The sequence below is a fragment of the Streptomyces sp. NPDC006655 genome (assembly GCF_040703965.1).
Taxonomy (GTDB): Bacteria; Actinomycetota; Actinomycetes; order Streptomycetales; family Streptomycetaceae; genus Streptomyces.
The window spans coordinates 1-56,790 of record NZ_JBEYJU010000037.1; the positions used below are offsets into that span (position 1 = coordinate 1).

Here is a 56,790-nt window from a genome sequence, read left to right on the forward strand (position 1 = left end):
GTCCGGTACGTGGATCAGGGCCCGGTGCGGCGAGAGCACGCACCTGACGCCGCGCGGCCGCCCTCCGGGCGACGACGGGAATTGTCAGACAGGCCCTAGGCGCAACAATCCACCTCAAGCCCGTTGGGAAGCTCCCCACCCCCGAACACCGCGCACGTGGCATCATGCCCACCCAGCGCGGCCACGGCGAGCAGCAACGACCCCGCCGTCCACGTCGTCAGCTCCCGCGGCCACACCGCGTCGTCCTCGTACACGTACCCGGTCCAGTACAGCCCCGACTCGGCGTCCCGCAGGTGCTGGATGGACTGGAGGATCTCCAACGCCCGGTCGGACTCCCCGACCGCCCACAGCGCCAGCGCCAGCTCCGCCGACTCCCCGCCCGTGACCCACGGGTTGGGGACGACGCAGCGCACCCCGAACCCGGGCACCACGAACCGGTCCCAGTCCTTCTCGATGCGCGCGCCCGCCTCCGCGCCGGTCAGCGCCCCGCCGAGGACCGGGTAGTACCAGTCCATCGAGTACCGGTCCTTGTCCAGGAACCGCTCGGGGTGCCTGCGGATCGCGTGCCGCAGCGCGCCCACCGCCAACTCCCAGTCCGGCTGCGGCTCTTCGCGCTGCTCGGCGATGGCGAGCGCGCAGCGCAGCGCGTGGTGGACGGACGAACTCCCGGTCAGCAGCGCCTCGTCGGCGGGCGTGCCGTCGTCCTCGCGGCGCCAGCCGATCTCACCGCCCGGCTGCTGGAGCCGCAGCACCCACTCGACGGCCGCGTAGACGGCGGGCCACATCCGGTCGAGGAACGTGTCGTCGCCGGTGGCGAGGTAGTGGTGCCAGACGCCGACGGCTATGTAGGCGACGAAGTTGGACTCGCGGGCCCGGTCGGTGACGTCGTCGTGGGCGCCGTCGGCGTAGGCCGCGTACCAGGAGCCGTCCTCGTTCTGGTGGCGGGCGAGCCAGGTGTACGCCCGCTCGGCGGCCTCGTGCTCACCGGCCGCGTCCAGGGCCATCGCGGCCTCGGTGTGGTCCCAGGGGTCGAGGTGGTGCCCCCGGAACCAGGGGATCGCGCCGTCCTCCCGCTGCACGGCGAGGATGCCGCGGACGGTCGCGGCGGCCTGCTCGGCGGTGAGGACCCCGGGCAGGACGAGGTGTTCTGTCCGGGGAGTGGTCACTTGGCGGCCGCCTCGGCGTCCGAGGGGGCGTTCGTGTCGTCGCCGGCCGCGGGCAGGTGCGGTTTGGTCGCGTAGACGACGACGCTCTTGCCGATGACCGGGTTCAGCGCCTGCTCGGCGACCCGGGTGACCAGCGGCTTCTTCATGATGTCCCAGACCAGCAGCTTGTGGTACGCGCGCACCGGCAGCGCCTTGTCGTTGTCGACGCCGAACGCGCACTTCAGCCACCAGTACGGCGAGTGCAGCGCGTGCGCGTGGTGCGTGCCGTAGGGCCGGAGCCCGGCCTCCCTGATCTTCCCGACCAGTTCGTCGGCCTTGTAGATGCGGATGTGGCCGCCCTCGACCTCGTGGTAGGCGTCGGAGAGCGCCCAGCAGACCTTCTCGGGGCCGTAGCGGGGCACGGTGACCGCGATCCGCCCGCCCGGCCTGAGCACCCGCACCATCTCGGCGAGGACGCCCTTGTCGTCGGGGATGTGTTCCATCACCTCGGAGATGATGACGACGTCGAAGGACTCGTCGGGGAAGGGCAGGGCCAGGGCGTCGCCCTCCATGGCGGTGGCCGTCGCGCCCGCCGGGGCCTCACCGGCCTCCTTCATCGCCGCGAACCACTTGGCGACCTCGCGGATCTCCTCGCCGTTCTGGTCGAGGGCCACGACCCGGGCGCCGCGCCGGTAACACTCGAAGGCGTGCCGGCCGGCCCCGCAGCCGAGGTCCAGGACTCGGTCGCCCGGGGCGAGCGGGAACCGGGAGAAGTCGACGGTCAGCACGTGGCCCTGCTTTCGGGAGTGGATGCAACGTCTGCGCGGGGGGCGGCCGCCGGGCGGCCGGGGGTCGTGGCCGCGGGGTGCGCCGCGGGGCGGCGGGCGATGGCCTCGCGGTAGCGGGCCACGGTGCCCTCCGCGGCGCGCGCCCAGGTGTAGTGCCGCAGCACCCGCTCACGGCCCGCGTGGCCGAGCCGGGCCCGCAGCTCCGGGTCGCCCAGCAGTCGGCCGAGCCCGGCGGCCAGCGCGTCGGCGTCGCCCGGCGGGACCGCCAGGCAGGTCTCCCCGTCGCGCCCGGCGACCTCGGGGATCGCGCCGCCGGTGGTCGCGAGCAGCGGGGTGCCGGTGGCCATGGCCTCGGCGGCGGGCAGCGAGAAGCCCTCGTAGAGCGAGGGCACGCAGGCGACCTCGGCCGAGCGGACCAGGTCGACGAGTTCGGCGTCGGAGATGCCCTTCACGAACTCCACGGCGCCGTCGAGGCCGTACCGCTCCACGGCCTGGGCGACGGGCCCCTCGGTGGGCCGCTTGCCGACGACGACGAGGTGGGCGGCGGGGTGCTCGGTCCGCACCTTGGCGAGGGCCTCGACGAGGTACACCAGACCCTTCAGGGGGACGTCCGCGCTCGATGTGGTGACGATCCGGCCCGGCACCTGGGGCACGGCCGGATCCGGCGCGAAGAGGTCGGTGTCGGCGCCGATGTGGACGACGTGCACGCGGTCCTCGCGGACGCCGAGGTGGTCGACGATCTCCTGGCGGGAGGTGCCGGAGACGGTGAGCACGGAGGGCAGCCGGCGGGCGACCCGCTTCTGCATCCGGGTGAAGGCGTACCAGCGCCGTACCGAGTAGCGCCGCTGCCAGCCCTGGGCGGCGTCCAGCTCCAACTGCCGGTCCACGGTGATGGGGTGGTGGATCGTGGTGACGAGCGGCGCGCCTATGTCCCCCAACAGGCCGTAGCCGAGCGTCTGGTTGTCGTGGACGACGTCGAACTCCCCGGCGCGGGCGCGCAGATGGCGGCGGGCGCGCAGGGAGAACGTCAGGGGTTCGGGGAAGCCGCCGGTCCACATGGTCGCGACCTCGAGGGCGTCGATCCAGTCCCGGTACTCGTCCCGCTTCGGCGTCCGGAAGGGGTCCGGGGAGCGGTAGAGGTCGAGGCTGGGCAGCTCGGTGAGGGTGAGGCCGGGGTATCCCTCGTCGAGGACGGGGTACGGCTGTGAGCCGATGACCTCGACCCGGTGGCCGAGCCGGGCCAGCTCGCGGGACAGGTGCCGTACGTAGACGCCCTGGCCGCCGCAGAACGGGTTCCCTTTATAGGTGAGGAGCGCGATGTCGAGCGGTCGCTCGCCGTCGGCGGCGGGTTCCTTCTTGGTACCCGCCCGCCTGGCCTCAGCGGTCACTCCGGGCCCCCTTCTCCCTGCACTTTCCCGCGAGGTTACGCCGGGACGCTAATCTAGAACAAGTTACAGACTTGATCGTTCAGGAGGCTCTGAATCTACCGGCAGGTAGGGGCGGAGTGAGCAGTGGATCAGGTGATTCGCGCCACGACGCGAACCCCTGCCATGCTGTCTGATCACTCGCCCTGAGCACTGCCCTCACCGACTGTCACGGACGGGACCCATGCCTGCGGAAGCCAAGGTGGACATCAGCGCCCGGCCGGCCTCTCCCCCGCTCACCGAGCGGCAGGAGGCGCGGCGCCGCCGGATCCTGCACGCGAGCGCGCAGCTCGCCAGCCGGGGTGGTTTCGACGCCGTGCAGATGCGGGAGGTGGCCGAGTCCTCCCAGGTCGCGCTCGGCACGCTGTACCGCTACTTCCCGTCCAAGGTCCATCTGCTGGTCGCGACCATGCAGGACCAGCTGGAGCACATGCACGGGACGCTGCGCAAGAAGCCGCCGGCGGGCGAGACGGCGTCCGAGCGGGTCGCCGAGACCCTGATGCGGGCGTTCCGGGCGCTGCAGCGGGAGCCGCACCTGGCCGACGCGATGGTGCGGGCGCTCACCTTCGCCGACCGCAGCGTGTCCCCCGAGGTCGACCAGGTCTCCCGGCAGACCACGGCGATCATCCTGGACGCGATGGGGCTGACCGACCCGACCCCGGCCCAGCTCTCCGCCGTCCGCGTGATCGAGCACACCTGGCACTCGGCGCTGATCACCTGGCTCTCCGGGCGCGCCTCCATCGCCCAGGTCAAGATCGACATCGAGACGGTGTGCCGGCTGATCGACCTGACGGAGCCGGGCGGGCGGGCGTAGGCACGCGAAGACCTACGAGACGGGTTCCCTTCGCCGGTATGGTCCGGATCAGGTGATGGGGGTCGCCGTTCGGCCCAACCGCTGCCTTCCGGCCTCTCAGCCCGACCGTCGACGTCGGCACCGGCGGATGCCTCTGCATCTGCGTCACGCCTGAGTCGGCTACTCCGCTCGGACTCCCTCACTCGCCTCGTAGGCTGTTTTCAGGATAGAACGCACGGAGCGGATGAGAACCCCCCAGAACGCATTTTTTACGTTTATCCGACACCGGAGTCCGGCCGCGGGGAGAATCGCCCCATGGCACTCATCCACCGCACCACCCTCAAGCCCACCAAGGTCGAACTCCTCTCCGCCTGGCTGCCCACCCGCCCCTGGTACCACGGCCCCGCCGTACCGGAGGTGGCGAAGGCCGGCGGGTTCCGGCTCGACGACCCCGAGGGTGAGGTCGGGATCGAGTTCATGGTCGTCACCGACGGGTCGGCCGCGTACCTCGTGCCGCTCACCTACCGCGGCGCGCCGCTGGAGGGCGCCGAGCACGCGCTCGTGGGCACCACGGAGCACGGGGTGCTCGGCACCAGGTGGGCCTACGACGGCTGCCACGACCCGGTGCTGACGGCGGAGCTGCTCGCCCTGATCGAGGGCCGCGCCGAGGCGCAGGCGCAGAGCCTCACCGACACGCCCGACCGGGAGGTGGCCCGCGGGTACACCGGCGACGGCCCCCTGTCCGGGCTCGGCGCCCCCGTCGACACGGACGAGAGCACCGAGTTCGCCGTGCCGGACACCGACCTGGTGCTGCGGCTGCACCGCGTCCTGGTCCCCGGCTCGACACCCCCCGCGGACGCACTCGGCCACGTCACCGGCGCCTGGGACCACCCGGAAGGCACCCGCCCCCGCACCGTGTTCGCCACAGTGGAACCCCGCCGAACCCACCGCCCCACCTGACCTCCCCCCTCCCCCAGACACCGCCCGCCCCCGCCACCACCGGGCGGTGCCTCGCGGCCCTTGCCACGAGGCACCGCCCGGCCGCAGACCACCGCCGGTCAGCCCCTCCGCCACCCGCTCAACCCCGCGCCCCCGGCCCCCGGCCCGACCGGCCAGCCCCGCAACCCCCGCCACCGGCCCCACCGGCCACCACCGGCCAGCCCCGCAACCCCCGCCACCGGCCCCACCGGCCACCACCGGCCAGCCCCGCAACCCCCGCCACCGGCCCCACCGGCCACCACCGACCAGCCCCGCGACCCACCCCACCGGCCCCGTCATCCGCTCGCGGTCGCTGTAGGTCGGCCCTTCAGTCGGTCCCGCGGTGCCCGCCGGTCGGCCCTCCGGTCAGTCCTCCGGTCAGTCCTCCGGAGGGAAGACCGGTTCTCCGGTGTCCAGGAGGGTGATCGTGATCGCCTCCACCGGGCAGTTCTCCGCCGCGTCGAGGATCCTGCCGTTGGCGTCCGTCTCCGGGTCCACGGGGTGGGACTGCATGGCGGAGTCGAGGCGGAAGGAGCCGGTGGCGCGGTGGACGCACTGGGCCGAGCCGATGCAGATCGACCGGTCGACCTCGACGTGCCAGCGGTCACCCATGGCCCGTCACGCCTCCCACCCGGCCGGCAGATGGATCATCTTGTGCTCCAGGAACTCGCCGTACCCCTCCGGCCCGAACTCCCGCCCCAGACCGGAGTTCTTGTAGCCGCCGAACGGCCCGAGCATGTCGAGGCTGAAGGTGTTGACCGAGTACGTGCCGGTACGGACCTGGCGTGCGACCTCGACGCCGTGCGCCACGTCCGCCGTCCACACGCTGCCGCTCAGCCCGTAGTCCGAGTCGTTCGCGATCTTCAGGGCCTCCGACTCGTCGCCGTAGGGGAGCAGGCAGATCACCGGCCCGAAGATCTCCTCGCGGGCGATCCGCATGGAGTTGTCGACGTCACCGAAGAGCGTCGGCTCGACGTACCACCCCTTGTCGAGGCCCGCCGGGCGCCCGCCGCCGGTGAGTATCTTCGCGCCCTCCTCCAGCCCGATCCGGATGTAGTCCAGGTTCCGCTGCTGCTGGCGCCGGGCGACCAGCGGCCCCACCTGGGTGGCCGGGTCGAGTGGATCGCCGACCTTCAGGGCGCTCGCGGCGGCGGCGAAGGCTTCGGCGAACTCGTCGTAGCGGGAGCGCGGGACGAGGATGCGGGTCTGGGCGACGCACGCCTGCCCGTTGTTCATCCAGGCGGCCGGGACGATCCCGGCGACGGCGGCGGACACGTCGGCGTCCGGCAGCACGACCGCCGCCGACTTGCCGCCCAGCTCCAGGGTCACCCGGGTGAGGTTCCGCGACGCGACCTCCATCACCCGCCGACCGGCGGCCACCGACCCGGTGAACGAGACCTTGTCGACGCCGGGGTGGGACACCAGGTACTCGCTCACCTCCCGGTCCGCCGGCAGGATGGACAGCACCCCGTCCGGCAGCCCGGCCTCCCTGGTGATCTCGCCCAGGATGTACGCGTCCAGCGGGGACTCCGGGGAGGGCTTCAGCACCACCGTGCAACCGGTGAGCAGCGCGGGGGCGAGCTTGGCGGCGGCGACGAACTGGGGCACGTTCCACGGCACCACGGCGGCCACCACCCCGACCGGCTCCCGCCGCACCAGGATCCTCCCGAGCACGCCGTCGCGCGTCTCCTCGTACGTGAAGTCGCGCGCCACCCTGATCGCCGCGTCCCACACCATCATCGCGCCGAGCGCCTGCGCGAGGACGCTCCAGGAGTACGGGGAGCCGTTCTCGGAGGAGATCACCCGCGCGATCTCCTCGTGCCGTACGGCGATCGCGTCCTTGATCCGGGTGACGACCTCGATCCGCTCGTCCAGCGTCATCCGCGGCCAGGGCCCCTCGTCGAAGGCCCGCCGGGCCACCGCCACCGCCCGGTCCACGTCCTCCCGCGAGGCGTGCGGCACCCGCCCGAAGACCTCCTCGGTGTGCGGCGAGACCACCTCGATGACGTCCTTGCCGAGGGGGTCGGTCAACTCCCCGCCGATGAACAGCTGTCCGTGCTCCAGGAACTCGGTCATGGCGCCCCGCCACCCTTTCTGACGATGTCTCAGGACTGATACCAGTTCTAGTTCAACTAAGCCAGGGGCGCGATCGAGCAGGCTTTGAGCAGCCGTTTCCCCGCCACTCATGGCTGTCGTCAGGCCATCCGTCCCGGCCGGGCGCCCATGGAGGTGGCCGAGTCGCGCGACACTTGGCATATTGCGACCCACCCGTGTCCACACCGCGGGGGTTCTGCACGGCGTTCGACGCTCCCGGGGAGAGGCGTGCGTAAGAGGAAAGAGATGCACCGGCTGGCGGATGCGCTGATCGAGCCGCTGCGGGTTCCGGTTCCGGCGGATCCCGATGTGCTCTTCGACGCCCTCGTCGACTCCGTGAACCGGTGGCGGGGGCGCCCCGTGATCGTGCACAGGCGGTCGTTCCCCCCGTTCCTGCGCACGACCGGGATGTGGATGGAACAGCACAACCCCGACGCGGGCGTCGTCGACCACATCGTCATCGAGAAGGACGCCGCGGACTGGCACAAGCTCGTCATCTTCGGCCACGAGGTGTGGCACATGCACAAGGCGCAGTCGATCGGCCCGGAGCAGCTGGCCACCGCCGCGCGTACGGACTTCGTCGAGGCCGCCGAGAAGGAGGCCGAGAGCTTCGGGCTGCTCGTCGCCCGACGACTGCGCCCCTGGCTGCGGGCGGCTCCGGACTCCGTCTACGCGGCGCGCGGCGGCACCAGTGATCTCGCCGGCCGGATCGGCGCCGCACTCGACTACCGTGGGACGCAGCCTTGAGCGGCCTGATCAACTACGGCAGTTGCAGCGTGCTGTGGGTGGGCCTGGCGCCGAAGCTGCGCGATCTGCTCGTACACCGGCGGGATCCGTACCTGCGCGCCATCACCGCGGTGCTGGCCCTGGCCAGCCTGTGCTTCCTGCTCGGGGCCCCGCCGACCGTGGGCGTGATCAACGAGGTCGGCCACGTCCCGAACCTCGCGGCTCCGCTGACCTACGCCAGCATCACCGCCTACAGTGCCTCCTCCCTGGTCCTCGTCGTGTACTGGCAGGGCGGCCCGCGCGTGCACCGGACGGCCCGCTGCTGGATGCTCAGCTACGCCGCCGTGATCGTCGCCATCGGCATCCTGTTCGCGCTCGGGGACGCCGCCACGGAGCGCCGGTCCGACTTCGACACCTACTACGCCACCACGCCCTTCATCAGGGAAATGATCGTCCTGTACCTGGTGGCGCACCTGACGGCCGTCACCGTCACCGGCGTCCGGTCGCTGCGCTGGGCGCGGGCCGTGACCGGCCGGCTGCGCGTCGGCCTGGTGACGCTCGGCGTCGGCACCATCACCGGCGCCGGGTACAGCGTCTGCAAGCTCGTCGCCGTCGCCGCCCGCTGGAGCGGCCGCGACTGGTCGGTGCTCAGTACGGACCTCTCACCGGGGTTCGCCGGGATCGGCGCCTTCCTCAGCGTCACCGGCGTCCTCCTGCCGCTGCTGGGACGGCGCCTGACCCACTGGTACGACTCCTGGCGGACCTACCGCCGCCTGCGGCCGCTCGAACGGGAACTCGCCGACATCAACGTCCGCAGGTCCCTGCGCATGCCGCGGCCGCTCTCCCCGGGGCTCTGGCTCACCTGGCGCGAGACGAACATCCACAACGGCCTGAAAGCCCTGGAACCGCACCTCGATCACGACCTGTTCGACCGGGTGTACGCCCGGGAGAGCCGGCAGGCGGACGGCCCCCGGCGGGCGGACACCGCGGCGCTGGCGGTCACGGTCGCCACCGCCGTGCGCAGGGAGCGCGCCGGGCGGCCCGCCTTCGCGTCGCGCACGGACCACCTGCCGCTCCAGCTCCGGGTCGTGAAGAACGTGACGGACCTGGTCCACGTAGCCGACGCCCTCGCCGAGTCGGCCCCCGCTTCCCCTGCCCTCTCGGCCTCCGCCTCCGCCCCTGCTTCCGCCACCTCCGCCTCCGCCCCTGCTTCCGCCACCTCCGCCTCCGCCCCTGCTTCCGCCACCTCCGCCTCCGCCCCTGCTTCCACCGCCTCCGCCTCCGCCCTCGTGGAGCAGGCCCGCACACCCTCCGGCGCGCTGTCCCCGCGGCCCGGGGTCGAGGGGGGACCAGAGGCATGAGCTTCGTCGTCTACTCGGCGGCCGCGCTGTTAGCCGTGTCCGCCGTGCTGCTGTCACCGAAACCCAGAGCCGCGCTGCGCAACCCGCTCACGGCATCCACCAGCGCGAACCTCGCCCTTGCCGCCTGCTGTTTCACGTGTTCCGCCCCGGTCACCCTGTCCGCGGTGAACGCGGCCACCGGCGTCCCGAACTTCGGCGCGCCGCTGACCTATTCGCTGATCACCGCGTACAGCTGCTCGCTGCTCGTCCTGCTGATCACCTGGCGCGGCGGCAGTCCCGCCCGGGTGCGGCGGCTGGTCTGCCGCGTCATCGCCGGATGCGCGTTCCTCATCACCGCGATCATCGTGCTGTTCGCCCTGGCCGATGCCCCGGTCGAGCGGTTGCGGGACCTCGACACCTACTACTCGACCACGCCCGGCATGCGGGAGATGATCGCCCTCTACCTGCTCGGGCACGGGGTGTGCGCCCTGATCATGTGTGCGGTCTGCCTGAAGTGGGCGCGGACGGTGACGGGCCTGCTCCGGCGGGGACTGTGGCTGATCCTCATCGGGATCGTCGTGGACGTCGTCGGCTTCGAATTCGGCAAGATCACCGCTGTCGTCGCCCGCTGGACGGGCCACGACCTCGACTTCCTGTCCACCGACGTCGCCCCGCCGATGGCGTCCCTGGGAGCCCTGATCTGCAGCGCGGGCTTCGTCCTGCCCCGGCTGCTGCCCGCGGCCCGTGAACAGTGGCGGAGCCTGTGGGACTACCGGGAACTCGCCCCCCTGTGGGCCGCGGTGCGGGAGCTGACCACCGTCCCCAAGCCGGCGCCGTCCTGGTGGCAGTTCCCCAAGGCGTGGCTCCAGTGGCGTGAGCTGTCCATCCACGACGCGCTCCTCCAGCTGACGCCCGCCTTCGACAAGAGCGTCGGCCGCGCCGCGTACACCGCGGCTCGCGCGCGGGGCCACACGCCCGAGCAGGCCCGCGTCGTCTGCGAGGCCGCGATGGTCGTGACGGCGGCGCGCGGCGCACAGGACCCGGGCCGGGAACCCGCCCTGGACGATCCCGGCGGGGCCGACCGGTACCGGTTGCGGGCCACCGCGGGTCCCGGCACCGGGGATCTGGTGCAACTGGCCCGCGCGCTGAGGAGGTTGCCGCTCACCGGCGAGGCGAACAAGGTTACGGTGAGGGCCTCACAGGAGTGACTTGAGGAGTCTCATGCCGCGCAGAGCCGTGGTCATCGGCGCCGGAACGGCGGGCGTTCTGGCCGCAGCCGCCCTGGCCCCCGTGGTCGACGAGGTGATCGTGCTCGACCGTGACGACCTGCCCGGCGGCCCGGACCACCGCAGGGGGGTTCCCCAGGGACGGCACGCGCATCTTCTGATGGCCGGCGGCCTGGAGGCCATCGACGCGCTCGTCCCCGCGTCGGTCGACATACGGGACCATCTTCGCGACGCCGGCGCCAAGGAGATATCCCTCGCCAAGGGCATGCTCGCGCTCACCCCGGAGGGGTGGTTCCGTCGCTGGAGCCGCGACGGGCACCACATGGTCACCTGCACGCGGGCGCTCCTCGACTGGGCTGTGCGCACCGCCGTCATGAGATACCGGGGGATCAGTGTGCACCGGGCCCACGCCCGTGCCCTCCTCGGCTCGGCCGCGCGGGTGACCGGGGTGCGGGTCGCCGCCGTCGGCGGTGCCGGGTTCGCGCCGCGGTTCACCGCCCTGGAGGGGCTGCGGGTCTCGGCCGACGGTGCGGAGGCCGATCTCGCCGCGGACTTCGTGGTCGACGCGAGCGGCCGCGGGTCCCGCATCGTCACCTGGCTCGAGGAGGTGGGGATCACCGGTATCCAGGAGCGCACGCTGGACACCGGACTCGTCAACTCCACCCGGATCTTCCGGACTCCGCCCGGTGCGGAGGGATGGCCGCTGACCCTCGTCCAGCCCGATCCGTTCACCGGTGAGCCCGGCCGCAGCGGGATGGTCGTTCCGATCGAGGACGACGCGCGGGGCGCCCGCTGGATGGTCAGCTTCGGGGGTTCGCGCGGCGGGGAGCCGCCGAAGGACGAGGAGAAGTTCCTGCAGTACGCGTTCGACCTGCCGCACCCGATCGTGGGGCAGCTCGTCGCCGGAGCCGAACCGCTGACGCCCGTCTTCACCAGCCACAGCTCCAGCAATGCCCGCCGCTACCTGGAGAAGGCGCCCGCCTGGCCGGACGGGCTGGTGGTGCTGGGGGACGCCCTGGCCACCTTCAACCCGCTGTACGGACAGGGCATGTCGGTGGCGGCGCTGAGTGCTCTGGCGCTCGCTCGCACGGTGCGCGACCGGTGGGGAACGCCCGGTCTCGCCCGGCGGGCCCAGCGGGAGGCGGCCAAGCCGATCGAGGCCGCCTGGACGCTCGCCGTCAGCTCGGACGTCCTGTACCCGGGCATCGTCGGCGGCGGCCCCACGCTCGCGGACCGGATCTCGGCGAGGTACACCCGGCGGCTGGTCCGGGCGGCGACCGGTTCCTACCCGGCCGCGTCCGCCCTCTGGGACGTCACCAGCGTCAAGGCGGGCCCGCTGCGCCTGTTGCGGCCGGCGGTGGTCACGGCCGCGCTGGCCGGCCCGCCGCTCCCCCGCCTGTCGGGCCCGCCGCTCACTCGGGCGGAGCACGAGATCCTGCGCCGGCTGACCGACCGGCCACAACCGGCCACATAGCCGCCTCCGCCACCCTGGGGACCCGACCCCCCAAGCCGCCAAGACCGCCACGACCGCCGGGACCGCCACGACCGCCACGACCGCCACGACCGCCACGACCGCCGAAACCGCCGAAGCCACCGCGGCCACCGCGGCCCCTTCCGGGTCGGTCCGATCGCCGGGGGGAGCGGCGGTCCGGCGGCGGAAACCGTTTGCCCACGAGGGCGGGTGCGCGTTGGCTGGGGCGCATGACCGAACTGCGCACCGAACGCCTCGTCCTTCGCCCCTGGCGTGACGCCGACCTCGGACCCTGGGCGGTGATGAACGCCGACCCCGCGGTGCGGGAGCACCTGGGCGACGTCCTCACCCGCGAGCAGAGCGACGCCTCCGTGACACGGTTCCGGGCCGAGTTCGACCGGCGGGGCTACGGGTGGTGGGCGGTCGAGGTGCGGGCCACGGGTGAGTTCATCGGCTTCGCGGGGCTGGACGACGTCGAGGACGACCTGCCGTTCGCCGGGGTGGAGATCGGCTGGCGGCTCGCCCGGCCGGCCTGGGGCCACGGCTACGCCACCGAGGCCGCGCTGGCGGTGCTGGCCCACGGCTTCGGCGTGCTCGCGCTGCCCGAGATCCTCGCCGTGACCACGGCCGGCAACCTCCGTTCGCAGGCCGTCATGCGCCGGATCGGCATGACCCGGGACCCGGCCGGCGACTTCGACGACCCCGCCGCGCCCGAAGGACCGCTCCGTTCGAACGTGCTGTACCGGATCACGGCGGCGGACGCGGCCGCGCGGAGCGGGAACTTCACCGCACGCCGTCGGATCTGAAACCAGTTCTAGTTATAGTGAGCGGTGGCCGTGGGACGGGCGGGCGCGGAGGCGGGCTGATGACGGACAGTCGGGGCGGGGCGACGGCGGTGCGGGACCTGGGCGGGGGCGTGCGGTCCGTCGCCGTGCCCATCCCGGACAACCCGCTGGGCCACACGCTCGTCTACGTGCTCGACACCGATCGCGGTCCGGTACTGGTGGACACCGGGTGGGACGACCCCGGATCGTGGGACGTGCTGGTGGCGGGGCTGGCGGCCTGCGGCACGGGGGTTGACGAGGTGCACGGGGTGGTGATCACGCATCACCACCCGGACCACCACGGGCTGTCCGGGCGGGTCCGCGAGGCCTCCGGGGCCTGGATCGCCCTGCACGCCGCCGACGCGGCGATCGTGCGGCGGACGCGGGAGACCCGGCCCGAGCGGTGGTTCACGTACATGGTGGCGAAGCTGACGGCCGCCGGGGCGCCCGAGGAGCACATCGCGCCGTTGCGCGACGGCCGCCGACGGGGCGTGCCCGGCCTGTCGCCGGCCCTGCCCGACCGCGAGATCGTGCCCGGCGAACTGCTCGACCTGCCCGGACGGCGCGTACGGGCCGTGTGGACCCCAGGACACACCCCCGGCCATGTCTGCCTGCACCTGGAGGAGGAGCACCCCGCTCGGCTCCCGGGCCACGGACGGCTGTTCTCCGGGGACCACCTGCTTCCCGAGATCACCCCGCACATCGGCCTGTACGAGGACCCCGACGACGCCACCGTCACCGACCCGCTCGGCGACTACCTGGACTCGCTGGAACGCATCGGCCGCCTCGCCCCCGCCGAGGTGCTCCCCGCCCACCAGCACACCTTCGCCGACGCACAGGGCCGGGTCCGTGAGCTGCTGGCCCACCACGAGGAGCGGCTCACGGGACTGCTGGCCCTCCTCCAGGAGCCGCTCACACCATGGGAACTGGCGGTCCGGATGGAGTGGAACCGGCCCTGGGAGCAGATCCCCTACGGCTCGCGGAACATCGCCGTCTCGGAGGCCGAGGCCCATCTGCGGCGGCTGGTGAAACTGGGCCGGGCGGAACCGGTGCCGGGGAGCGAGCCGGTCACGTACGTCGCGGCGCGCTAGGAGACGCACGGCAAGTCGCCCTGGTGCGACCTCAGTTGACGGCACCCTCGGAGGTGACGATCAGTTCCGCCAGGTCGGCGAGCGTGGCCAGCTGCCGGGGGTTCATCTGCGGGGCGCGGGCGGCCAGCCGGACCAGGCCGCTCTCCCGCAGCCGGGACAGCGGGTCGGCCTGCGCCTCCAGGCCTTGCAGCACCGGCTGGAGCGCCTCGTACAGCGCCTCGGGCTCGTCGGCGGTGAAGAAGCCGGCCGGGAGCCCGAAGAACCGGCGCAGCCGGTCGGTGTGCTCCAGGCTCGGCAGTCCGCTCTTGCGCCACTCGCTCAGCCACTGCCTGCTGGTGCCGGCGATGGCGGCGAGTTCGCCCAGCGAGTACCGCTTGCCGTCCGGCCTGCGCCGGTTCTCGCGGATGAAGTCGAGCCGCTGGCGCACCCGTTCGGCGAGCCCGGTCTCGGGAGCCGCGCCACCGGCGAGCAGTTCGGCGACCACCGCGACCGGGATGCCGGTGCGGTGCGAGAGGTCGGCCACGTCCAGCGCCTCGGACAGCCGGCCACGGCATCCGGTCAGCTCCCCGAGCCGTTCCAGTACGCCGGCCAGCGGGGCACGGGCGTCACTCACCAAGGTCCCCCTGGACGCGTCGAAGGCCGCCCGGCGGTCGGTCGGCCGGGCAGACGCGAGGCTACCCAATCATCCGTAGGGTCCACCAGACATGACAAGGTCCGCTGCTGAATTAGGCAGTAATCGTTGACATATGACGGTTCAACAGGAAAGGATCACGATCCACCAGGCCACGGTCGAACCGAACCGCTCCGGGTGCCGCCTACGGGGGAGTGGCGGCCGGGGCGAACCGCCGCCCCGCCTCCTCCCCGCGAAGGTGAGGCGAACCGATGCCGCAGCCCGTCCTGCTCCTCGGCGCCGGCCGTCGCCGCGCCTACGACGAGTTCGCGCTGGCCCGCGTCGCCGCGGCCCGCCCGGTGCTGCTGGTGGACGCCGCACCGCCCGCCTGGGCGCGCTCCCATCTGGCCGGTCACCTCGCCGCGGACCCCGGCAAGGACGGGGCGACGGCGTCGGCGGTGGTGCGGTTCGCGGCCCGGCACCGGGTCCGCGGGGTGCTGACCCTCACGGACGAGTACGCGGTCGCCGCCGCCACGCTCGCCGCCCAGCTGGGGCTGCCCGGCCTGTCCCCCGCCGCGGCCGCCGCCTGCGCGGACCCGGCCGCCCTGCGCGCCTTGCCGGCCGGGCGCGGCGTGCCCGCCGACGACCCCGCCGACCACCCCGGCGCGCCCCGCGTGTGCGCGGAGACCGTCGTCCTGGACGGCGAGATCCGGATCGCCGCGATCACCCGTACGACCCTGGGCCCGGCGCCCGCCCGGCAGCCGCTGCGGCACACCGTGCACGCCCACGACGGCCTGCTGCACAACCGCTTCCTGCGGCTGGCCGTCGACCGCACCGTGCACGCCCTCGGCGTCGACCGGGGTGTCCTGCACATCGGCTTACGGCTCACCGACCGCGGCCCCCGGGTCACCGACGTCACCCCGCACCCGCCCGGCGACCTGATCCCGCTCCTCGTCAGGCGGGCCACCGGCGTCGACCTGGCGCAGGCCGCGGCGGCGCTGGCCACCGGCGAGCTGCCCGACACCACGCCGACCCGGCAACGGGCGGCCGCGGTCCAGTTCGCCCACCCCACCGTCACCGGCCGCCTCGACCACCTGGAACTCTCCCCCGACGCCGCCCGGGAGCGCGGCGCCGACCGCATGATCCTCACCCAGGACCCCGGCACCGACGTCACCGTCGCCGACCGCCTCGCCCTCTGGGCAGCCGTCGGCGACACCCTGCCCGACTGCGAGGACGCCCTGCGCCGCATGAGCCGCCACCTGACAGCGGTGGTCGTACCCCTGGCGACGGCGGCGTAGCCGTCCGCCGGGCGGCGGCGCAGCAACCGTGCGGCGCCGCGGCGACCGACCAGCGGTGCCGGGGCGTGGCGCCCGTCCGGTCCACGCGAGGCAAGTGGGCGTCGTGCCGTGGTCCGGTGGGTCGTACCCGCACAGCCGCCTCTCAGGCGTTGCGGACCGGCCGGTAAAGTAGCCGGGTCGTCAGCGCCCGTACGGGAGGAAGCCGGTGCAAACCCGGCGCCGTCCCGTCCCCCGCCTCCTTCCCCGGTTCCCGGCTTCGCCCGCACCGGGTGCGGGACGGCGAGCGGGACCGCCCCGTGCGGGACGTTGATCGGCTCATGTGCGCCGGCGCCGCCGTCGTACGGCACCGTCGAGGTTTCACGGAGCCGGGTCGCCGGGGTGTCCCGCGCTGCCCGGCTCCCCGCAGGGAGAGGCACCCGCCGACCATGAACGTCCTCCGCCGCAGCGCCGCGGTGCTGGCCGCAACCGCCGTCATCGGCGTGGCCGCACCCACGATCACCGCGACGGCCGCGGACGCCGCGTCCCCGTCCCCGGCCGCCCCGGCGGCGCTCCCCTCGGGGCTGTTCGGCGACTCGGACCCCAAGTACGACGGCGTCTGGCGCCAGTCCCTCGCCCTGCTCGCCCAGCACACGGCCGGTGAGACCCCGGCCGCCGAGGCGGTGGACTGGCTGGCCGGGCAGCAGTGCGCGGACGGCTCGTTCGCCCCGTTCCGCGCCGACCCGACGGCGGCGTGCGACGCGAAGACGGCGGTCGACACGAACAGCACAGCGGCCGCCGTACAGGCGCTGGCGGCGGTCGGCGGACACGGCGGTGCCGTGGACCGGGCCGTGGGCTGGCTGAAGGCCCGGCAGAACGAGGACGGCGGCTGGGGATACGCCCAGGGCTCGCCCAGCGACACCAACTCCACCGGCGTGGTCGTCGGCGCGCTCGCCGCGGCCGGCGCGAGCGCGGACAGGTCACCGTACGACCTCCTCGCACAGTGGTCGATCCCCTGCGGCCAGGACGGCGGCGGCGCACTCGCCTACCAGCCCGGCAAGAAGGGGAAGCTGACCGCCAACGCGGACGCCACCGCGGCGGGGGTGCTGGGCGCCCTCGGCAAGGGGTTCGTGACGACGGCCGGGAAGACCCCGGCCGAGGCACCTGCCTGCGCCGACCCCGGCTCCGGCTCGAAGGCGCTGACGCGCGCCGAGGTGGCCCGCAACGGCGCCGCGTACCTGGCGGACGCGATGGCGGCCAAGGGGTACCTCGTCACCGCGCTCGCCGGTGCCGCGCCGCAGCCGGACTACGGCAACACCGCCGACGCGGTCGTCGCGCTGGCCGCTCAGGGCTGGACGCGGCAGGCGCGCAAGCCGTACGCCTGGCTCACGGCCCATGCCGCACCGTGGGCGAAGCAGAGCGGGCCCGCGGCCTACGCCGAACTCGTCCTCGCCGCGCACGCGATGGGCGCGGACCCGCGCGACTTCGGCGGCACCGACCTGGTGGCGGCCCTCGACGCGACCGGACCGGCACCGCGGCACACGGAGTCGAAGACAGAGGCGAAGACAGGGGCGAAGAAGGACGGCGGGAAGTCGTCGGGCACGAGCGTCTGGTGGTTCGTCGGGACGTGCCTCGTCGCCGGCATCGGCATCGGCTTCCTGTTCAGCGGCCGCCGGAAGCGGCAGCTGTGACCGCGGCCCGCCGCGCGGCCCCCCTGCTCCTGGCCGTGCTGCTGCTGGCGGCCTGGGGTCCGGCGGGGCGGGCCGAGGCCGCCGGCTACCGGTACTGGTCCTTCTGGGAGCGGGACGGCGCGCGCTGGACGTACGCCACGCAGGGACCGTCCACGGCGCAGCCTGCCGACGGCGCGGTGGAGGGGTTCCGCTTCGCGGTGAGCGAGGACTCCGGCGACGCGTCGCAGCCGCGCGGGACCGCGGACTTCCGGACCATCTGCGCCGGTACCGACGCGGTCCGGGGGAAGAAGCGGGTGGCGCTGGTCCTCGACTTCGGTACGGCGGCGGACGCGCCGTCCGGCGAGCGGCCGCCGGCGCGGCGGACGGCGTGCGCCGTGGTGTCCGGCGCCGCGACGTCGGCGGATGCGCTGGCCTCGGTGGCGAAGCCGCTGCGGTACGACACGAACGCGTTGCTGTGCGCGATCGCCGGGTATCCCGCGAAGGGCTGCGGGGAGCAGGTGACGGCGGGCTCGGGCGGGTCGGGGCGTTCGCCGGCCTCGGGGGGTTCGCCGACCTCGGGGGGTTCGGCGGACGGCGGGCCGTCGGTGGGGCTGCTGGCCGGGGCGGGGGTGGTCGTGGTGCTGGCGGCGGGGGCGTTCTGGCAGGCGCGGCGGCGCCGGGATGCCTGATCGTCACCGTCCGGATGCGCCGGGGCCGGTCGCGCCCGCGCGGCGGGGCCGCGCACGGGCGGGGGCGGGCGCGGCGGCACCCCGGGAACGCGGGCGGGTGAAACCCCCCGTCCCCCGGCGCCGTCGCCGTTCCTCCGTGCACCCCGGCGCCTGGTGGATCTGGTCGCTCTCCCTCGGGGTGGCCGCTTCCCGTACCTCCAACCCCCTGCTCCTCGCCCTCCTCGTCGCGGTCACCGCGTACGTCGTGGCCTGCTGCCGCGTGCCGTCCCCCTGGTCGCGTTCCTACGGCGCCTTCGCCAGGCTCGCCCTCGCGGTCCTGCTCGTCCGGCTCGCGTTCACCGTGGTCCTCGGCTCGCCCGTGCCCGGTGCGCACACCCTCGTCACCCTCCCCGAAGTGCCCCTCCCGCACTGGGCGCAGGGCATCCGGCTCGGCGGCCGGGTCAGCGCCGAGGCGCTCGTCTTCTCCCTCTACGACGGCCTCAGGATCGCCACCCTGCTGATCTGCGTCGGCGCCGCGAACGCGCTCGCGCAGCCGGCCCGGCTGCTGAAGTCGCTGCCCGGGGCGCTGTACGAGATGGGCGTGGCGGTGGTCGTCGCGCTCACCTTCGCGCCGCATCTCATCGCCGACGCCCAGCGGTTGCGGGCCGCCAGGAGACTGCGGGGCCGTCCCGACGCCGGTGTCCGCGGGCTGCTCCAGGTGGGACTGCCGGTGCTGGAGGGGGCGTTGGAACGTTCGGTCGCCCTGGCCGCCGCGATGGACGCGCGCGGTTACGGCCGCAGCGCCGACGTGCCCGCCCTGGTCCGCCGGACGACGGCCGCGCTCACCCTCGGCGGGCTGCTCGCGGTGTGCGCGGGAACGTACGGGCTGCTCGGCGTGGACGGTGGCGGCTACGGGCCGCCGATGCTGCTGGCCGGGACGGGTGCCGCGCTGGCCGGGCTGCGGCTGGGGGGTCGGCGTTCGCTGCGGACCCGCTACCGGCCCGATCCGTGGGACGCGCGGGCCTGGCTGGTGTCCGGGGCGGGGGCGGCCGTGGCCGGGCTGCTCGCGCTCGCCGGGGCCCGCGACCCGGACGCGCTGCACCCCGGGGTCGTACCGCTGGTCGCCCCGACGCTGCCGCTGTGGCCGGCGGCGGCCGTGCTGCTGGGGCTGCTGCCCGCACTGACCGTTTCGAAGGAGGGGCCGTCGTGATCCGCTTCGAGGATGTCTCCGTGACCTACGAGGGCGCCGCCGGGCCGGCCGTCCGGGGCGTCGACCTCGAGGTGCCGGAGGGTGAACTCGCGCTGCTCGTGGGGCCGTCGGGGACCGGCAAGTCCACGGTTCTCAACGCCGTGAGCGGTCTGGTGCCGCACTTCACCGGGGGGACCCTGCGCGGGCGGGTGACGGTCGCGGGGCGGGACACCCGGACGCACCGGCCGCGTGAACTGGCCGATGTGGTGGGCACGGTGGGACAGGATCCGCTCGCGCACTTCGTGACCGACACGGTGGAGGACGAACTCGCTTACGGGATGGAGTCGTTGGGGATCGCCCCGGCGGTGATGCGGAGGCGGGTGGAGGAGACCCTCGATCTGCTCGGGCTCGCCGAGCTGCGGGACCGGCCGATCGCGACCCTCTCCGGCGGGCAGCGGCAGCGGGTGGCGATCGGGTCGGTGCTCACCCCGCACCCCCGGGTCCTGGTCCTCGACGAGCCGACCTCGGCGCTGGACCCGGCAGCCGCGGAGGAGGTGCTGGCCGTGCTCCAGCGGCTGGTGCACGACCTGGGGACGACGGTCTTCATGGCGGAGCACCGGCTGGAGCGCGTGGTGCAGTACGCCGACCGGGTCGTGCTGCTGGCGGAGGCGGGGGCGGCGCCGGTGACCGGCACCCCCGCCGAGGTGATGGCCGTGTCGCCGGTGTGTCCGCCGGTGGTGGAACTGGGACGGCTGGCCGAGTGGGCCCCGCTGCCCCTGACGGTACGGGACGCCCGCCGCCGAGCGACCCCCCTGCGCGAGCGCCTCGCCGACCGCTCCCTGGGCCGCCCGGACGGACGGACACCGGCACAGCGCGGCGACCGAATCCCCCGCCAGCCCGAGCGCACGCCGAAGCAGCCCGCCCCGCAGGCACCGCGGCACACCACCGCGCAGGGCCCGGGGCTGACCACTGAACAGACCGCGGGGCACACCACCGCGCAGGGCCCGAGGCACACCACCGCGCAGGGCCCGGGGCTGACCACCGAACAGACCCCGGGGCACACCACCGAACAGACCCCAGGGCTGACCACCGAACAGACCACGGGGCACACCACCGAACAGACCCCGGGGCTGACCACCGAACAGACCCCGGGGCACACCACCGGGCGGGACCCCGTGCAGCCCAGCGTGTACCCCCTCGGCCGGCCCACCGGGCGATCCCCGGAAAACCCCTTTGAGCAGGCCCCCGTGCACCCCGGCGGGCCACCCCGGAAGCAATCCGGCGCCACCCCGGCGGGGTTTGCCGTGCGGGTGTTGAAGCGGCTCGGGGGGCGGGTTCCGGAGGGGCTCGGCGCGGGGTCCCCCGAGCAGGGGGCGGCGGTGGGGGCGGCGGCCGAGGTTCGGGGGCTTGCCGTGCGGCGGGGGCGGGTGGACGCGCTTCGGTGGGTCGATCTCGACGTCGCGCCCGGTGAGACGCTCGCGCTCATGGGTCGTAACGGCGCCGGGAAGTCCACACTCCTCAGCGCCCTGGTCGGGCTGGTCGCGCCGGATTCCGGGTCGGTCCTGGTCGGCGGCGCCGTCCCGCACCGCACCCGCCCGCGGGATCTCGTACGCCTGGTCGGCCTGGTCCCGCAGGAACCCCGTGACCTGCTGTACGCCGACACGGTCGGCGCCGAGTGCGCGGCCGCCGACCAGGACGCGGGGGCGGCGCCGGGGACCTGCCGGGAGCTGGTGTCCGGGCTGCTGCCCGGGGTCGCCGACGGCACCCACCCGCGTGATCTGTCCGAGGGGCAGCGACTGGCGCTCGCGCTGGCCGTCGTACTGACCGCAAGGCCGCCGCTGCTCCTCCTCGACGAGCCGACGCGGGGTCTGGACTACGCGGCGAAGGCCCGGCTCGTCGGGGTGCTGCGGGCGCTCGCCACGGACGGGCACGCGATCGTGCTGGCCACCCACGACGTGGAGCTGGCCGCCGAGCTCGCGCAGCGGGTGGTGCTGATCGCGGAGGGCGAGGTGATCGCGGACGGCCCGACGGAGGAGATCGTGGTCTCCTCGCCGTCCTTCGCACCTCAGGTGACGAAGATCCTCGCGCCCCAGCGGTGGCTCACCGTGGCGCAGGTGCGCGCGGCACTGGCGGAGGCCCCGGCATGAGCGGCCCGGTCCGGCTCGGCCCACGCTCCCTCGCCGCGCTGCTGCTCGTCAGCGCCGTCGGCGTGGTCGCGATCGGCTGGCCCTTCCTCGCCCCGCCCTCCTCCCGGATCGCCTCGCACGCCCAGGACGCCCCGTGGCTCTTCGCGGGCCTGCTGGTGCTGCTGGTCGCGGTGCTGGCGGCGACGATCTCGGAGTCCGGGCTCGGCCCGAAGGCGGTGGCCATGCTGGGCGTGCTGGCCGCGACCGGGGCGGCGCTGCGGCCGGTCGGCGCGGGCACCGCCGGGATCGAGCCGATGTTCTTCCTGATGGTGCTCAGCGGGCGGGTGCTCGGGCCGGGCTTCGGGTTCACTCTGGGCTCGCTCACGATGTTCGCGTCGGCGCTGCTCACCGGCGGGGTGGGACCGTGGCTGCCGTTCCAGATGCTGGCGATGGGCTGGTTCACGATGGGGGCCGGGCTGCTGCCGTGGCCCGGCCGGCTGCGCGGGCGGCCGGAGCTCGCCCTGCTCGCGGTCTACGGCTTCGTGGCCGCGTTCGCCTACGGCACGGTCGTGGACCTGGCCGGCTGGCCGCTGCTCGCGGGCACCGCCTCCGGCATCGCCTTCGACCCGCACGCCGGGCCCGCCGCCAACCTGGCCCGTTTCCTCGCCTACAGCCTGGCCACCGCCATGGGCTGGAACCTGGGCCGGGCCCTGTGCACGGTCGTCCTCACCCTGGTCCTCGGCCCGGCCCTGCTGCGGGCGCTGCGCCGGGCGACCAGGAGGGCCGCCTTCGAGACCGCGGTCACATTCGACGGCCCCGGCCGGTGAAGCGCCCCACATGACGCAGGTCACCTACGATCCGGAACAGTAGTCACACTTTTCCGTTATGTCCGTTTCGGGAACCTCGCTGACCTGCGGTTTGAGAGCCACGCCACATGGCGGACGAACACCTCCTATGCGACCACCACTAGTAAAAGGGGTGATTGCGGACGGTTTTCCGGCCTGCTTCTCTGGACGACGTCGCCAGGCACCACGGCTTCCGGAGCACAGGCCACCACGGCTTCCGGAGCGCGGCGACCCCCTGCCCCCGACGAACGAGGTTCTCCGTGTCCGTGTCCATCATCCGCCGCATCGCCGCCCCGAAGAAGGTCCTGACCGCCGCCGCCGTGGCCGCCGCCACCGCCGGTATGGCGCTGAGCGCGGCGCCCGCCCAGGCCGCCACCACCTCGGCCTCTTCCGCGCAGGCGATCGCGCACAAGATGATTCCGGACGCCGCGCAGTTCAACGCGTTCAGCAAGATCGTCTCGCACGAGAGCGGCTGGAACCCCTCCGCCACCAACTCCTCCTCCGGCGCCTACGGCCTGGTCCAGGCCCTGCCGGGCTCGAAGATGGCGTCCGCCGGTTCCGACTGGAAGACCAACCCGGCCACCCAGATCAAGTGGGGCCTGGACTACATGAACTCCCGCTACGGCAGCCCCACCGCCGCCTGGAGCTTCTGGCAGGCCAACGGCTGGTACTGAGCCGCCCGGCCCGCTCCCCCGGCACCGGCACCCTCCCCCCTCGGGGGCGAGGGTGCCGACGCATGTCCGGACGTGGTGGACTGATCCCCGGAGCACACCGGGCCCGCCCGACACACCCCCGGAGGAACGATGTCCGCGGTGACACCGAACCGCGACGACCCCGAGACCCGCGGAGTGCGGCTGGTGGTCGTGCTGCTGGCGCTCATGACGGTGAGCGGCCTGATCGACGCGGTCAGCTATCTCGGTCTCGGCCACGTCTTCACCGCCAACATGACCGGCAACATCGTGATCCTCGGCTTCGCCGCCGCCGGGGCACCCGGCTTCTCCGTCCCGCACTCCGCGACGTCCCTGGCCTGCTTCGTGGTGGGCGCAACGGTGGGCGGCCGGGTCGCGGGCCGGTTCGGCGGCGGTTCCCGGCGGACGTGGACACGGGTGATCCTGGTGGCGGAGGCGGCCCTGCTGGCCGGGTCCGCCGTGCTGGCCTTCGTCCGGCCGCCCTCCGCAGCGACCACCTACTCCCTCATCGCGCTGACCGCCTTCGCCATGGGCCTGCGCAACGCGAACGTCCGCAAGCTGGGCGTGCCCGACCTGACGGCGACCACGGTCGTGACGACGACCCTGACCGGCCTGGTCTCCGAGTCCAGGTTCGGCGACGCCACCAGCAGCCGCTCCCGGCGCCGCGCCACCGCGGTCCTCGCGCTGGTCGGCGGGGCCGTGCTGGGCGCCTGGCTGGTCCTCCACCACGGCCTGGGCATTCCGCTGCTGGCCGCGGCGGCGGTCTCCGGGGTGTTCGCGGTGGCCGCGTCCGGGCGGGAGTGAGTGGCCGCGTCCGGGCGGGAGTGAGTGGCCGCGTCCGGGCGGGAGTGAGACGGCGTCTCGGGGGAGGCAGGAACGGGGCGTAGGGGTTGCTCCTGCCTCCCTCGGGACGGGCCGGCGGCGCCGGGAGCCGTCGGCCCGGGTCTCAGGACGTGCTGACCTGGAGGTGCTTCACGCCGTTGATCCACGCCGAGCGGAGCCGGTCCGGATCGCTCACCAGGCGCAGGTCCGGCATCGCGTCGGCGATCGCGTTGAAGATCAGGTCGATCTCCAGGACGGCCAGGGACTTGCCGAGGCAGTAGTGCGGGCCACCGCCGCCGAAGCCGAGGTGGGGGTTGGGGTCGCGGGTGATGTCGAAGGCGTCGGGGTCGGTGAAGACCTCGGGGTCGTGGTTGGCGGAGGCGTAGAAGACGCCGACCCGGTCGCCCTTGCGGATCAGCTTGCCGCCCAGTTCGGTGTCCTGGGTGGCGGTCCGCTGGAAGGAGTTGACCGGGGTGGCCCAGCGGACGATCTCCTCGGCGGCGGTCGCCGGGCGCTCGCGCTTGTAGAGGTCCCAGGCCTCGGGGTGGGTGAGGAAGGCGTGCATGCCGTGGGTGATGGCGTTGCGGGTGGTCTCGTTGCCGGCCACCGCGAGCATCAGCACGAAGAAGCCGAACTCGTCGGAGTTCAGGTTGCCCTCGTCCTCGGCCGCGACCAGCGTGGAGACGATGTCCTTGGCCGGGCACTGCTTGCGGTCCGCGGCCATGTTCATCGCGTAGGCGATCAGCTCGGTGGCCGACTCGGCGCCGATCTCCTCGGTGATCGCGTACTCCGGGTCGTCGTACGAGATCATCTTGTTGGACCAGTCGAAGATCTTGGCCCGGTCGTCCTGGGGGATGCCGATCAGTTCCGCGATCGCCTGGAGGGGGAGCTCGCAGGCGACCTCGGTGACGAAGTCGAAGGGGCCCGAGTGGGCGCGGGCGGCCTCGGTGATCGCCCCGGCCCTGGCGCGCAGCCGTTCCTCCAGGGCGCGGATGGAACGCGGGGTGAAGCCGCGCTGGATGATCTGGCGGACCCGGGTGTGCTCCGGCGGGTCCATGTTCAGCAGGATCAGCCGCTGGGCGTCGATCGCGTCCCGCTGCATGTGCTCGCCGAAGCGGATGATCGCCGTGTTGAGCCAGGACGAGAAGATCTCCGGGTGCGTGGAGACGTACTTGACGTCCGCGTGCCGGGTGACGGCCCAGTAGCCGTCGTCCGCGAACCCGGCGAGGCCGTGCGGCTGTCGGATCCAGCGGACCGGTTCCGCCCGGCGCAGCTCGGCGAACTCCGGGAGCGGCACGCGGTGATGGAGCAGGTCGGGGTCGGTGAGGTCGAACCCGTCGGGCAGCGCGGGACAGGGCATTGGCGACTCACTCCCACCGTGTACGAGCCTGGGCAACAGTTCTGACGGTCCATCAGGAAGGGCCGGTCGCCGTGACGGTAGTAACGGGTTCTACAAGTCGCAAGAGGCGCGGTCACCCCAATTGCGTGCACCCCCCTTGCGGTTGCGGACGGGCTGTCAGCAGACTGCACACAGAACTAGTACGCGTTCTAGTTCTGCGTGGCGGGCCGGGCCGGGACGCCCCTGCGCCGCGCGGGTGACCGAGGAGAGGACCGAGCCCCCATGGCCGCGGAACCCGTGATCGTCGAAGCCGTACGCACCCCCATCGGCAAGCGCGCCGGCGCGCTGGCCAACCTCCATCCCGCCTACCTCCTGGGCGAGACCTACCGTGAGCTCCTCGGCCGTACCGGCATCCCCGCCGACGCGGTCGAGCAGATCGTCGGCGGTACGGTGACCCACGCCGGGGAGCAGTCCATGAACCCCGCGCGCACGGCCTGGCTGACCATGGGGCTGCCGTACGAGACCGCGGCCACCACCGTCGACTGCCAGTGCGGCTCCTCGCAGCAGGCCTCGCACATGACCGCCAACATGATCGCCGCCGGGGTCGTCGACGTCGGGATCAGCTGCGGGGTCGAGGCCATGTCACGGGTGCCGCTGGGCTCGGGCTCCAAGCACGGACCGGGCAAGCCGTTCCCCGACGAGTGGCACGTCGACCTGCCCAACCAGTTCGAGGCCGCCGAGCGGATCGCCCGTAACCGCGGCCTGACCAGGCAGGACGTCGACGCCCTCGGGCTGCTCTCGCAGGAGCGGGCGGCGCACGCCTGGGCCGAGGAGCGCTTCAAGCGGGAGACCTTCGCCGTACAGGTGCCGACGACGGAGGAGGAGCAGCACGCCGGGCAGGGCATGTGGCGGCTCGTGGACAGGGACGAGGGGCTGCGCGACACGTCCGCGGAGGCGCTGGCGGGCCTGAAGCCCGTCATGCCCACCGCGATCCACACCGCGGGCAACTCCTCGCAGATCTCCGACGGCGCCGCCGCGATCATGTGGGCGTCGAAGCGGATGGCGCGCGCCCTCAAGCTCCGCCCCCGGGCCCGGATCGTCGCCCAGGCCCTGGTCGGCGCCGATCCGCACTTCCACCTGGACGGCCCGATCGACGCCACCCGGGCGGTGCTCGGCAAGGCCGGGATGACCCTCAAGGACATCGACCTGGTCGAGATCAACGAGGCGTTCGCCTCGGTGGTGCTCAGCTGGGCGCAGGTCTTCGGGCAGAACCTGGACAAGGTCAACGTCAACGGCGGCGCGATCGCCCTCGGCCACCCGGTGGGGGCCACCGGCGCCCGGCTCATCACCACCGCCCTGCACGAGCTGGAGCGCACGGACAAGGAGTTCGCCCTGATCACGATGTGCGCGGGCGGCGCCCTGGCGACCGGCACGATCATCCAGCGGCTGTAGGGGACGAGGCGAGCCGGCTCCGCGGGAGCGGGGACGGAATCCCCGGGCGTGGGGACGGGACCCCCGGGCGCGCGCATGGTTGCGTCCCGGTTGCGCGACAAAGATCACACTGCGGGGTCCGCATGAGACCACGGGAGCGGGCAGAAGCACCTGGGTAGAGCACATTTAGTTGCACCATGCAGCGATGCGCCCACGCGACGTAACGGGACCAAGTGCTCCTATCGTCGCTTACCGACCCGTCCGGCGCCGTACGGGCCACGCCCCTGTCCCCGACGAAAGGTAGGCGAGCCCCGTTTTGGCGACCGTCACCACCGTCACCCCGTCCGTCAAGGTCCCCGGCCCCCGCCCGGCCGCGTCCGCTCCCACCGTCACCGACCCCGCGCTGGTGAAGCGCGCCGTCAAGGCGGCGGCACTGGGCAACGCCATGGAGTGGTTCGACTTCGGCGTCTACAGCTACATCGCGGTGACCCTCGGGAAGGTCTTCTTCCCGTCCGGAAACCCGACCGCGCAGTTGCTGTCGACGTTCGGCGCCTTCGCCGCGGCCTTCCTGGTCCGCCCGCTGGGCGGCATGGTCTTCGGCCCGCTCGGCGACCGCGTGGGCCGCCAGAAGGTCCTCGCCCTCACCATGATCATGATGGCGGCGGGCACCTTCGCGATCGGCCTGATCCCCTCCTACGCGGCGATCGGCGTGGGCGCGCCGATCCTGCTCCTCGCCGCCCGCCTGGTGCAGGGCTTCTCCACCGGCGGCGAGTACGCGGGCGCGTCCACGTTCATCGCCGAGTACGCGCCGGACAAGCGGCGCGGCTTCTTCGGCAGCTGGCTGGAGTTCGGCACGCTGGCCGGCTACATCGGCGGCGCGGGCCTGGTGACGCTCATGACGGCGCTGCTCTCTCCCCACGACCTGACGTCCTGGGGCTGGCGCGTCCCGTTCCTGATCGCGGGCCCGATGGGCATCGTCGGCCTCTACCTGCGGATGCGCCTGGAGGAGACCCCCGCGTTCGCGGCCGAGATGGCCAAGGCCGAGAAGTCCCGGCCCAAGGTCCCCCTCCGGGAGATGATCACGGGTCAGTGGAAGGCCCTGCTCCTGTGCATGGCCCTGGTCCTGGTCTTCAACGTCACGGACTACATGCTGCTGTCGTACATGCCGAGCTACCTGACCAGCGAGCTGAAGTACGACGAGACGCACGGCCTCCTCGTGGTCCTCGGCGTGATGGTGCTGATGATGATCGTCCAGCCGTTCGCCGGAGCGCTCACCGACCGGGTGGGGCGCCGCCCGGTCATCGCCGCGGGCTGTGCGGGCTTCCTCGCCCTGTCCGTCCCGGCCCTGCTGCTGATCCGCCAGGGCAGCCTGCTCGCCGTCGCCCTCGGCATGGGCGCCCTGGGCCTGCTCCTGGTCTGCTTCACCGCGGCGATGCCGGCGGCCCTGCCGGCTCTCTTCCCGACCCGGGTGCGCTACGGCTCGCTGTCGATCGGCTTCAACGTCTCGGTCTCCCTCTTCGGCGGCACCACCCCGCTGGTGGTGACGGCCCTGATCGGGATGACCGGCAACATGATGATGCCCGCGTACTACATGATGGCGGCGGCCGTGATCGGCGGCTTCGCGGCCTGGCGCATGTCGGAGACGGCCGGAAAGCCCCTGCCGGGCTCGGCACCCGCCGTGGAGGAGAGCGCCTGAGCCGCACCCGCGAGGGGCTGTCCCTCGCGGGGCAGCCCCTCGCGGGACGCGGGCTGTATCGACGTGCGGCTCCGCCACGGGGCGCGCCCAGCCCCCACCGGCCCGCACCCGCCCCGTACGTCGCGCAGCGCCGTACGTCGCCGTCGGACTCGCCCCCGCCCGCCGGGACGCCGATGGAACGCTGACTAGTGCTATCCAGGTAGCTGCAAGCGCGCAGCTACCCGAACAGGCGAAAGGCAGCGGACGCATGAGCGGCTCTCAGCTCTGGGACGACGTCGACTTCTACTTCACCAGCCATCTGTCACCGGACGACGAGGCACTCCAGGCGGCCCTGCGCGAGAGCGAGGCGAACGAGCTGCCGCACGTCAACGTCACCGCCAACCAGGGCAAGCTGCTCCAGCTCCTCGCCCAGATCCAGGACGCCCACACCATCCTCGAGATCGGCACCCTCGGCGGCTACAGCACCATCTGGCTGGCCCGCGCCCTGCCCGCCGACGGCAGGCTGATCTCGCTCGAGTACAGCGCCCGGCACGCCGAGGTGGCGGTCCGCAACATCGCCCGCGCCGGACTCGACCGGCTGGTCGAGGTGCGGGTCGGCCCGGCCCTGGAGTCGCTGCCCAAGCTCGCCGACGAGAACCCGGCCCCCTTCGACCTGGTCTTCATCGACGCCGACAAGGCCAACAACCCGCACTACGTCGAGTGGGCGCTGCGGCTCACCCGGGCCGGCAGCCTCATCGTCGTCGACAACGTGGTGCGCGGCGGCCGGGTGGTGGACGCCGACAGCGCCGAGCCCGACGTGGTCGGCACCCGCGCCGCGATCGAACTGATCGCCGCCCACCCACGCCTGAGCGGCACGGCGATCCAGACGGTCGGCAGCAAGGGCTACGACGGCTTCGCCCTGGCCCGTGTCCTGGCGTGAGCGCCCGTATCAACCCTCGTGGTAGAAGCCCACGTTGACGCTGCGCGGGGCGGTGCGGTCCCGGACGACGATCTCGCCGGAGCCGCCCCGGGGCAGTGCGACCGTGCCGCCGTAGGTGATGGCCTGGGCGTACTCCCCCACCTTCAGCAGCACCTCGGAGGAGGGGTCCGCCTGGGAGCCGCGCAGCCAGGTGACCTGCCAGCCGCCCTCGGCGCCGCACAGGAACTCCAGGTGCACCCGGGAGACGAACAGCCAGTCGTCGGGCGTGGCGAGCCGGCAGGCGGCGGCGTCGCGGCCCACCCGCAGCACGGCGCCCGGGTCGCTCGGCGCGTCGGCCATCAGCATTCCGGCCGTCTCGCCCGTCTCCCCGGATACGGAGGCCATGGTGAGTTCGAGCACGTGCGTTCCCCCTGCGCGGTTCCTGTGATCTTCCCCGAGACCCCTGCTGGATCTCGGCCGCATGATAAAACGCCCGGCGGATCGGCGTCCGGCACAATGGAGTCATGACCGAGCGAAAGCCACCCGGGGTGCCGTTCGAGTCCTGGGTCGACAAACAGATCCACGACGCCCAGCGGCGCGGGGAGTTCGATCGACTGCCGGGCGCGGGCGAGCCGTTGCCCGCGGTCATGGACACGCCCTACGACGAACTGTGGTGGGTCAAGCGGAAGATGGCCCGCGAGGGGCTCGCGCTGCTGCCACCGACGCTCGCGCTGCGCAAGGAGGCCGAGGACGCGCTCGCGGCGGCTTACGCGGCGCCCTCGGAGCGGATCGTCCGGAAGATCATCACAGAGGTCAACGTCAAGATCCGCGACATGATGTTCAAGCCGCCGCCCGGGCCCCCGCTGGGCAGGAAGCCGTACGACGTCGAGGAGGTCGTACGCGCGTGGCGGGAGCGCCGGGCGGCGGCGGGTACGGCGGAACCGGACCCGAAGGGATGACTCATATGTGCAGCAGCCGGTCGGCGAGTTCGCGGTAGTCGCGCAGGGCCAGCCGGAGCTGCTCGGTGTCGGACGTGCCGGGCTGGTCCCCGCCGGCCGACTGCCAGCTGCCGCGCAGGGTACGGCGGCGCCGGTCGATGGCCTCGGTGAAGCGGGCGGTGAGTTCCTCGACGGCCCGGTCGGCCTCCTCGACGGCAGCACGCGGCTCGTCGACGAACCCGGCGACGGCCTGGTGCAGCCGCCGCTCCAACTGCCCGCACTCCTCGTTCGGCAGCAACTGCCCGCCGCCACCGCCCACGCCCGACTCCCGCCCGGCGACGGTCCGGCTCCCCACGGCGGACGCGCCGTCCACGGCCGTCCCACCGCTCGCCGCGGACTCCCGCCCGACGGCGGTCCCACTCCCCGTGGCGGGCTCGCCGCTCGGTGCGGACTGGCCGCCCATGACCGCCCCACGCCCCGCGGCCGTCCCGGTGCCGGTCGAGTCGCGGCCGGTCGAGTCGCGTCCGGTGTCGTTCTCGTGGCCCGGGCCCTCGCCGGCCACCAGGACGCCCTGTCCGGGCGCCTCGGTGTCGTCGGCGCCGCCCGCGCGCGACGGTGCCGTCTCCTCCTGTCCGGGGGTGACACCGCTGACGGAGGCGTCGCCCCAGTCGGTGGTCTTCCCCTCACGCCCCGGCAGCTGCTCCTCGCCGGGGTACACGTCGCCACCCGTCGGACGACGGCCCGGTCCTGTCTTCGCGTCGGTCATGTCGGTCAGCTCTCCTTCGGACGGCTCCGGTCCGCGGACCAGGGCACTTGGGCGCCGGTGTCGGCCCCGACACCGGCACGGTGGCGGCCGTGCTCACCGGTCGACGAGGTCACCAGGTCCTCGAAGAGGGCACGGGCCTCGATCATGGCCTTGCGCATCTCCTCGGTGCCCGCCTGCGTCTGCGGGGCCCCGCCCACGGGCGCCACGGCGGCGCGGTGGACGCGGCGGTAGCCGTCGACGTGGTCGGCGTGGTGCACGGAGAGCGCGGCGACCTGCTCCTCGTACGCGGCGCCGGCCGGGAAGCCCCGGGCGGCCGCCACCTCGGCGAGCAGCCGGTCGATCTCGGTCACGGACTCCCGGGGCGAGTCGACGAAATGCTCCTGTGCGGCCGTCCAGCGGGCGGCGTAACGCTCGCGCTCCGCCGGTTCCAGGGGCCGCTCGTGCAGGCTGCCGTGGCGCTGCACCCGCTCGGCCAGCTCCCGCTCGGCTGCCTTGGTGTCGCCGCCGTGCTGGGCCACGGTCCGTTCGTACTCGGGGCCGAAGCGCCGCTTCAGACCGCCCGCGCCGCTGCTCCTGGACCGCAGCGTCAGAACGGCCGCGGCTACGACCACGGCGGCCACGATCACGATCGCGATGATCAAGCCTGTGGACATCATTGCCTTCCGGTGTCTCGGCCCGACGGGCCGGCTCGACCATTCGGGTGACCCGGACCGCGCCTCGCAAACAGCTGTCAAAGAATCCGGCCCGAGGGTCGGGGGCGGTGCGCCGGTTCTCGTCGCGGCGGCCGAGGCCGCGGCCCGCGGGGGTACCTGCGGCTCGGCCACACCGAGACCGGGCGGCGCGACGACGACGTCCACGCCGAGCACCGGTTCCGTCAAGGCCTCGTCAACCGACCTGGCGGGCCGCCGGGTCATGGGGCTGTTCGCGTTCGGTGCCGCAGAGTTCGTCGGTCAGTTCGCGTACCAGGCGGTCCAGGTCGGTGGGGCGGTCCGGGCCCCACCAGTCGCCGAGGAGTTCGGCCAGGGACTCCTCGCGGGCCCCGGCGAGTCGCTCCGCGGTCTCCCGGCCCCGCTCGGTCAGCGTCAGGTCGAGGCCCAGGCGGTCGACGAGACGCCGCTCCTCCAGCTGGCGGGCGCCCGCCAGCACCACGGTCAGCGGGACGGCCCCGCGCTCGGCGAGCTGCCCCGGCTCCACCGAGCCGTACTTGCGGATCCGCAGCAGCAGCCAGCCGGCCGCGGGCAGCAGGTCCACCCCGGCCCGCTCGTTGATCTTCCGGTACACCTCCCGGCGCCCCTCGCGCGTCCCGAGCAGCGACAGGGCACGGCAGCACTCCTCGTACGACGATCGCTGGACCGGGTTGGGCGGGAGGGTCTCCGAGGCGTCCGGCGCGGTGACCGAGCCGCGCAGCCGGTCCTCCTTCAGGAACCAGGCGAGGACGAAGCCGAGGGCGGCCACCGGCGCGGCGTACAGGAAGACGTCGGTGATCGAGGACGCGTACGCGTGCAGGGCCGCCGGGCGCAGCGCGGGCGGCAGGACGGCGATGCCGCGCGGGTCCGCCTTGAGGGCGCCCGGGGAGACGCCGGGGGGCAGCCGCACGCCCCGGAAGGCGTCGGCCAGTTTGCCGGCGAGGCGGCTCGCGAACACGGAACCGAAGACGGCGACGCCGAAGGACGCGCCGATCGAACGGAAGAAGGTGGCGCCGGAGGTGGCGACGCCCAGATCCTCGTACGAGACGGAGTTCTGCACGATCAGCACCAGCACCTGCATGACCAGGCCGAGGCCGAGGCCGAAGACGAAGAAGCAGGTGCTCATCCGGACGGTCGAGCTGTGCTCGTCGAGCCGGTGGAGCAGCAGCAGTCCGATGGTGGTCACGGCGGTGCCGGCCACCGGGAACACCTTCCAGCGGCCGGTGCGGCTGACGATCTGGCCGGACAGCGTGGACGACAGCAGCAGACCGACCACCATCGGCAGCATGTGCACGCCCGACAGGGTCGGCGAGATGCCGTGCACGACCTGGAGGAACGTCGGCAGATAGGTCAGCGCGCCGAACATCGCGAAGCCGACGATGAAACTGATCAGCGCGGCGAGCGTGAAGGTGCGGATGCCGAAGAGCCCGAGCGGGAGCACGGGTTCCGCGGCCCGCCGCTCCACGGCGACGAACGCGACGGCGAGGACCACCCCGAGCACCGCGAGCCCGATGATCCGCGCCGATCCCCACGCCCAGCTCGTCCCGCCCAGCGAGGCGACCAGCACCAGGCAGGTGGCGACGGCGGCGATCAGGACGGTGCCGAGGTAGTCGATGACGTGGCGGGCGGTGCGGCGCGGCAGGTGCAGCGCGGCGGCGATCACGACGAGCGCGACGACGCCGACGGGCAGGTTGACGTAGAACACCCAGCGCCAGCTGAGCTGCTCGGTGAGCACCCCGCCGAGCAGCGGACCGAGCACGCTGGTCGCTCCGAAGACGGCACCGAACAGGCCCTGGTAGCGGCCGCGTTCACGCGGCGGGACGAGGTCTCCCACGATCGCCATCGACAGCACCATGAGCCCGCCGCCGCCGAGCCCCTGCAACGCGCGGAAGCCGATCAGCTCGCCCATGTTCTGCGCCATCCCGCACAGCGCCGACCCGATCAGGAAGATCACGATCGCGAGCTGGTAGAGCCGCTTGCGCCCGTACTGGTCGCCGAGCTTGCCCCACAGCGGGGTGGCCGCGGTGGAGGCCAGCAGGTAGGCGGTGACCACCCAGGACAGGTGCTCCAGGCCGCCGAGGTCGCTGACGATCGTCGGCAGCGCGGTGGACACGATGGTCTGGTCGAGCGCGGCCAGCAGCAGACCGAGCAGCAGGGCACCGATCGGGACGAGCACACCGCCGGGGACGCGCTCCGCTTCCTGCGCCGTCGCGTGTGTGGTGTCCACGGCCATGGAGACCTCCCGGGGTTCCGTCAACCATTGTCCATCGTGGCCGGTGTCACCCGTTATGGCCCGTCGAGCCCTGTTCGCGACGCGTTGAGAAGGGGGGTTCCTGCGAACGTACGTGTGGGTGCTCCGCATAATTCGTGGAGTTTGCAAGGGGAGGGACCTACGCCGTGACGGAGACACCCGAGGGCCGCCTGTGCCCGGAGTGCGGGACGCCGAGGCGGCCGGACGGCTCACCCTCCTGCGACTGCAACCAGCGGACGTCCGACGCGTTGCGCGCCGCCCGTTCGGCCGAACAGGCGGCGGCGGAGGACTTCGACCCGCTGCGGATACGGCCGTACATCGACCTCGAAGGCGGCGCGGGGGCCACCGGGGCCGCCGAAGGCGCGGAGACCGTGCCGGTGCCGGTGCCGTCAGGGGAGCCGACGGTGCCGATGCGGGCGGTGACGGCCGTCGAAGCGGAGGAGGCGGCGGCGTACGACGCGACGCCCGACGTGCCCGCTCCGGAGGAACGGCCCCGCCGGGGTGCACGGCGGACCCTGCTGCTGTCCGTCGCCGGGGCGGTGGTGGCGGTCCTCGCCGTGGCCGGGTCCGTGAGCGGACTCTTCTCCCAGCTGACGCCCACGCGGGACGGGGCGGGGCCGGAGGACGTCCGGGAGAGCGTGCCGGACGTGACGCCCGGGTCGCCCTCGGCCACGGCGCCGCCGACCCCGACGGCGTCCGCGACCTCGGCGGCACCGTCCGTGTCGGCGAGCGCCGTCGCCTCGGCGGCGCCGTCCGCCACCTCGTCCGGTGCGAGGCCGTCCCCCACCGCGTCCCGCTCGGCCACGCCGACCGGGTCGGCGCCGGCGACCGGCGCGCCGGCGTCCCCGCAGCCGTCGGCACCGGCGGTGCTGCGCCCCGGCGACAGCGGCGCCGGTGTCACGGAGCTCCAGCTCCGGCTGAAGCAGGTGGGGCTCTGGTCGGGGGACGCCTCCGGCGAGTACGACAGCAGGACCGAGAGCGGGGTCCGCACGTACCAGGTGACGCGGGGCGTCCTGACCGACGAGTCGGGGGTGTACGGGACGGCCACCCGGGCGAAGCTGGAGGCGGAGACCACGAAGCCGTAGGAACCGGTCTCGATCGCGGACGGGCGCGGGCCGGTGGGGACTGGTCGCGCCCACGCGGCGGCCTCACATCGACACGGCCCCGCGCCCCCCGGGGGGTGTCCTCGCAGCCGGCTTCAGGGTCGACGCCGGGAAGGGGCGCGGGGAACTGCGCGCTCAGCCACCGCCCACCCGCGCCCGACAGCCAACCCCGTCCCCCTGGGGCCCTAGCCGACGTGCAGCCGGAGCAAGCCGTCGCCCAGGGCCTCGACCCGTACCTCCGTGAGGTCCCGCACCACCGCGTCCGGCCCGTGTGCCGCCGCTCGGGGGCCGACCCCCACCACGCGCATCCCGGCCGCGCGCCCCGCCGCGATCCCCGCGGCCGAGTCCTCGAACACCACGCAGTCCGCCGGGGCGACGCCCAGTTCGGCCGCCCCCTTCAGGAAGCCCTCGGGGTCCGGCTTGCTCGCGCCCACCGACTCCGCCGTGACCCGCACCTCGGGCAGCGGCAGCCCGGCGGCGGCCATCCGGGCCGTCGCCAGCGGCACGTCCGCCGAGGTGACCAGCGCGTGCGGCAGCCCGGCCAGCGAGGCGAGGAAGGCCGCCGCGCCCGGGATCTCCACCACGCCGTCGGTGTCGGCCGTCTCCTCCGCGAGCATCCGCTCGTTGTCCGCGAGGTTCTGCCGCACCGGCCGGTCCGGCAGCAGCAGCGCCATGGAGGCGTGCCCCTGCCGCCCGTGGACCACCTTCATGACCTCGTCGCCGTCCAGCCCGTGCCGCTCGGACCAGCTCCGCCAGATGCGTTCGACGACGGCGTCGGAGTTGACGAGGGTGCCGTCCATGTCGAGCAGGAGGGCGCGGGCGGTGAGGACGGTGGCCGTCATCGAAACAGCTCCTAAACAGGCCGGGAGAACGGGCCGGAAGGCGGGTCGGGAGAAACGGCCGGGCAGGGACAAGGCGGCCCCGCCCGCCGGTCAGGGAAAACGGACGGGAGCCACTTTGTTTCTCCACGGTACAAAACAGAACGGCCTCCCGCCACCACCTTCGCCGGCCGTTCACCGACACTTCAGCCCCGCGGGGCCGGCGTCCGGCTCAGCCGGCGACCGCCTCCCACAGGCTCCACACGCCGAGGGCCAGCATCAGCACGGCGGCGATCTGCGTGATCAGCCGCAGCGGCACCTTCTTCATCAGCGCCTTGCCGCCGACGATGCCCAGTCCGGCCACCGCCCACAGACCGAGCACCGCGCCGAGGCCGACGGACAGCGGATCGTCGTAGCGCGCGGCGAGGTTCGCCGTCATGATCTGCGTGAGGTCGCCGAACTCCGCGACCAGGATGAGCATGAAGCCGGTACCGGCGACCTTCCAGAAGGACTGGTCGGCGGGCTTGCGGATCTCCTCGTCCTCCTCGCCCTTCTTCATCAGCAGCACGGCCGCGCCGCCGAGGAAGAGCACACCGGTGATCGCGTGCACGATCTGCTGCGGCAGGAGGGTCAGCACGCTGCCGGCCGCGACGGCGAGGACGACGTGCAGCAGGAAGGCGGCGGCGACGCCTGCGAAGACGTACGACGCCCGGTAGCGCGTGCCCAGGACCAGACCGGCGAGCGCGGTCTTGTCGGGCAGTTCGGCGAGGAAGATGACGCCGAAGACGAGCGCCGTCACGGTGATGCTGATCAAGGGTCCTCAATCGGTCGGGGCCGCCACCCCGCCGAGAGCACCGCGCTTCGCAGACGACCACCTCGGCAGGGCAGCGCACACGGTCACCCCTGCCGTACGGCACGGGCGTGCACTGCTTGCCGAAGGTCTCGCTGGCGGCCCCCTGATCGAGGTCGCCTCCGGGCGCCGGCTCAGACTCGCTGAGCAGTATGTCGACGGTCCGGCGAAGAGCTACTCCCCTTCAACGCCGACCACAGTACGCGACCCTCCGGCCGATCCCCAAGGCCGGAGCCGGGACCTGTGAGTCAGGTCGCACTCCTTGTCGTGTCATGAACACGTCACTAACTTCTTACCGAACGCTCACCCCACGGCAACGCGACGGCGCGAGCATTCCCTCGCCCGCGCCCCACCACCCCACCCCCACCAGGGAGTTCGCATGGCCCGCAGCTCAACGTTCTACGCGCGTCGACGAGTCAGCATACTCGCGGCTCTTACCGGGCTCATAGCCTCTGCCGCCCTCTTCGACTCCCCGAGCGCCTCCGCCGCCCTGCCCACCCCGGTCAGCGCCGCCACCGCCCGCTCCTACCTCGCCTCGCTGACCGTCGCCGCCGAGAACCGCACCGGCTACAGCCGCGACCTCTTCCCGACCTGGGACACCATCAGCGGCACCTGCAACACCCGGGAGTGGATCCTCAAGCGCGACGGCACGAACGTCGTCACCAACTCCGCCTGCACCGCCACCAGCGGCAGCTGGTACTCCCCCTACGACGGCGCCACCTGGACCGCCGCCTCCGACGTCGACATCGACCACCTCGTCCCGCTCGCCGAGGCCTGGGACTCCGGCGCGAGCAAGTGGACCACCGCCCAGCGCGAGGCGCTCGCCAACGACGTCACCCGCCCCCAGCTGCTCGCCGTCACGGACAACGTCAACCAGTCCAAGGGCGACAAGGACCCCGCCGAGTGGATGCCCTCGCTCACGTCCTACCGCTGCACCTACGTCCGCGCCTGGGTCCAGGTGAAGTACTACTACAACCTCTCCGTCGACTCCGCCGAGAAGAGCGCGCTCACCAGCTACCTCTCCGCCTGCTGAGCCCGCCTGCTGAGCGCCGGAACCTCCCCGCCCTCCCCCGTCGTTCCGTACCGTACGGGGCGACGGAGGAGGGGACTGTGGCCGGACTGCGCCTGGGACCGCTGCTGAGGTACACCGACGGCTCGTCGGCGACGATCTGGGTCGAGACGAGCCGTCCCTGCACCGCCGAGGTGCGCTGCGCCGACGGCGCCCACGGCACCGCCCGCACCTTCCAGGTGGCGGGCCACCACTACGCCCTCGTCCCGGTCACCGGACTGACCCCGGGGACCTCGCCGTCGTACGAGGTCCTGCTCGACGGCGCCCGGGTGTGGCCGCCGCCCGACTCCCGCTTCCCGCCCTCGCAGATCCGCACACCCGCCGCCGGCGAGGCCCTGCGGGTGACCTTCGGCTCCTGCCGCTGGGCCGCGCCCCCGGCCGACGGCGACGACCCGGTCGGCCCCGACGCCCTAGACAGCCTGGCCGTCCGCGTCGCCGCCGGCGGCGAACGGCCCGACGTGCTGCTGCTGTTGGGCGACCAGGTGTACGCCGACGAGACCTCGGCGGCCACCCGCCGCTGGCTCGGCGCCCGACGCGACCTCGAGGACGCCCCCGGCGCCGAGGTCGCGGACTACGAGGAGTACACCCGTCTCTACCACGAGTCCTGGCTGGACCCCGAGGTCCGCTGGCTGCTGTCCACCGTCCCCACCTGCATGGTCTTCGACGACCACGACGTGATCGACGACTGGAACACCTCCGCCGCCTGGCTGGCCGGCATGCGCGCCACCCCCTGGTGGCAGGAGCGGCTGCTGAGCGGGCTGATGTCGTACTGGGTGCACCAGCACCTCGGCAACCTCTCCCCTGCCGCCCTGGCCGCCGACCCCCTCTACACCGTCGTCCTCGGCTCCCCCGACGGCACCGACGCGCTGCGCGCCTTCGCCGCCGGGGCCGACGCCGACCCGGCCTCGGTGCGCTGGAGCTACCGGCGGGACTTCGGGCGGGTGCGGCTGCTGATGGTGGACACCCGGGCGGCCCGCGTCCTCGACGAGCAGCACCGCGCCATGATCAACCCCGGGGAGAGCGCGTGGCTGCGCGAACAGGCGCTCACCGACCGGGAGTCGTACGACCACCTCCTGGTCGGCACCTCGTTGCCCTGGCTGCTGCCGCACCTCGTACACGACCTGGAGACCTGGGACGCGGCCCTGTGCCGGGGCGAACGCGGCCCGCGCTGGGCACGGTTCGGGGAGCGGCTGCGCCGGGCGGCCGATCTGGAGCACTGGGCGGCCTTCCCGGCCTCGTTCGCCGAGCTGGCCGACCTGTTCGCCCGCACCGGCTCCGGACCCGCGGCCCCCGCCTCCGTCTGCGTGCTCTCCGGGGACGTCCACCACGCGTACGTCGCCGAACCCGCGTGGCCCGCCGGTACGGCGCCCGGCTCCCGGGTGCTGCAACTCACCTGCTCCCCGGTCCACAACTCGGTGCCGCCGACGATCCGGTTCGGCTTCCGGTTCGGCTGGAGCGCCCTGGCCCGCTTCCTCGGCCGGCGGCTGACCCGGCACGGACGCTGCCCGCGACCTCCGGTGAGCTGGCGCAAGCAGGGCGGCCCCTGGTTCGGCAACCAGCTCATGACCCTGACCCTGCACGGCCGTTCGGCCCGGCTGCGACTGGAGCGGGCCCGGCGCGACGGCACCCTGGCGACCGTGCGGGAGTCCGTCCTCACGGAGTGAGGCGGCCGCGGACGGCACCGGACTCATAACTCTTTGCGGATCCCCCAAGTCCCTGGGGACACTCCTGTCACCGCCCCGCGTACGCTGTATGGCTGTCGTCGGGGGGCGCAACAGGCAATCAAGCGGGGGAACCGTCGTGTGGGAAAGCATGGGGTCACTGGAGGCCGGGCCATGGATATACGCCATGGTGGCCCTCTCCGTGCTGCTTGATGTGTTCCTGCCGGTACTGCCGAGCGGGGTGCTGGTCATCACCGCGGCCACGGCGGCGGCGGCCGGCACCGGAGCGTCCGCCGGACAGGTCCCGCACGCCGTGCCCGACATCCTGGCGCTGACCTTCTGCGCGGCCGTCGCCTCGGTCCTCGGCGACTTCGTCGCCTACCGGCTCGCCTGGCGCGGCGGGGCCCGCCTGGACCGCGCGATCGCCCGCTCCCGGCGGCTGAGCAGCGCGCAGGAACGTCTCGGTGAGGCCCTGTCCCGGGGTGGTGGCGCGCTGGTGGTGCTGGCCCGGTTCGCGCCGGCCGGCCGCTCGCTCGTCTCCCTCGGCGCCGGCGCCGCCCACCGCCGCGTCCGCGACTTCCTCCCCTGGTCCGCCCTCGCTGGCCTGAGCTGGGCGGTCTACAGCGTCGCCCTCGGCTACCTGGGCGCCCAGTGGCTGGGCGCGACCTGGGTGGCGACGGCGGTGTCGGTGGCGGCACTGTTCGGGGCGGGCGCGGGCGCGGGATACCTGATGCGAAGACGCGGCCCGGTCACCTAGTGCTGTGACCGGAAAGGTTCACCGGCTCGCGACGCCCGGCACGGCACTAGGCGTTCTGTACAGGGCCCTTGCGTCCCGCTCAGCCGCGGGCGGCCTGGCCCCGTACCTCCAGTGTCCCCAGCAGCTCGGCGGTGGCCGCCGCCACCGCGTCCACCGCCTGCTCGAACGCCTCCCGGTTGTGCGCGGCCGGCGCCCGGAACCCGGACACCTTCCGTACGTACTGCAACGCGGCAGCGCGGATCTCCTCCTCCGTGGCCTCCTCGGCCAGCTGGGGCGGACGCAGGGTCTTGATACTCCGGCACATGTCCCCAGTCTCCCGCAGCCCCCTCCCTCCTGCGAGGATCTCCCCGAGGCGGCCACCGCTGCGGGGCCGACCGACGAGAGGACCGAACCCATGACGAACGCATCCGACGCATCCGGTGAGTCGAGCACGCCGGACGCGCCGTCCACACCTGACACGCCACCCGGCCCCCGGCTCACCGTCGCCGTCCTCGGGCCCGGCGGTGTCGGCGGACTGCTGGCCGCCCTGCTCGCCCGCGCCGGCCACCGCGTCCTGTGCCTGGCCGGCGAGGACACGGCCCACGCCCTGCGCACCACCGGACTGCGCGTCCGCAGCACCGTGTTCGGCGATTTCACCGCCCCCGTGGACGCCGACACCGCCCTGCGCGAACCGGTCGACGCCTGCCTGATCACCGTCAAGGCCACCGCCCTGGACGCCGCCCTGACCCGGATCCCGCCCACCGCCCTCGGCGACGCCCTCCTCGTGCCCTTCCTCAACGGCGTGGAACACCCCGGGCTGCTGCGCGCCCGCTACTCCCCCGCCCAGGTGGCGCCCTCCGTGATCCGCGTCGAGTCCACCCGCCGGGCCCCCGGCCTGATCGAACACACCAGCCCTTTCGCGGAGATCGACCTGACCGGCACCCAGGTCCCCCGCGACCGCCTGACGACCCTGGCCGAGGCCCTCACCGCGGCCGGCCCGGCCACCCGGGTCCTGGACGACGAGACCACCGCCCTCTGGGCGAAGATGGCGTTCCTGGCGCCCTTCGCCCTGCTCACCACCCGCCACCGCCTCCCGCTCGGCGAGGCCCGCACCCGGCACCGCGAGGAACTGGCCTCCCTCGTCGCGGAGACGGCCGCGGTCAGCCGCGCCTGCGGCGCCCCCGTCGACCCGGCCCAGGCCCTGGCCCGCTACGACGCCTTCCCGGTCACCGCCAAGTCGTCGATGCAGCGCGACGCGGAGGCCGGCCGCCCGCTCGAACTGGACGCGATCGGCGGGGCGTTGCTCCGCGCGGCGGACCGCCACGGCGTACCCGTGCCGGTGACGGCCCGCATCGTACGAGAACTGCGCGAGGCGGCCCACTGACACCCGGCGGGGCCTCGGCCTCCCGCGCCGCGACGAGGCGACCGCCTCGTCGCGGCCGTCGAAAGGGCTGTGAGCGGCCACGTCACGGGGGCGCCGCGTAACAGCGCACCGACACCGTCTGCCGCGGGCTCCACCGCTGCTCGACCGTGGCCAACAGCTCCCACCCCAGCCGCTCGTACAGGGCTGCCGCGGCGGTGTCGGACGCGACGACGTCCAGCACCGGATGCAGGCCATGCCGCCGCGCTTCCGCCACCGCCCGGCCGATCAACAGGGCACCGATCCCGTGCCCCCTGGCCCCCGGAGCGACGAACAGCCTGCCGACCACGGCGGCCTCGCCCGGCGCCGTGGCGTTCCGCTCGCTCCACAGCACCGGCGCCAGATCGCCCTCGCCACCTCGCGACAGACCGACATGCCCGACCAGTCGCCCTTCGAACTCGGCGACCCAGGAACCCAGCAGAGGTCCGTGGGACAGCCACGCACCCGGCCGCGCGGGCCAGTTCACCGGGTAGCCGTCGCGCCGGTGCACCTCCGCCAGGACCCGCACGCAGTCCTCGAGATCGGCGTCGGCCCGCCGCCGGACGCGAAGGCTCGACCTCTCGTCAGGTTGTCCGAAGCTCTCGATGTTCACTCCGGAAGGAAAACACAGGCCACCCGGGCGGCCAACGGCTCACCAGGCAGGGCGGATCGGCCCCGGCGGCGCGAGCCGAACCGACGGTCGCCGACACCACACGACCGGCCCACGCACATGTGGGTGGCCACCCGGGCAGGACGCACCGCCCAACCGGCCGACGGCAGCACCCTCGCACCGCCCTAGGGCCTGGCAGCCGCCGGAGGCGGGGCTACCGGACCGGAGTCCGGGCGGCGGTCAGGAAGGCGGCCATCTTCTCGCGGCTCTTGACGCCCGGCGCGGTCTCGACGCTGCTGGAGACGTCCACCCCGTAGGGGGCGAAGTCCTCGACGACCCCGCCCACGTTGTGCTCGTCCAGGCCGCCCGCGATCACGACCCTGCCGGGCAGCTCCGCGACCCAGGCGGGGATGTCAGCGAACACACCGCTGCCCGCGCTGGCGTCGTAGAAGAAGTACTCCAGCTCCTCCGGCCGCTCGGGCGGGGTGCCGGAGGCCAGGGCGAGGTTCGGGATGTCGGCCGTCTCGTAGATCTGGACGGTGTCGAAGTGCTCGGCGACGGCCGCCGTCTCCGCGTACGTCAGGGCCACGGCGAAGGAGGGGATCCGGCCACGGGCGTACCGGGCGAGCCGCACGGCGTGCTCGGGCGAGCAGTAGCGCTTGCTCTTCGGGGTCACGACGATCCCGATCGCGTCGTACCCCAGCTCGACGGCCCAGTCGATCTGCTGCTCCCGGGTGAGTCCGCACACCTTCACGAACGTCGGCCGTTGCCCGCTCATCCTGTCCCCTGCTCCGTTCTCCCGCCGAGCGGGAAGGCGATCGTGCCGACCAGGGTCTCATCACGGGAGCCGCGTCACCGAAGTCGCGCCACCCGACGGGGTGTTGTCAGTGGCGGCTGACAGGATCGCCCGCATGACGGACACGAGCGAGGACTGGCGGTCCCTGCTGACGCGGTGGAGTCAGGAGTGGGCGGACGCGCGGGCCGCGGAAGTGGCGCAGGGCGAGCCGGCGGCCCGGGACGAGGAGCCGTTGCGTACGCGCCGGCTCGGCTTCCCGGCCGCCCCGGAGGAACGGATACGCGCCCTGGAGGAGCGGCTCGGGACCCGGCTGCCGCCGTCCTACCGGACGTTCCTCGCGGTCAGCGACGGCTGGCGGCACGCGGGCGGCTTCGTCTGGCTGCTCGCCGGCACCGACGGAGTCCGGTGGCACGAGGACTCGGCCGGCCTCTCCGAGTACTTCCCCGGCGAACTGGACGACGACTCCACCCCCCAGGACCACCTCCTCGCCGGGATGTGGGGACGGGCCCTGCAACTGGACGTCGAGTCGGACGCCCTCTACGTCCTGCTGGACCCCGGGGACGTGGACGACGCGGGCGAGTGGGCCGTCCACACCTGGGCCCCCTGGCACGCGGACCAGCCCACCCGGTACGGGTCCTTCCGTACGTTCATGGACGCGATGTACCGGGAGTTCCACCACCTCGAGGTGAGCCGCGCGGAGCGGACCGGCTCGGTGTTCGCCAACGCCACGACCCGGGCCCAGGACGCGGCCGTCGACACGGCGCGGCTGGACGCGCTCGCCGGACGGTACGAACAGGCCGCGGCGACCCTCGCGGAGGCGGTCTCCTACGGCCGGCCGCGGGCGGCGGGCCTGCGTGACCAGATCCGCAGGCTGCTCGGGGAGACGTACATGGTGTACTTCCACGGCCTGGCCGACGACCCCGTGTACGTCCCCGAGGTCGTGCCGGTGCTGCTGGCGGAGCACGTGCGCACGGGACGGGACGGCTGCCTCCCGCCGCACTCCCTGCCCGGCGCGTCCGACGCGGTGCGCGCGACGGCGGACGGGATCCTGCGGCAGCTCCGCGAGGGCACCTACCGCTACACCGCCGAGGGCCCCTTCGGCCGGGCCGTCGAGGAGGCCCGCGAGCAGGCCCGCTGGGGCGAGACCGACGCCGCCTGGCACACCCTGCGCGCCGCGCTGCCCGAGTGGCGCCCGCTCAGCGCCGACCACCTCGCTCCGATCGGTCTCTGCGCCGACCCGCTCCTCGGTCCTCTGATCACCCAGGAGCGCGGCCGGGAACTCCTGGCCACGCCCCGCGCCGGGCAGCCGGGGAACACCCCGCCGCCGGCCGCGGACCTGGACCCGCCGGGCCTCGCCTGGGCCGCCGACGGCGACCCCGGCCGCCCCCGTGACGCGTACCGCTTCCTCCTGCTGGAAGGGGTCACACCGACCGAGTTGCCCGCCCTGATCGGCGCCGACGGAACCACCGCCCTCGACGCTCCGGCGACCCGCCGGGAGGCATGGCGCCTGCCCGCCGACGCCCCGGACTCCGCGCCCTGGGCGGACCTGGCCCGCATGGCCGTGGGCCGGGCCGGCCCCGGCTGGAGCTTCGCCTTCGAGCCCCGCCCACGCGGACGCTTCGACGAACAGCGCTTCACCTCCCCGGCCCTCGCCGCCTCCGCCGCCACCGGCGCCCGCGCGGTGACCGTATGGAGCCAGCCCGCCACCGGGCACCGCCCCGCCGTCTTCCACCTCTCCGTCGCCCGGAACGGCGAGGAGCGCTACGCCCTGACCACCGACGGCGCCACGACCACCACCCGCGGCCCGGTCCCGGAATCCCTCCTCCCACCACCCGGCACGCTCTCCCAGGACGACGGGCTCCGCCGGGCCGAACGCCACGCCCTCGAAGCCCTCGCCCACCACCTCGCCGTCCGCCTGCCCCGCTTCGCCCTCACCCACAGCCGCCTGCACACCGTCCTCACCCGCCCCTGGAACCGGCCCCCGGGGCCCGCCGAGGTGTACCTGACCGTTCGGATCGTGCCCGGGAGTCCAGGGCACGAGATGCGGTCGTAGCCCCCGGAGCCGAACGGTGGTGCTGGGCCCACCCCGTTTCCGGTGTTCAGGACCAGCGACGGCGCCCCCCGGCGCAGGGCACGCTGCTCAACGTCGGCGAACGGGCCGGCGAAGCACCCACCACCCACCGGGGGACTCCCATGACCGAAACCTTCGCGCGGCGCCTGACCGGCGTCTCGTGCATCGCCGCCGCGGCCGCCTTCATCGTCGAAGTGCCCCTGTACTTCGTCTACTCGGGCCCGCCACCGGACGCGAACGTCCTGAGCAGGCTGCTGATCGGGATCGTCGCCCTCGCCTTCCTCCTCGTGTCCGTGACCGCCTTGCGGGAACTGATCCGGCGGGCGGGCCCGGCGTACGAGTGGGCCGGCTCCCTCGTCCTCGCCACGGGACTGGTCTACGTGACGATCACGCTGGTCTCCAGCGGTCTGGAAGCGGGGGCCGTCATCGCCGCCGACCACCCGATCGACCCGACGGTCGCGGTCAGCGGCACCTACATCCTGTACGGGTCCATCTCCCGGCTGATGCTGGCGCTGTTCCTGACCGCGGTGGGCTTCGCCGTCTCGCGCACCCGGCTGCTGCCGCCGTGGACCGGCCGGTCCGCCTACGCCCTGGCGGGCGTCAACCTGGTCTTCGTGCCGTCCCTGTTCTTCGGCAACACCCCCGCGCACTTCTACGCGGCCAACGGCTGGGGCACCACCGCGCTGATGGGGGCGTTCCTCAGTTACTGGCTGCTGGCGCTCGGCATCTGCGCCTACCGCAGCGGCACCCGGCCCGCCCCCTCGAACACATGAACCCCACGAACGAACTCGCCACCTAAAATCGAACAGGCGTACCATTGCCGCGTGGCTGCGACCTATGACTTTCCGAGTGACCTCCTCGCCGGTCAGGAGGAGCTGCATCAGGTCCGGGCCGAGCTCTCGGCCCTGCTGAAGCGGCTCCCCTGGTCGGTCGTGCCCCTGGACGGATTCAGCGACGAGGGCGGCTGGCGCAAGGTGGAGCGCCCCGCCTCCCCCGGCTGGACCGAGGACGAACAGGCCGAGGTGGAAAAGCTGCGCCGACGCGAACACGAACTCGCGGTGTTCGTCAGCGGCCACCGCTTCTGGGCCGAGGTGACGGCCCCGGACCGCATGGTCGCCCGAAGCCGCCTCAAACACGCGCACGAGAAGGACTGAGAACGACGAAGGACCCCGGCCGTATCGGCCGGGGTCCTCCCGTTCACGTGGGCGCGGACGGTTTCGAACCGCCGACATCCTGCTTGTAAGGCAGGCGCTCTACCCCTGAGCTACGCACCCGGGACGAGTCGACAGCCTACATTGCCCGAGACGCTGTCCCGCAAACCCGTGTCCGAGCGGTTCGCGACAAAGGCCTTCCGTATCGGAACCGCCGGCACCGAACCGTGAACTGACCGGCCCGTGTGTTCGTCTTTTCCGGGTGGGACAATGTCAGCACCGCACGAACACAGGGCGTACCGCGGCACGGGAGAGGGAAGTGACGGCGACAACGGCGACACCCGGGCAGTCGTACTCGCCTCCCCCGCGCTCCCGGCTGCGCCGGGGCTTCGGTGCGTCCGCGCGGTCCCGGGCGGTGCGGGACTCGCTCGCTCTCGTGAGTCTGCCGCTGCTGGCCCTGCTCGTGGTACCGGGCGCCTTCGCGGGCGGCGGGACCCGGCGCTGGTTCGGGGGGCGGGCCGAGGGGCAGCGGGTGGAGGCGCAGGCGGCCAAGGACGCCGCCGCCGCTGCGTTCTACGAGCTGGACACCGCGCAGCGGGACCTGCGGATCTCGATAGAGACCATCTCGGCCGTCGACGACTCGCCGGCCGCCCGCCGGGCCGGGTCCGACTTCGAGGCGCTGGGCCGGCGGATCGACGAGGTGAGCAACCGGTACATCCAGGCCATCGACGCCTACGACCTGGACCGGGACGATCTGGAGGCGTCCGTCGCGGCACGGGCGCGCACGGAGATCACCAAGGCGAAGGACGAGCTCGTCGGCGTCAAGCGGGAGCTGGACCGGTTCGGGGAGTCGCTCGGGCCCCTGCTCGGCAAGGCCGAGACGCAGCTGGCGCGGCTCGCACCCGCCGTGGAGCGGGCCCGGCAGGCGCTGCTGGCGGCCAGCAACGCGCTCGACGCGGTGCGCGCGACGCGGTTCAGGGCCGATGACCTGGCCTCGCGGCTGGCGGCGCTGTCGCCCGAGCTGACGAAGCTGAACCAGGGCGCCGGTCAGCACGGGGCGCAGGCGACGCTGGAGCGGGCCGGGCGGGTGCAGCGGGAGGCCGAGGCCATCCGGGCGGCGGCGGAGCGGCTGCCCGAGCAGGCGGCCGAGATCGACCACCGGCTGGTGAGCCTGCGGACGCGTGCGCAGGCGCTGACCACCCGGGCCGGGCAGGTGGACCCGGTCCTGAGCGAGCTGCGGCGGCGGTTCTCGGCGGCCTGCTGGCAGGATCTTCAGCAGGTGCCCGAGCAGGCCGCGGCGAACGTCCGGCAGGCCGAGGTGAAGCTGCGGGAGGCGCAGGCGGCGCGGGACGCGCAGCGGTGGGCGGACGCGACCTCGCTGCTGTCCACCGTGCGGGCGCTGCTCAACGGTACGGACGAGGCCGTTTCCGCCGCCGGTGACCGGTTGTCCCGGCTGAACGCCGTGCAGAAGGATCCGCAGGCGGAGACCGAGCGGACCCGGTTCGCGATCCGGGACGCGCAGCGGCTGGCGATGGCCGGGCGGACCAGTCCCGACCCGCGGCACGCGCGGCCGCTGGACGACGCGGTGGCGCGTCTCGAGCGGGCGGCCGGGGCGCTGGAGGGGCGGCACCCGGACTACTGGCGCTTCCTCATGGAGACGGAGGCGGTACGGCAGTCCGTCGCTCGGGTGGTCGCCCAGATCCGTGAGGACCGCGGAACCGCCGCCCACTGACCGCGTGGCGCCCACTGACCGCGTGGCGCCCGGCGGCTCCCGGCGGGGGGCGGTTTGCCGGGGGGCGCCGGGGGGCGCCGGGGGCGTTTGCCGGGGGGCGCCGGGGGGCGGATATTGGGGGGAGCGACCCGTAATCCAGAGCAGGAGGCGGAGATGGCCTCACACACGGCGCGCTCGGGGACGCGGCGGCGGATCACGTTCGACGAGGCACTGCCCGTCGACCACCGCCTGAACAGGGTCTACCGGATCGGTGCCGGTCTGATGGGCCTGTTCCTGCTGGCCTTCGGCATCCTCGGTCTGACCGACAACATCGGCTTCTTCGACACGGGCGGGAACACCGCGATCGGCCTGAACACGAACGGCGCGCTGAGCGTGCTGTCGATCTGTGTCGGGCTGCTGCTGTTCGTGGGGATGGTGATCGGCGGGAACTTCGCGTCGACGCTGAACCTGGTCCTCGGGGTGCTGTTCATCCTGAACGGCTTCCTGTTCCTGGGCCTGCTCGGCACGGACTCGGACTTCCTGGCCTTCAGAATCCAGAACGTGCTGTTCAGCTTCGTGGTGGGGCTGGTGCTGATGGTGTTCGGGATGTACGGCAGGGTCAGTACGAACCTGCCGCACGACAATCCGTACTGGCGGGCCCGCCACCCCGAGGCGGAGCAGCGGGCGGCACCGGCGGCCGGGGCGGCCGACGATCAGGTGCGGTAGGCGTAGTAGTACGCGTTCGGGTAGGACGCGATGAGGCTCGCCAGCGACCTGCGGTAGGTGTTGTTCGAGTGGTAGGTGACGTACGGGATGCCGTTGGCCTTGTACGTCACGATCATCGTGTGGTCCTTCGAGCCGTCGCGGTCGAAGTCCATCTGGATGACGTCGCCGACCTCGGCCTGGTAGACGTTGGCGAGCGGGGTGGTGCGCTTGGAGTTCTGGGCGAACCAGGACCACTCGTTGACGCCGACGAACGAGTCCGACTGGATGTCGGCGTTGCCGAACCACTTCGTGTAGTCGTACACGTAGCCCGGGACGTGCTTCCAGCCACCGGCCTTGAGGGACTGGCTGACGAAGTTGGTGCAGTCGCCGCCGGCGGTGTGGTTGTTGAAGTCCGGGTAGTCCGGGTTGTAGTTGTTCCAGTACTTCTCGGCGTAGGCGGCCATCGCCTTGTAGTCGTACGTGCCGCCGGTCAGCGTCTTGGGCACGGCCACCGGGTTGCGCGTGGTGGCCGCGCGCGGGGCGTCCGGGGTGGTGTTGCCGTCGTTGGCGGTGTCGGGGGCCTTGACCGAGGGCTTGGACAGCGTGTTGACGGCGAGGCCGCCGTCGTCGGTGTCCTGGATCCTGGTGAGCTGCCAGACGCCCTGCCGGTCCGCCTTGAAGGTCAGCTCGTGGTGGGCCTGGAAGCCGGTGTTCTTCGGCTGGCCCTTGGCGGCCTTCGCGTAGGTGAGCGTCGTGGTCTCGGTGACGTCGGCCTTGGCGGTGCGGCCGGTGACCCGGGTCGCGTCGAGCGTGACCTGGGTGCTGCCGGCGCTGTACGTCTCGCCGAGCTTGGCGATGCTGCTCTGGCGGCCGCGCAGCTGGCTCAGCGCCTTGTTCTCGTCGCGCGTCTGGCTGCCGGAGAGGCGGACGTCGCCGGAGAAGCGGGAGGTGGTCTGCTTCTGGGCGGCCCCGTGCACGAGCGCCTGCGTGCGGTCGGTGAAGACCGCGTCGGCCAGCTTCTGGAACGTCGCCTTGGTCGCGGCGTTCACGGTGGGGTCGTCGATGACGGCCGCGCCCGCGCTCCAGTTGGGCACGAGGGCGACGCCGGCGACGACCGACGCGGCCGCCGCCGTGACTATGGCCGCGCGGCTCCGCCTACGGCTCAGTTTTCTGGATTTCAATGGTGTTTCCCCTCTACGCCGGTACACCTACCGGGCGACGGCATCTTCGCACGGCGTATGTGACTTCTGTGAAGGGGGTTGCAGGATTGGAATGCGCCTGCCGCCGCGCCGACTTGAACCGGCCACGGGGACCGGTGCGCGGCGCTCGCTTCGGCGTTCACTTCACGATGGTGGACCAGTCCGCGGGTGCCTGGGCCGGGTCGAGGGTGCGCAGCCGGGCCAGGGTCTGGGGGTCCTGTGCGTCCATCCAGTCGGCGAGTTCCTTGAAGGAGACGCACTTGACGCCCTTCTTGGTGCATATCTTCGGGACGACCTGGTCGATGGCCTTCATGTAGATGCCGCCGTTCCAGTTCTCGAAGTGGTTGCCGATGAACAGCGGGGCGCGGCTGCCGTAGTAGACGCGGTTGAAGCCGTCCATGTAGGACTCGACGGTCTGCTGCTGCCACTGGGCGTACTTGGCCGGGTCGCCGTCGGTCTCGCCGTTGGACTGGTTGTAGAGGAAGTTGAAGTCCATGGACAGGCCCTGGTAGTCGCCGCCCGGGTAGGGGAGCATCTCCAGGGGGAAGTTCCACAGGCCGTCCTTCTTCGACGGCCATATCTGGAAGTCGCCCGGAGAGCTGGCGTCGTACTTCCAGTTGTAGCCGTACTTCTGGAGGGCCTTGAGCAGGTTGGGCTGGCCCTCCAGGCAGGGGGCGCGGCCGCCGACGACCTCCTGCTTGAAGTCGAAGGGCAGGGCGGGGATGTCCTTGAAGCCGGTGTTGGTCTTCCAGTTCTCCACGAAGTCGTAGAACTGGTCGATCTCGCTCTTCCACTGGGCGACGCTCCAGTCGCCGCCGCCCTTGGCCTCGCAGAAGTGGCCGTTGAAGTGGGTGCCTATCTCGTTGCCCTCTTCGTAGGCCTCGCGCAGCTGTTGCAGCGTGGTGCGTATGTGGGCGTCGGTGGCGTAGTCGATCGCGGCGTCGCCGGGCTTGTGCATGGGGCCGGTGTAGAGGTCCTTCTTGCTCTTGGGCAGCAGGTAGATGCCGGTGAGGAAGAAGGTCATGTGGGCGTTGTACTCCTTGGCCATCTCCCGGTAGTGCGAGAAGAGATGGTCGTCGCCCTGCAGGGCGCCGTCCCAGGAGAAGACGACGAACTGGGGCGGTTTCTCACCCGGCTTGAGCTTCTCGGGCTTCAACTGGTCCTTCTGCGGCCCGGTGTACGACGTGGAGCCGTCGCCGAGGACGTGGGTCTTGCCGTCCCACTTCGGCGAAGGGGAGGCCGTCGGGCTGGCCTTGCGGGTGCCTGCGGCGGTGGGGGTGGTGTCGTCCTGTCTGGTGAGCACCAGATAGCCGGCGACGAGGGAGGCGACGACCAGGAAGGCGGCCAGCGTGATGAACTCCGGGCGGGCGGGACGGCGGTCACGGGCGGGTGCCTTGCGGCGGTGGCCGCCGGTTGTCGGTTTCGTACGGGGCTTCATGCGGGGCTCATTCTGCGCGGGTGGTGGGGGCGGCTCGGGGCTTCGGTGGTCATTCAAGGCCCATCGCCTGCGCCCAGACCGTGTACGGGACGTTGTCGGTGCCTGTTCCGGCCAGTCCCTGGAGCGGGAGCGGCTCCAGGGATTTGTTCAGGTCGATGCGGTATACGACGACCGATGTCGTCACGTTCGAGGAAGTGCCCGTGTACCAGGAGGCGATGTCCTTGCCGGTGGCGTCGGTGGTGCCCGCCTTGCCCGCGGCCCGGGTGGTGAGCGCGGTCGTCGGGTGGGCCAGGCGGAAGGACTCGGTGAGGGCCTGCTGGACGTCCTCGGCGACGTCGTCGCGGACCGCGCGGGTGGGCCGGGGGGTGTCCAGGGCGACCCGGCGGCCGTTGCGGGTGATCTTGGCGACGGAGTACGGCTCGGTGTGCTCGCCGCCGGCCGCGAACGTGGCGTATCCGCTCGCCATGCGGATCGCGCTGGGGGTGGAGTTGCCCATGGAGAGGGCCGGTACCTGCGCCCCGATGGTGTCGGAGAGCAGTCCTGAGGCGATCGCGGTGGAGCGCACCTTGTCGAGTCCGGTGTCCATGCCGAGTTGCATGAACGGGGTGTTCACGGACTGGGCGAGGGCCTTGTCCAGGCTGATCTGCCCGTAGGACTTGCCGTCGTCGTTCTTCGCGAAGACCTTCTTGCCGCTGCGGTCCCAGTACGGCCCGTCGAGCGTGGTGACGGGGACCTTGTCGTCGCCGTCGTAGAGCGTCCCGGGCAGGACGTCGGTGACGGCGGCGCCGCGTTCCTTGTGGATGCCGTTCTGGAGGCCGGCGGCGTAGACGAAGGGCAGGAAGGAGGTGCCGGCCGGGACGGTGGCGGCGTTGGACTCGTTGTAGCCCTGTTTACGGTGGTCGGGGCCGCCGTAGACGGCGAGGATCCGCCCGTCGGTGGTGACCGAGGCGGCGCCGTAGTGGGCGGCCGCGGCGAGCTTCGGGTCGCGGTCCTTGGCGGCCTTGCGGGCCTTGGTCACGGCCTTGGTGAGGGTGGCCTCCTTCTTCCGGTCGAAGGTGGTGTAGATCTGGTATCCGCCGAGGTCGAAGTCCTTGGCCGAGATGTGGGCGGACTTCTTGGCGTACTGCTGGGCCAGTTCCACCAGGTAGTCGCTCTGGCTGCCGGTGTCGTACACCTTGTTGGTCGCGATCGGCTCGGGGAACGTCGTGTACCTGGCCCGCTCGGCCGGTGACAGCTTGCCGATCTTGACCATCCGGTCCAGGATCCAGGACCAGCGCTCCACCGCGCGCTTGTGGTTGGCCTTGCCGAGCGTCGGGTCGTAGAGCCCGGCGCCCTTGAGCAGTGAGGCGAGCATGGCGGCCTCGCTCGCGTTCAGCTTGCTGACGTCCTTGCCGTAGTAGGCCTGGGCGGCGCGCTGGATGCCGTACGTGCCGCGGCCGAACCAGCTGGTGTTGAGGTAGCCCTCCAGGATCTGGTCCTTGCTCATCTTGTTGTCGAGCTTGAGGGAGATCATGGCTTCGGTGAATTTACGGCTGACCGTCTGATTCTGCGAGAGATAGACGTTCTTCACATATTGCTGGGTAATGGTGGAGCCACCTTCGGTGTCTCCTTCGCCAACTGTCCGCCACAGGGCGCGAGTTATGCCTTTGACGGAAATACCGGGATCCGAGTAGAAACTCTCGTTCTCCGCCGCGAGCACCGCCCACCGCACGTCCACGGGTATGTCCTTGAGCGGCATGTCCTGCCGCTGCACCCAGCCGGTCCGGGCCATCGGCGTGCCGTCGGACCAGAAGTACACGTTGTCCTGCTGGGTGGCGTAGCTGTTGAGGTTGGACGGTATGTCCGTGGTCGCGTAGGCGACGACGAGGAACATCCCGGTCAGCCCGATGCCGCCCAGCCAGGCGCCGAGCCACTGCCGCCAGGAGGGCATCCAGCGCCGCCAGCCGGACCGGCCCGGCCGCGGGTACATCGGCCGCAGCCGGCGCGCGTAGGGCGCCAGGGGGGCGAGCCTGGGCCCCACCAGGGCCCACAGGGCCGCCGACGCCGCCAGCACCCGCTCCCACGGCGACAGGCGGGCGCTGCGGCGCCGCTCGGCACGGCTCACCGAGGCCGCCGACTCCGGCTGCGACCGGGGTTGTTCGGGCACCCGGATCTGCATCGTGGCGTCCGCCCGCAGGGCCGACACCTTCAGGTGCAGGGTCTGGTCATGGACCGGCACATCCGGCTTCTTGCGCCGGGCGCCCGCGCCGTCGCCGCCCTCGGCCTTCGCCTGGGCCTTCGCGGCGTCGCCGCCCTCGGCCCGCAGGGCGTGCAGCTCGTTCCACAGAGCCTCCGCCTTCTGCCGTGCGACCTCCTGAGCACGCTGAGCGTCGTCGCCCTTCTGCCACAGAGCATGCTCCGCACGCAGCGCGTCGACCTTCAGATGCAAGGTCGCGTCCGGCTCGAACGGCTTCTTCCCCCGGGACTTGGCCTGGTCATGGCCCTTCTCCGGGTCGCCCGTCCGCTCCGTTGCGTCCGTCACGACTGCGTCTCCCCTCGCACTCGGTCTTGCGCGCGCGGTTAGACGGGTCGGGTGGACAGGCCGCGACAGGCGCGGCGCTTCGAGCCCCCCTCTTCCCCCGGTCTTTCGGCTCCTCGCGGCCAGCTCAAATTATCAGCGATCTTTTCAAAATCTCCGCACAAGTATCGGACAGAAAGGAACACTCATGAAATTCTGAGGTGCAGTGATGCCCGTCACGCCCGCATCACTGCCGTTAGCCTGTTCCCATGCCCCGCTACGAGTACCGCTGCCGTACCTGCGCCGCCACCTTCGAACTCGCCCGTCCGATGGCCGACTCGTCGGCTCCGGCAGTCTGCCCCGAAGGGCATGAAGACACTGTAAAGCTCCTGTCCGCGGTGGCGGTCGGCGGGACCAGGTCCGCGCCCGCCGCCGCCTCCCAGGGCGGCTGTTGCGGCGGCGGCTGCTGCGGTTAACCCTCCGTACGAACCGCCTTCAGGAATTCCCGCAGGATTCGTTCCCCGGCGAGCACGCCCCGTTCCGGCAACGCGCTGACGGCCGGCGCCGTCCACCCGGCGTCGGCCAGCTCGCCGTGGCCGGGCCGCCAGCCGCGGTCCGCGGCCAGCAGCAGGTCGGCGTCGAGCAGCGAGTCCCCGGCGGCCAGCGTCAGCGCGGCCCCGGTCCTGCGGGCCACCTCCCGCATCGCCGCGCTCTTCGTCAGCGGCTTCGGTACGGCGTAGATCTTCCGCCCCTGCAAGGACACCGTCCAGCCGCGGTTCTCCGCCCACACGGCCAGGTTCTTCACCCACTCCTCGGGCAGCAGCTCACGCTCCACCACGAGATAGGCGAACAGGTCCTCGGCGACCCGGTGCTTGCGCAGCCACAGCGGGTCGGCCCGCTCCGCCAGATACGCCTGCACCTCGTCCAGCGGCGCGCACTCGTCGGCCAGCCGGGCCAGCACGCGCGCGTGCCAGTCCCCGTCGGACACCCCGTCCACGAGCAGATGCCCGCCGTTGGCACAGATGGCGTAGGTGGGCGGGGGCCCCGGCAGGTTGATGCGCTGGTACTGCTTGCGGGTCCGGGTCGTCGTCGGCACGAAGACGGCCGCGTCCCCCAGCTCGGTCAGCAGCCCGGCCGCCGTCTCCGTGAGGTACGACAGCGGCCTGGCCTCGTGCACCTCGACGCAGAGCAGCCGGGGCGCCCGCGCGTCGGGCACGGCCAGTGCCAGCGCGCCCGCGGAGTAGATCAGCGTACGGTCCAGGTCGCTCGCGACGAGCACCGTCATCAGAGGTTCACCGCCCGGCCGTCGGCACCGGTCGCGCCGCGCGTGTACTTGGGGTGAATCAACCCGACACAGGTGTACGGCAGTTCGCCGACCTCCTCCACAGGCACCCCTCTCTGCTCCGCGAGCAGCCGCACATGGTCGAGGTCGGCGCCCGCCCCGGCCCGCGCCAGGATCTTCCAGGGCACCCGGCGCAGCAGCACCCGGGTGGTCTCGCCGACGCCCGGCTTGACGAGGTTGACGTCGTGGATGCCGTACTCCTCGCTGATCCGCTCGACGGCCGCCCAGCCCTCCCAGGTGGGGGTGCGGTCGGCGACCGCCAGTTCCTTCACCGCGGCGTCCACCGCGTCCACGACCTCGCCGAAGCGTCCGGCGACCGTGTCCAGGAAGGCCACCGACACGTCGGCCCCGGCCAGTTCGCGGTAGAACTTGGCGCCGTGGAAGTCGTGCGGGCCCACCAGGTCGGCGCGCAGCACGGTCCGCGAGATCAGCCCGGAGACGGTCGAGTTGAGGCACGCGGAGGGGATCAGGAAGTCCTCCCGGGTGCCGTAGGTCCGCACGCACGACCCGGGGTCCGCGAGCACCGCGATCTCCGGGTCGAAGCCGGTGACGCCGGCCTGTCCCTCGAACTCCGCGATCGCGTCGGCCAGTTCCCTGGTGATGGCGCCCTTGCCGGTCCAGCCGTCCACGAAGACGACGTCCCGCGGGTCGTGGTGGGCGGCCAGCCAGCGCAGGGCGTTCGCGTCGATGCCGCGGCCGCGCACGATCGAGACGGCGTAGTGCGGCAGGTCGAGGCCGTACCGGAACCGCGCCCACCGGCGCATCAGCACGCCCACCGGGGTCCCGGCGCGGGCCAGGGACACCAGCACCGGGCGCGGGGACCGCTCGGCCAGCACGGTCTCGGTGACGACCCCGACCGCGTGCGCGATCCGGGCCGCCGAGGTCCCGAGGGCCGCGTGGAAGAGGGCCTGGTACTGGTCGCTCGGCTGGTACTCCACGGGCAGCGACTCGGCGTAGTGCGCGCCGCCGCTCTGGATGGCCTCCTCGCGTTCCTCGGTGGGCGCCTCCAGCGTGACGTCCGAGAGGTCCTGGAGCAGCCAGCCGACGTCGTCGGGCGCGTAGGAGGAGAAGGCGGGGCCGCGGAGGGGCTCGGGCAGCATGGCGGGGCTCTCTTCGGACAGCGCGGGGACGTACGACGGTACAACCGCGAGCAGGACGTGCGGGACATGCGCGCCGAGGTGGGCCAGCAGGCCGTCGGGGGCGTGCAGTTCGGGGGTGTCGCCGGTGGAGTCGACGAAGAGGACGACGGCGTCGAAGCCGGCGCCCGCGACGTTGTACGCGTAGCGCTCGCCGGGGCCGTCGGCGGGGTTGTCGTGGGCCGGGAAGACGAGGCGGCTGCGGATGGCGTAGCCGGGGTCGTCGACGGCCAGGACGGGTGACCGGGTGGTGGTGGAGTACCGCACCTCGGCGGTGACCAGCGCCTCCAGCTCACGGGCGACGCGCAGCGGCGTGTACATCAGCTCCTCGAAGCCGAGCATCAGCACGCGGCGGGCGTCGGGGGGCAGGGCTTCGGCGAGCCTCGCCGCCATCAGGGGGAGGGCCGACTCCAGGCGTATCCGGTGGGCGGGAGTGAAGCCGTGCCGCCCGCCGTCGGGGAGGCCGGGGGGCCAGTGCAGGTCGACGCGGGTGAGGTGAGGGGGGTGGACCGGGTGGATGGTGGTGAGGTGGGGGGTGGTGCGGTTGTCGGTCGGGTGCGGGGCAGTGGGGGCTGATCGCGCCCACGCGGCGGTAGCCGCAGATTCAACACAGTCCCGCGCCCCTGGGGAGGTGCGCTGGGAGTCGGCTTCAAGCGGAGCGCCGGTAAGGGGCGCGGGGAACTGCGCGACCGGCCCCGAC

At 72.9% G+C, this 56,790-nt stretch carries 52 protein-coding genes, 1 tRNA gene and 1 riboswitch (1 of these 54 only partly in view); of the genes, 31 read left to right on the forward strand and 22 right to left on the reverse strand.

What is annotated here, in order from left to right:
- Positions 1-95: 95 nt before the first annotated feature.
- Genes AB0958_RS22110 through AB0958_RS22120 form a run of 3 tightly spaced genes read right to left on the reverse strand, consistent with a single transcriptional unit; the run spans position 96 to position 3,321 of the window.
- Entirely contained in the window at positions 96-1,166 is a 1,071-nt protein-coding gene (locus AB0958_RS22110; protein ID WP_366892165.1) for a prenyltransferase/squalene oxidase repeat-containing protein, read from the reverse strand.
- Positions 1,163-1,933: a class I SAM-dependent methyltransferase gene (locus AB0958_RS22115; RefSeq protein ID WP_366892166.1), complete on the reverse strand. Its 771-nt coding sequence runs from the start codon at positions 1,931-1,933 to the stop codon at positions 1,163-1,165. Before AB0958_RS22115 ends, AB0958_RS22110 begins: the two co-directional genes overlap by 4 nt.
- Positions 1,927-3,321: a glycosyltransferase family 4 protein gene (locus AB0958_RS22120; protein WP_366892167.1), complete on the reverse strand. Its 1,395-nt coding sequence runs from the start codon at positions 3,319-3,321 to the stop codon at positions 1,927-1,929. Before AB0958_RS22120 ends, AB0958_RS22115 begins: the two co-directional genes overlap by 7 nt.
- A gap of 220 nt (positions 3,322-3,541) precedes the next feature.
- Between AB0958_RS22120 and AB0958_RS22125 the strand changes: the two genes are divergently transcribed.
- Together AB0958_RS22125 and AB0958_RS22130 are read left to right on the forward strand one after the other, a co-directional pair.
- Positions 3,542-4,171, forward strand: a complete 630-nt coding sequence (locus tag AB0958_RS22125) for a TetR family transcriptional regulator (protein WP_132886522.1) — start codon at positions 3,542-3,544, stop codon at positions 4,169-4,171.
- 8 nt (positions 4,172-4,179) lie between these two features.
- A riboswitch (TPP riboswitch) is annotated at positions 4,180-4,361 on the reverse strand.
- 104 nt (positions 4,362-4,465) lie between these two features.
- Positions 4,466-5,110 (forward strand): 1,4-alpha-glucan branching protein, encoded by a 645-nt coding sequence (locus AB0958_RS22130; protein ID WP_366892168.1) that lies wholly within the window; start codon positions 4,466-4,468, stop codon positions 5,108-5,110.
- Positions 5,111-5,506: 396 nt separating this feature from the next.
- On the opposite strand, the gene AB0958_RS22135 is transcribed toward AB0958_RS22130, so the two are convergent.
- Positions 5,507-5,740 (reverse strand): ferredoxin, encoded by a 234-nt coding sequence (locus tag AB0958_RS22135; protein ID WP_132886524.1) that lies wholly within the window; start codon positions 5,738-5,740, stop codon positions 5,507-5,509.
- Positions 5,741-5,746: 6 nt separating this feature from the next.
- The gene (locus tag AB0958_RS22140) at positions 5,747-7,204 is read right to left on the reverse strand and encodes an aldehyde dehydrogenase (protein ID WP_366892169.1); all 1,458 of its coding nucleotides are present in this window, start codon (positions 7,202-7,204) and stop codon (positions 5,747-5,749) included.
- A 246-nt stretch (positions 7,205-7,450) separates the two neighbouring features.
- Between AB0958_RS22140 and AB0958_RS22145 the strand changes: the two genes are divergently transcribed.
- From AB0958_RS22145 to AB0958_RS22170, 6 genes are all read left to right on the forward strand, one after another.
- Positions 7,451-7,969 carry a toxin gene (locus AB0958_RS22145; RefSeq protein WP_366892170.1) on the forward strand — a complete coding sequence of 173 codons (519 nt, stop codon included), beginning with the start codon at positions 7,451-7,453 and terminating at the stop codon, positions 7,967-7,969.
- Positions 7,966-9,309 (forward strand): MAB_1171c family putative transporter, encoded by a 1,344-nt coding sequence (locus AB0958_RS22150; protein WP_366892171.1) that lies wholly within the window; start codon positions 7,966-7,968, stop codon positions 9,307-9,309. Before AB0958_RS22145 ends, AB0958_RS22150 begins: the two co-directional genes overlap by 4 nt.
- On the forward strand, positions 9,306-10,496 hold the full coding sequence (locus AB0958_RS22155) for a DUF6545 domain-containing protein (protein ID WP_366892172.1): 1,191 nt from the start codon (positions 9,306-9,308) through the stop codon (positions 10,494-10,496). Before AB0958_RS22150 ends, AB0958_RS22155 begins: the two co-directional genes overlap by 4 nt.
- Before the next feature lie 13 nt (positions 10,497-10,509).
- The gene (locus AB0958_RS22160) at positions 10,510-11,988 is read left to right on the forward strand and encodes an FAD-dependent monooxygenase (protein WP_366892173.1); all 1,479 of its coding nucleotides are present in this window, start codon (positions 10,510-10,512) and stop codon (positions 11,986-11,988) included.
- A 227-nt stretch (positions 11,989-12,215) separates the two neighbouring features.
- A complete protein-coding gene (locus AB0958_RS22165; RefSeq protein WP_366892174.1) occupies positions 12,216-12,791 on the forward strand; it encodes a GNAT family N-acetyltransferase in 576 nt (191 codons plus the stop codon).
- 59 nt (positions 12,792-12,850) lie between these two features.
- Positions 12,851-13,900 carry an MBL fold metallo-hydrolase gene (locus AB0958_RS22170; protein ID WP_366892175.1) on the forward strand — a complete coding sequence of 350 codons (1,050 nt, stop codon included), beginning with the start codon at positions 12,851-12,853 and terminating at the stop codon, positions 13,898-13,900.
- Positions 13,901-13,931: 31 nt separating this feature from the next.
- Here AB0958_RS22170 and AB0958_RS22175 read toward each other — a convergent pair whose 3' ends face one another.
- Positions 13,932-14,513, reverse strand: coding sequence for an XRE family transcriptional regulator (locus tag AB0958_RS22175; protein ID WP_366892176.1), 582 nt, complete (start codon positions 14,511-14,513; stop codon positions 13,932-13,934).
- Positions 14,514-14,782: 269 nt separating this feature from the next.
- Between AB0958_RS22175 and AB0958_RS22180 the strand changes: the two genes are divergently transcribed.
- The 8 genes from AB0958_RS22180 to AB0958_RS22215 all read left to right on the forward strand — a co-directional run bounded on the left by AB0958_RS22180 (position 14,783) and on the right by AB0958_RS22215 (position 23,775).
- Positions 14,783-15,808 (forward strand): hypothetical protein, encoded by a 1,026-nt coding sequence (locus tag AB0958_RS22180; protein WP_366892177.1) that lies wholly within the window; start codon positions 14,783-14,785, stop codon positions 15,806-15,808.
- A 425-nt stretch (positions 15,809-16,233) separates the two neighbouring features.
- Positions 16,234-17,475 (forward strand): prenyltransferase/squalene oxidase repeat-containing protein, encoded by a 1,242-nt coding sequence (locus AB0958_RS22185; RefSeq protein ID WP_366892178.1) that lies wholly within the window; start codon positions 16,234-16,236, stop codon positions 17,473-17,475.
- Positions 17,472-18,143 (forward strand): SCO2322 family protein, encoded by a 672-nt coding sequence (locus tag AB0958_RS22190; RefSeq protein WP_366892179.1) that lies wholly within the window; start codon positions 17,472-17,474, stop codon positions 18,141-18,143. The genes AB0958_RS22185 and AB0958_RS22190 overlap by 4 nt, the downstream gene beginning before the upstream one ends.
- A 97-nt stretch (positions 18,144-18,240) precedes the next feature.
- Positions 18,241-19,332, forward strand: coding sequence for a CbiQ family ECF transporter T component (locus AB0958_RS22195; protein WP_366892180.1), 1,092 nt, complete (start codon positions 18,241-18,243; stop codon positions 19,330-19,332).
- Positions 19,329-21,458 (forward strand): ATP-binding cassette domain-containing protein, encoded by a 2,130-nt coding sequence (locus AB0958_RS22200; protein WP_366892181.1) that lies wholly within the window; start codon positions 19,329-19,331, stop codon positions 21,456-21,458. Before AB0958_RS22195 ends, AB0958_RS22200 begins: the two co-directional genes overlap by 4 nt.
- Entirely contained in the window at positions 21,455-22,264 is an 810-nt protein-coding gene (locus tag AB0958_RS22205; RefSeq protein WP_366892182.1) for an ECF transporter S component, read from the forward strand. The genes AB0958_RS22200 and AB0958_RS22205 overlap by 4 nt, the downstream gene beginning before the upstream one ends.
- A gap of 278 nt (positions 22,265-22,542) precedes the next feature.
- Entirely contained in the window at positions 22,543-22,956 is a 414-nt protein-coding gene (locus AB0958_RS22210; protein ID WP_366892183.1) for a transglycosylase SLT domain-containing protein, read from the forward strand.
- 138 nt (positions 22,957-23,094) lie between these two features.
- Positions 23,095-23,775 (forward strand): YoaK family protein, encoded by a 681-nt coding sequence (locus AB0958_RS22215; RefSeq protein WP_366892184.1) that lies wholly within the window; start codon positions 23,095-23,097, stop codon positions 23,773-23,775.
- Positions 23,776-23,917: 142 nt separating this feature from the next.
- Here the strand turns inward: AB0958_RS22215 and AB0958_RS22220 are convergent, their stop codons facing one another.
- On the reverse strand, positions 23,918-25,153 hold the full coding sequence (locus AB0958_RS22220) for a cytochrome P450 (protein ID WP_366892185.1): 1,236 nt from the start codon (positions 25,151-25,153) through the stop codon (positions 23,918-23,920).
- A gap of 261 nt (positions 25,154-25,414) precedes the next feature.
- Between AB0958_RS22220 and AB0958_RS22225 the strand changes: the two genes are divergently transcribed.
- The 3 genes from AB0958_RS22225 to AB0958_RS22235 all read left to right on the forward strand — a co-directional run bounded on the left by AB0958_RS22225 (position 25,415) and on the right by AB0958_RS22235 (position 29,178).
- A complete protein-coding gene (locus AB0958_RS22225; RefSeq protein WP_366892186.1) occupies positions 25,415-26,584 on the forward strand; it encodes a steroid 3-ketoacyl-CoA thiolase in 1,170 nt (389 codons plus the stop codon).
- 295 nt (positions 26,585-26,879) lie between these two features.
- Positions 26,880-28,259: an MFS transporter gene (locus AB0958_RS22230; protein WP_366892187.1), complete on the forward strand. Its 1,380-nt coding sequence runs from the start codon at positions 26,880-26,882 to the stop codon at positions 28,257-28,259.
- 247 nt (positions 28,260-28,506) lie between these two features.
- Positions 28,507-29,178: an O-methyltransferase gene (locus AB0958_RS22235; protein WP_366892188.1), complete on the forward strand. Its 672-nt coding sequence runs from the start codon at positions 28,507-28,509 to the stop codon at positions 29,176-29,178.
- 9 nt (positions 29,179-29,187) lie between these two features.
- Here AB0958_RS22235 and AB0958_RS22240 read toward each other — a convergent pair whose 3' ends face one another.
- A complete protein-coding gene (locus AB0958_RS22240) occupies positions 29,188-29,577 on the reverse strand; it encodes a hypothetical protein (RefSeq protein WP_366892189.1) in 390 nt (129 codons plus the stop codon).
- Positions 29,578-29,681: 104 nt separating this feature from the next.
- On the opposite strand from AB0958_RS22240, the gene AB0958_RS22245 reads away from it, so the two are divergent.
- Positions 29,682-30,116, forward strand: a complete 435-nt coding sequence (locus tag AB0958_RS22245; protein WP_366892190.1) for a DUF1992 domain-containing protein — start codon at positions 29,682-29,684, stop codon at positions 30,114-30,116.
- Position 30,117: 1 nt separating this feature from the next.
- Here the strand turns inward: AB0958_RS22245 and AB0958_RS22250 are convergent, their stop codons facing one another.
- The 3 genes from AB0958_RS22250 to AB0958_RS22260 all read right to left on the reverse strand — a co-directional run bounded on the left by AB0958_RS22250 (position 30,118) and on the right by AB0958_RS22260 (position 33,780).
- Positions 30,118-30,861: a hypothetical protein gene (locus AB0958_RS22250; protein ID WP_366892191.1), complete on the reverse strand. Its 744-nt coding sequence runs from the start codon at positions 30,859-30,861 to the stop codon at positions 30,118-30,120.
- 5 nt (positions 30,862-30,866) lie between these two features.
- On the reverse strand, positions 30,867-31,514 hold the full coding sequence (locus AB0958_RS22255) for a hypothetical protein (protein ID WP_366892231.1): 648 nt from the start codon (positions 31,512-31,514) through the stop codon (positions 30,867-30,869).
- Positions 31,515-31,746: 232 nt separating this feature from the next.
- A complete protein-coding gene (locus tag AB0958_RS22260; protein ID WP_366892232.1) occupies positions 31,747-33,780 on the reverse strand; it encodes an MDR family MFS transporter in 2,034 nt (677 codons plus the stop codon).
- Between the two features lie 164 nt (positions 33,781-33,944).
- On the opposite strand from AB0958_RS22260, the gene AB0958_RS22265 reads away from it, so the two are divergent.
- Positions 33,945-34,883 carry a peptidoglycan-binding protein gene (locus AB0958_RS22265; RefSeq protein WP_366892192.1) on the forward strand — a complete coding sequence of 313 codons (939 nt, stop codon included), beginning with the start codon at positions 33,945-33,947 and terminating at the stop codon, positions 34,881-34,883.
- A 203-nt stretch (positions 34,884-35,086) separates the two neighbouring features.
- Here AB0958_RS22265 and AB0958_RS22270 read toward each other — a convergent pair whose 3' ends face one another.
- Together AB0958_RS22270 and AB0958_RS22275 are read right to left on the reverse strand one after the other, a co-directional pair.
- Positions 35,087-35,743, reverse strand: a complete 657-nt coding sequence (locus AB0958_RS22270; RefSeq protein ID WP_366892193.1) for an HAD-IA family hydrolase — start codon at positions 35,741-35,743, stop codon at positions 35,087-35,089.
- 208 nt (positions 35,744-35,951) lie between these two features.
- On the reverse strand, positions 35,952-36,533 hold the full coding sequence (locus AB0958_RS22275; RefSeq protein ID WP_366892194.1) for a TMEM165/GDT1 family protein: 582 nt from the start codon (positions 36,531-36,533) through the stop codon (positions 35,952-35,954).
- Positions 36,534-36,948: 415 nt separating this feature from the next.
- Here AB0958_RS22275 and AB0958_RS22280 point away from each other — a divergent pair, with 415 nt between their 5' ends.
- The 3 genes from AB0958_RS22280 (at position 36,949) to AB0958_RS22290 (ending at position 40,056) form a co-directional block, all read left to right on the forward strand.
- Positions 36,949-37,602 carry an HNH endonuclease family protein gene (locus AB0958_RS22280; RefSeq protein ID WP_366892195.1) on the forward strand — a complete coding sequence of 218 codons (654 nt, stop codon included), beginning with the start codon at positions 36,949-36,951 and terminating at the stop codon, positions 37,600-37,602.
- A gap of 77 nt (positions 37,603-37,679) precedes the next feature.
- The gene (locus tag AB0958_RS22285) at positions 37,680-39,302 is read left to right on the forward strand and encodes an alkaline phosphatase D family protein (RefSeq protein ID WP_366892196.1); all 1,623 of its coding nucleotides are present in this window, start codon (positions 37,680-37,682) and stop codon (positions 39,300-39,302) included.
- Positions 39,303-39,438: 136 nt separating this feature from the next.
- Positions 39,439-40,056 (forward strand): VTT domain-containing protein, encoded by a 618-nt coding sequence (locus AB0958_RS22290; protein WP_366892197.1) that lies wholly within the window; start codon positions 39,439-39,441, stop codon positions 40,054-40,056.
- Positions 40,057-40,135: 79 nt separating this feature from the next.
- Here the strand turns inward: AB0958_RS22290 and AB0958_RS22295 are convergent, their stop codons facing one another.
- Positions 40,136-40,360 (reverse strand): DUF2277 domain-containing protein, encoded by a 225-nt coding sequence (locus AB0958_RS22295; RefSeq protein ID WP_366892198.1) that lies wholly within the window; start codon positions 40,358-40,360, stop codon positions 40,136-40,138.
- 90 nt (positions 40,361-40,450) lie between these two features.
- Between AB0958_RS22295 and AB0958_RS22300 the strand changes: the two genes are divergently transcribed.
- A complete protein-coding gene (locus tag AB0958_RS22300) occupies positions 40,451-41,419 on the forward strand; it encodes a 2-dehydropantoate 2-reductase (protein WP_366892199.1) in 969 nt (322 codons plus the stop codon).
- 82 nt (positions 41,420-41,501) lie between these two features.
- On the opposite strand, the gene AB0958_RS22305 is transcribed toward AB0958_RS22300, so the two are convergent.
- Together AB0958_RS22305 and AB0958_RS22310 are read right to left on the reverse strand one after the other, a co-directional pair.
- Positions 41,502-41,963 (reverse strand): GNAT family N-acetyltransferase, encoded by a 462-nt coding sequence (locus AB0958_RS22305; RefSeq protein ID WP_366892233.1) that lies wholly within the window; start codon positions 41,961-41,963, stop codon positions 41,502-41,504.
- A gap of 295 nt (positions 41,964-42,258) precedes the next feature.
- A complete protein-coding gene (locus AB0958_RS22310; protein ID WP_366892200.1) occupies positions 42,259-42,822 on the reverse strand; it encodes a hypothetical protein in 564 nt (187 codons plus the stop codon).
- Positions 42,823-42,955: 133 nt separating this feature from the next.
- On the opposite strand from AB0958_RS22310, the gene AB0958_RS22315 reads away from it, so the two are divergent.
- The 3 genes from AB0958_RS22315 to AB0958_RS22325 all read left to right on the forward strand — a co-directional run bounded on the left by AB0958_RS22315 (position 42,956) and on the right by AB0958_RS22325 (position 46,065).
- The gene (locus AB0958_RS22315) at positions 42,956-44,893 is read left to right on the forward strand and encodes an SMI1/KNR4 family protein (protein WP_366892201.1); all 1,938 of its coding nucleotides are present in this window, start codon (positions 42,956-42,958) and stop codon (positions 44,891-44,893) included.
- Positions 44,894-45,033: 140 nt separating this feature from the next.
- On the forward strand, positions 45,034-45,684 hold the full coding sequence (locus AB0958_RS22320; protein ID WP_366892202.1) for a hypothetical protein: 651 nt from the start codon (positions 45,034-45,036) through the stop codon (positions 45,682-45,684).
- 51 nt (positions 45,685-45,735) lie between these two features.
- Positions 45,736-46,065, forward strand: coding sequence for a hypothetical protein (locus AB0958_RS22325; RefSeq protein WP_366892203.1), 330 nt, complete (start codon positions 45,736-45,738; stop codon positions 46,063-46,065).
- A gap of 48 nt (positions 46,066-46,113) precedes the next feature.
- Here AB0958_RS22325 and AB0958_RS22330 read toward each other — a convergent pair.
- Positions 46,114-46,185, reverse strand: a tRNA-Val gene (locus AB0958_RS22330).
- A 196-nt stretch (positions 46,186-46,381) separates the two neighbouring features.
- Here AB0958_RS22330 and AB0958_RS22335 point away from each other — a divergent pair.
- Complete coding sequence (locus AB0958_RS22335; protein ID WP_366892204.1) at positions 46,382-47,794, forward strand: hypothetical protein; 1,413 nt, start codon at positions 46,382-46,384, stop codon at positions 47,792-47,794.
- Between the two features lie 153 nt (positions 47,795-47,947).
- On the forward strand, positions 47,948-48,499 hold the full coding sequence (locus AB0958_RS22340; RefSeq protein WP_132886561.1) for a DUF4383 domain-containing protein: 552 nt from the start codon (positions 47,948-47,950) through the stop codon (positions 48,497-48,499).
- Here AB0958_RS22340 and AB0958_RS22345 read toward each other — a convergent pair.
- From AB0958_RS22345 to AB0958_RS22355, 3 genes are all read right to left on the reverse strand, one after another.
- Positions 48,487-49,659 (reverse strand): amidase domain-containing protein, encoded by a 1,173-nt coding sequence (locus AB0958_RS22345; RefSeq protein WP_366892205.1) that lies wholly within the window; start codon positions 49,657-49,659, stop codon positions 48,487-48,489. The two genes, AB0958_RS22340 and AB0958_RS22345, sit on opposite strands and share 13 nt — an antisense overlap.
- 157 nt (positions 49,660-49,816) lie before the next feature.
- Positions 49,817-51,115, reverse strand: a complete 1,299-nt coding sequence (locus tag AB0958_RS22350) for a hypothetical protein (RefSeq protein ID WP_366892206.1) — start codon at positions 51,113-51,115, stop codon at positions 49,817-49,819.
- Between the two features lie 49 nt (positions 51,116-51,164).
- Positions 51,165-53,273, reverse strand: a complete 2,109-nt coding sequence (locus AB0958_RS22355; protein WP_366892234.1) for a transglycosylase domain-containing protein — start codon at positions 53,271-53,273, stop codon at positions 51,165-51,167.
- 608 nt (positions 53,274-53,881) lie between these two features.
- On the opposite strand from AB0958_RS22355, the gene AB0958_RS22360 reads away from it, so the two are divergent.
- Positions 53,882-54,088: a zinc ribbon domain-containing protein gene (locus tag AB0958_RS22360; protein WP_366892207.1), complete on the forward strand. Its 207-nt coding sequence runs from the start codon at positions 53,882-53,884 to the stop codon at positions 54,086-54,088.
- Here the strand turns inward: AB0958_RS22360 and AB0958_RS22365 are convergent.
- Both AB0958_RS22365 and AB0958_RS22370 read right to left on the reverse strand, forming a co-directional pair.
- Positions 54,085-54,897 carry an HAD family hydrolase gene (locus AB0958_RS22365; protein WP_366892208.1) on the reverse strand — a complete coding sequence of 271 codons (813 nt, stop codon included), beginning with the start codon at positions 54,895-54,897 and terminating at the stop codon, positions 54,085-54,087. The two genes, AB0958_RS22360 and AB0958_RS22365, sit on opposite strands and share 4 nt — an antisense overlap.
- A protein-coding gene (locus AB0958_RS22370) for a phosphoribosyltransferase (protein WP_366892209.1) crosses the window boundary here: on the reverse strand, positions 54,897-56,790 show its 3' portion. The gene runs 755 nt beyond the window's last position; only the last 1,894 of its 2,649 coding nucleotides appear in the window; its start codon lies beyond the right edge, outside the window; its stop codon occupies positions 54,897-54,899. Before AB0958_RS22370 ends, AB0958_RS22365 begins: the two co-directional genes overlap by 1 nt.

Coding starts and splice junctions, on each gene's coding strand:
- AB0958_RS22180 (WP_366892177.1), top strand. CDS start 14,783: ATGCCGCAGCCCGTCCTGCTCCTCGGCGCCGGCCGTCGCCGCGCCTAC.
- AB0958_RS22250 (WP_366892191.1), bottom strand. CDS start 30,861: ATGACCGACGCGAAGACAGGACCGGGCCGTCGTCCGACGGGTGGCGAC.
- AB0958_RS22355 (WP_366892234.1), bottom strand. CDS start 53,273: ATGCAGATCCGGGTGCCCGAACAACCCCGGTCGCAGCCGGAGTCGGCG.
- AB0958_RS22135 (WP_132886524.1), bottom strand. CDS start 5,740: ATGGGTGACCGCTGGCACGTCGAGGTCGACCGGTCGATCTGCATCGGC.
- AB0958_RS22260 (WP_366892232.1), bottom strand. CDS start 33,780: ATGGCCGTGGACACCACACACGCGACGGCGCAGGAAGCGGAGCGCGTC.
- AB0958_RS22295 (WP_366892198.1), bottom strand. CDS start 40,360: ATGTGCCGGAGTATCAAGACCCTGCGTCCGCCCCAGCTGGCCGAGGAG.
- AB0958_RS22140 (WP_366892169.1), bottom strand. CDS start 7,204: ATGACCGAGTTCCTGGAGCACGGACAGCTGTTCATCGGCGGGGAGTTG.
- AB0958_RS22205 (WP_366892182.1), top strand. CDS start 21,455: ATGAGCGGCCCGGTCCGGCTCGGCCCACGCTCCCTCGCCGCGCTGCTG.
- AB0958_RS22220 (WP_366892185.1), bottom strand. CDS start 25,153: ATGCCCTGTCCCGCGCTGCCCGACGGGTTCGACCTCACCGACCCCGAC.
- AB0958_RS22350 (WP_366892206.1), bottom strand. CDS start 51,115: ATGAAGCCCCGTACGAAACCGACAACCGGCGGCCACCGCCGCAAGGCA.
- AB0958_RS22300 (WP_366892199.1), top strand. CDS start 40,451: ATGACGAACGCATCCGACGCATCCGGTGAGTCGAGCACGCCGGACGCG.
- AB0958_RS22360 (WP_366892207.1), top strand. CDS start 53,882: ATGCCCCGCTACGAGTACCGCTGCCGTACCTGCGCCGCCACCTTCGAA.
- AB0958_RS22280 (WP_366892195.1), top strand. CDS start 36,949: ATGGCCCGCAGCTCAACGTTCTACGCGCGTCGACGAGTCAGCATACTC.
- AB0958_RS22365 (WP_366892208.1), bottom strand. CDS start 54,897: ATGACGGTGCTCGTCGCGAGCGACCTGGACCGTACGCTGATCTACTCC.
- AB0958_RS22185 (WP_366892178.1), top strand. CDS start 16,234: ATGAACGTCCTCCGCCGCAGCGCCGCGGTGCTGGCCGCAACCGCCGTC.
- AB0958_RS22125 (WP_132886522.1), top strand. CDS start 3,542: ATGCCTGCGGAAGCCAAGGTGGACATCAGCGCCCGGCCGGCCTCTCCC.
- AB0958_RS22255 (WP_366892231.1), bottom strand. CDS start 31,514: ATGTCCACAGGCTTGATCATCGCGATCGTGATCGTGGCCGCCGTGGTC.
- AB0958_RS22155 (WP_366892172.1), top strand. CDS start 9,306: ATGAGCTTCGTCGTCTACTCGGCGGCCGCGCTGTTAGCCGTGTCCGCC.
- AB0958_RS22160 (WP_366892173.1), top strand. CDS start 10,510: ATGCCGCGCAGAGCCGTGGTCATCGGCGCCGGAACGGCGGGCGTTCTG.
- AB0958_RS22235 (WP_366892188.1), top strand. CDS start 28,507: ATGAGCGGCTCTCAGCTCTGGGACGACGTCGACTTCTACTTCACCAGC.
- AB0958_RS22225 (WP_366892186.1), top strand. CDS start 25,415: ATGGCCGCGGAACCCGTGATCGTCGAAGCCGTACGCACCCCCATCGGC.
- AB0958_RS22165 (WP_366892174.1), top strand. CDS start 12,216: ATGACCGAACTGCGCACCGAACGCCTCGTCCTTCGCCCCTGGCGTGAC.
- AB0958_RS22170 (WP_366892175.1), top strand. CDS start 12,851: ATGACGGACAGTCGGGGCGGGGCGACGGCGGTGCGGGACCTGGGCGGG.
- AB0958_RS22320 (WP_366892202.1), top strand. CDS start 45,034: ATGACCGAAACCTTCGCGCGGCGCCTGACCGGCGTCTCGTGCATCGCC.
- AB0958_RS22130 (WP_366892168.1), top strand. CDS start 4,466: ATGGCACTCATCCACCGCACCACCCTCAAGCCCACCAAGGTCGAACTC.
- AB0958_RS22315 (WP_366892201.1), top strand. CDS start 42,956: ATGACGGACACGAGCGAGGACTGGCGGTCCCTGCTGACGCGGTGGAGT.
- AB0958_RS22310 (WP_366892200.1), bottom strand. CDS start 42,822: ATGAGCGGGCAACGGCCGACGTTCGTGAAGGTGTGCGGACTCACCCGG.
- AB0958_RS22245 (WP_366892190.1), top strand. CDS start 29,682: ATGACCGAGCGAAAGCCACCCGGGGTGCCGTTCGAGTCCTGGGTCGAC.
- AB0958_RS22270 (WP_366892193.1), bottom strand. CDS start 35,743: ATGACGGCCACCGTCCTCACCGCCCGCGCCCTCCTGCTCGACATGGAC.
- AB0958_RS22340 (WP_132886561.1), top strand. CDS start 47,948: ATGGCCTCACACACGGCGCGCTCGGGGACGCGGCGGCGGATCACGTTC.